Source organism: Posidoniimonas corsicana (genome assembly GCF_007859765.1).
In the GTDB taxonomy this organism is placed as follows: Bacteria; Planctomycetota; Planctomycetia; order Pirellulales; family Lacipirellulaceae; genus Posidoniimonas; species Posidoniimonas corsicana.
In genome coordinates, this window is record NZ_SIHJ01000005.1 from 282,592 (window position 1) to 340,262 (window position 57,671).

The following is a 57,671-nucleotide window of genomic DNA, read 5'->3' on the forward strand; positions in this document are numbered from 1 at the left end:
CTTCCTGACGGACCGCGTCACGGATCAACGCGTCGGCGTCTTGTTCGGTGCTCATCACGCTACTCCTTGGGTTGGAAGGGTCCTGGGCTGCTAGGGGTTCTCTTGATCCCGCTCGATCGCGGACTTGAGCCGCTGCCGGGCGTGGTACAGCCGCGACTTGACCGTGCCGACCGGGAGGCCGGCCGCCTCGGCGATTTCCGCCAGCGGCATGCCGTCCGAGTAGTGCATGGCCAGCAGCGTCTGGTCCTGACGGGGCAGACTCTTCAACATCCGCCGCACGGCGTCCCGACGGTCGGTCGTCGTGTTGTCGGCGGCGGGCGTCGGCGGTTCGTCTGTTAGCGGCTCGGTTGTGTTGCGGCTGCGCTGCCGGCGGCGGATCCAGTCGGCGCACCTCCGGGCGACAATCTGGTAGGCCCAGCGGCGGAAGCAGGCCGGGTCGTCCAGGCGGTCGAGCCCGCGGACGATGCCGAGCCACGCCTCTTGGGCGGCCTCGGCCGCGCCGTCGGCGTTGCCGGTGAGTCGCATCGCGTGCCGGCCGAGCCGGGGGCTCCACCGCTCGACCAGCTCTTCGAGCGCGTCCTCCTCGCCGGACTGGGCCCTGATCACCAGCCACTGGTTGTAGGCGTCGTCGGCGGGCGGGGGGGCGTCGGTAGGCATGCGCGGCAGCGGGTTACTCTCCTGGTCGGCGAACGGCCGCCGCGGTTCACAGGAATCCGGGAATTCTGCAAGACCCGCCGCGTTTGTTAGCATACGGGCTTGGCCCGGGCTACCGACGCCGTCCCCTCGCCCTTCCCTCCCACGTAAGATTCATGCCCAACCGCCTCGCGAACGAGTCCTCCCCCTACCTGCTGCAGCACCAGGACAACCCCGTTGACTGGCAGCCGTGGGGCGAGGAGGCGCTGGCCGAGGCCGCCCGGCGGGACGTGCCGATCTTCCTGTCGATCGGCTACTCGGCCTGCCACTGGTGCCACGTGATGGAGTACGAGAGCTTTGAGAACCAGGCGATCGCCGACTACCTGAATGAGCACTACGTGTCGATCAAGGTAGACCGCGAGGAGCGGCCCGACCTGGACCAGATCTACATGAACGCGGTGCAGATGCTGACCGGCCGGGGCGGCTGGCCGATGAGCGTGTTCCTGACACCGCAGCTCAAGCCGTTCTACGGCGGCACCTACTGGCCGGCCTCGGCCGCGCGCGGCATGCCCGGCTTCGACCAGGTGCTGGCGGCGGTCGTCGACGCGTGGCAGAACCGCCGCGAGCAGGCCGAGCAGACCGCCATGGAGCTGACCGAGAAGATCCAGTCGCTCGCGCTGCCCGAGCGGCGCGAGCAACAACTCGACGGCCCGCTGCTGGTCGGCGCGTGCGAGCGGCTGGAGCGGGACTTCGACCCGCAGCACGGCGGCTTCGGCGGCGCGCCCAAGTTCCCGCAGCCGATGAACCTGCAGGCGCTGCTCCGCGGGTGGCAGCGGACCGGGCGGCAGGCGCTGCTCGACATGGTCACCACCACGCTCGACAAGATGCACGCCGGCGGCATGTACGACCACCTGGGCGGCGGCTTCGCCCGCTACAGCGTCGACGAGCGGTGGCTGGTGCCGCACTTCGAGAAGATGCTGTACGACAACGCCAGCCTGGCGGTCGCGTACCTGGAGGGCTTCCTCGCCGCCGACGAGCCGCGGTACGCGCAGGTCACGCGCGAGACGCTCGACTACGTGCTCCGCGACATGACCGACCCGGCCGGCGGCTTCTACAGCGCCGAGGACGCCGATAGCGAGGGGCACGAGGGCAAGTTCTACGTCTGGAAGCCGGAGCAGATCCGCTCGGTGCTCGGCGAGACCGACGCCGACCTGTTCTGCCGCGTGTACGACGTCACGCCGATCGGCAACTTCGAGGGGCAGAACATCCTCAACCTGCCCAAGAGCATCGACCAGCAGGCGCAGCTGCTAAAGCTCGACCCGGCCGACCTGTCCCAGCGCCTGGCGGCCATGCGGCAGAAGCTGCTGGCCGAGCGCGCCAAGCGGGTCCGCCCGGGGCGCGACGAAAAGGTGCTGGTCAACTGGAACGGCCTGATGATCGACGCGTTGGCCAGGGCGGGCGCCGCGCTGAGCGAGCCTCGCTACCTGGACGCCGCCCGCCGCGCCGCCGACTTCCTGCTGGCCGAGCTCTCGCCCAAGCCGGGGCGGCTGCTGCACACCTGGGCCGGCGGCCGGGCGAAGCTGAACGCGTACCTGGACGACTACGCCGCGCTGTCCGGCGCGCTTATCAGTCTGTACGAGGCGACCTTCGAGGAGCGCTACCTCGACGCCGCCGGCGGGCTGCTCGACACGGTGCTCGAGCGGTTCACCGACCCGGCCAGCGGCTCGTTCTTCTACACCTCCAACGACCACGACGAGCTGATCACCCGCACGCTCGAGCTGACCGACAACGCCACGCCCAGCGGAGCGTCATTGGCGACCACGGCCTTGGTGCGGCTCGGCAAGCTGACCGGCAACGAGGCCTACCTGGCCGCGGCCGACCGGGCGCTGCAGGCGTCGGCCTCGATGATGGAGCGGGTGCCGATCGCGATGGGCCAGATGCTGGTCGCGCTGGACCTGTACGCCGGGCCCACGCCGGAGCTGGTGTTCACCGGCCCGGACGCCAAGCGGCTGGCCGAGTCCACGCACCGCCGCTTCCTGCCCCGCCGGGTGATCGCCTGCCGTCCGGGCTCCGGCGGCGGGGGCGACGCGCCCGGGTCGCCGCTCCTGACCGGCACGTTCAGCGGGCGTGACGCGGCCGCCGAGTCGAGGCTGTACGTGTGCGAGAACCACGCCTGCCAGGCGCCGGTTGAGGGGAGCGAGGCGATCGTCGCGCGGCTGAAGGAGCTGACCGAAGAGCGTTAGCCTCGAGCAGCAAGCAGGAGACCCTCCAGCCGACAGATTACTTCTGTCGGAGGCGCCACGCTGAGCGTTGCCACGGGAAGCTATAGAAAACCAGCGCTTTGGCGGTGGCAAGCAGTGGGGGCTTAAATCCGGGGCATCCGACGGATGTAATCCGTCGGCTGTTGTGTGTGCGTTTAACGTAGCCCTGCGCTACTCTCGTTCGACTGCCCAGTCCCGCGGCGCGACAAATCCCTCACGGCCCTCACCATACGGCAAGCTCTGCACGTCGGAGGTCAGCGATTCGAATGCGGCCAGCTCGCGTCGGAGCGCTTCGGCGACCGTGGGGTGTTGGTCGGCCAGGTCGGCGCGTTCGGCCGGGCGGGCGGACATCTCGAACAGCTTGCCGTCTTTCAGCTTCCAGTCCTGGGTGACAACCGCGTGGTGGCCCAGGTAGAGCGACCGGTCGGCGGGCGGCGCAGAACCGCCGAGCAACGGCAGCAGGTTGACGCCATCGATCTCGTTCCGCGGCGTCGGCGCACCACCGGCGGCCGCCAGCAGTGTCGGCAGCACGTCGATGTATGCGGTCAGCGCGTCGAGCTTGCGTCCGCCTGTGATGCGGGCCGGCCAACGCACGATCGTCGGCACGCGGACGCCGCCCTCCCACACGCTCCCCTTGGCGCCGCGCAACGGCTTGTTGCTGCCGCCGTGCTGGGGCGTGCCGCCGTTGTCGCTCAGGAACCACACCAGGGTGTTCTCTGCCTGGCCGCTTTGGTCGATCGCGTCGAGCACCCGGCCGACGCCCCGATCGAGCGCGTCGACCATCGCGCGGAACGTCTGCCGCTTGGTGTTGCCACGCCCCCTCAGGTCGGCGGCTGCGTTTTTGCTGCCGAACCGCGGCCGGTCAGGGTCAAAGCCCTGCCGGGCCAACGCCTGCTGTTCGGCCTGCAGCGGCGAGTGCGGCGCGTTAAATGGGACGTAGAGGAAGAACGGCGCCTCACCGCGGTGGTCGCCGATGAACCGGACCGCCTCGTCGGCCAACAGCGTCGTCGCGTAGCCCTGGTCGCGGCTGGGCTGGAACCCACGGTACCAGTCGAGCTCGCCCTCACGCTCGTGGGTGAAGTAGTCGATAGCGCCGTTGAGGTGACCATAGAACTCGGTGAAGCCGCGCGACAGTGGGTGGTACCGGCGCCGCGAGTGCCCCAGGTGCCACTTGCCCACGCACGCACGCCGCTGGTAGCCGGCTTCGGCGAGCAGCTCCGGCAGGCACTGCTCATCGGTCGACAGGCCGAAGTCCCGCCAGGGAGGAATGACGTCGTTGTGCAGGCCGAAGCGGTGAGGGTAGCGGCCGGTCATCAGCCCGGCCCGAGTAGGAGAGCAAACCGGGCAGACGTAGAACCGATCGAGCTCGACGCCGGCGGCCGCCAGCCGATCGATGTGGGGGGTGTTTACCCTGGCGTTGTGGTAGCCGACATCGTTCCACCCGAGGTCGTCGGCGACCAGCAGCACGATATTTGGCGGCGCGGCGACCACTTGGTCGCAGCACGCCGTCGCGAAAGCTGCCAACACCGCGCCGCGCCAAATGAGTCCCGCCATCACTGCTTCTCGCCAAGGGGCCAATGCTGGTCCATGTCAACGGCTCCGGGAACGGCGTTCTTGATTGAGCACGCCGGGGTGGGCGATTAGACTCACGAGGGCGTCGCCTCATCGCTCTGCTTGTCACCACAGCTGTCCGCTTGCCGAGAGCTAGCCTAATGTATCGCAACACGCTGCTGATTGCCTCCTGCTCGCTGCTGCTTTGCGCGTCACGCTGTGCCGCGTTTGGTGTCCCAGAGCCGGTCTTCGTGATCGAGCCCGACAACTATGCCGACGGCACGGTGCTCAACAGCATCTCGCCGCTGGTGACGCTCTCAACCGGCGCGTTCAGCGACAATCGCCCCACATTTGATGTCGTTGCATCGACCGACCCGCAGGACGCGTCGACCGGCGCCAAGGTGTTCGCCCACGGCGGTGGCGTCTCGTTCTTCAACTCCGGCCGGACATTCCGGATGGACTTCCCCAGCCCGCCACGCAAGGTCGAACTCGACTACATCGCCAGCGGCTTCTTCGACAACCTCTACCTGGGGCGGATCGAGGGGTACGACACCGCGGGCAACCTGATCGAGGTCGACGAGACCGCGCTGCTCGCCGGCGGGCAGTTCGAGACGCTCACCCTCTCGGCGCCCGGCATCGCCTACGCGGTCGCCTACCCGCCCGAAGACTCGTTCGGCGATTTTGACTTCCTGCGGATCACGGCGCCCGAGCCAACTGGCCTACTGCTGGCCGTGACGGCCTTTGCAGTGGCAGCCGGTAGGCGGTCGCGGGCCGGACGGGCCCGGACCTCTATCCAGTGAGCGGCCCTGCAAGCGGGCCGGGAGAATCTGGAACTCTTTCTCAGAATTGTGCACGGATCGGGCCGCGGTTAGCCACTAACAGCAGTGGACGGTCGATATATGCCGCCATTCTGCCTCCAACCGCGACGAATCCCATGCGTCTGACACTCCGCACCCTGCTGGCCTACCTCGACAACATCCTGGAGCCCCAGGACCAGGAAGAACTCTCCCGCAGGGTCGCGGCGAGCGACGTCGCGAACGACCTGCTGCACCGCACGCGGGACGCCACGCGGCGGCTGCGCCAGCCGGCGCCCGACGTGAACGCCAGCGGCCCGCAGAGCGACGCCAACACAGTCGCGGAGTACCTGGACAACACGCTGCCGCCGGACGACGTCACGGAATTTGAGCGGCGGTGCCTGGACCTCGAGACCTTCCCCGACGCCGACTCGCACCTGGCCGAGACGGCCTTGTGCCACCACGTGCTGACCATGGTGCTGGGCCAACGGGCGGATATCGACCCGGCCACCAAGCAACGGCTGTACGCCATGGGCCGTGGCGCGGCGGCCGCGACCGCCGCCCCTCCGGCCGAGCCCCAGGAAGTGGGTCCGCCGGTGCACGAGCACAGCAGCGTCGCGGAGATCCCGGACTACCTGCGGGCCTCGGAGCGGTCGGTTGTCAGCCGGCTGCTGCCAGCGATAGCGGCGTTGCTGCTGCTGGCGGTGACCGCGTTCCTGGCGTTTGGCCCCGGTGGCTGGATGCGCGAGAAGGGCGAGCCGGTCGCCGCGAACAACGGGGCCGCCAGCCCGGCAGAGGCCGGCGCCGCGTCCCCCGAGGAGGGCGAGCCAGCGCCTATCGTGCCGCCGATCGACGAGCCACAAACCGGCGGCGACACGCCCGGCGGCGTGGCGGATGGAGAACCAGAAGACGAGCCCTCCGGCGACCCAGACGAAGTAATCTCGGAGGAGACCGTCGTCGAGGTTGAGGAGCCAATCGACCCGGCCGCCGGCGTCCCCGGCGTGGGCGTGGTTGACGAGGGCATGGCCGACGAAGCATCGGGCGAGACCGCCACGGTGTCCGAGCAGGGGCCCGACCCGCTGGAAGGGGTCGACCCGCCGATCCCCGGTGTCCCAACCGCGCCCGGTGAGGCGTTGGCCGACGCGCCAACCGGAGAAGGCGGCGAGGAAGCAATGACGACCGACCCCGCCGAGGCGGTCGCGTCGGACGACAGCTCCGAAGAGGGCGCCGACCCACTGGAGCCGGTCGAGCCGGAGCCGCCCAAGCGGCTCGGCATGGTGTTCTCCCAGGGCGCGGTGCTGCTGCGGCTGGACGAGGCCACCGACCAGCCGGTCTGGCGCCGCGTCGCGGACCGCGCCGAGGTGATGCCCGGCGAGAAGCTGCTGTCGCTGCCGACCTACCGGCCGGCCGTGGCGTTCGACTCCGAGATCGTGCTCGACCTGTTCGACGGAACCCGGGTCAACGTGGGTTCGCTCGGCGAGTCGACCCCAGAAGTGAACGTGGTCTACGGCCGCCTGCTGCTGACCAACATGGGCAAGACGCCCGCGGAGCTGTCATTCTCGCTGGGCGAGCGGTTCGGCCGGCTCACCCTCGGCGAGGCGTCGTCGCTGGCGATCGAGGTCGAGCGGCTCTTCCAGCCCGGGGTCGACCCGCGGCAGCAGGCCGCGCCGCTGGTGGCGGAGTGCTACGCGCCGGTGGGGGACGTTGAGTGGGCCGGCGCCGACTTTGAGATCAACGCCGCGGACCGCGGCATGTGGATGATCTCCGACCAAGAGGTCAGCGAGATCCAGCCCTACTCCACCGACCCCACCTGGCTGGAGGACCGCACGCCGTCGCGGGTGACCCGCGAGGCGTCCCCCCGCCTGGCGGCCCAGATCCAGGTCGGTCCGCCCGCCTGGACGCAGCTATCGGCCATCAACAACTCGCGGCTCAAGGAGGTGCGGGCGCTGGCCAACATCTGCGCGGTGCACATCGGCCAGTTTGACGCGATCGTCAAGGCGCTGCGTGACGAGGAGCAGTCCCTGTCCTGGAGCGAGGAGATCGCCGCGCTGCGGTTCGCCATGGCCAGCAGCCCAGCCCTGGCCCAGGCGGTGAACGATGAGCTCTACCGCCAGCGGCCCGAAGAAGTAGCGGAGGAGGTCTGGGAGATGCTCTGCGGCTACAACCTGCAGCAGGTGGGCGAGGACCCGGACGCCTGGCGGGTGGGCGCCATGCGGACGCTTATCGACCGCCTGTCCAGCGATCAGCTCGACGTGCGGGTGCTGGCAAACACCAACCTGGAGCAGATCACCGGCCGGCGGGGCGTGTTTAATCCGATCGGCACCTCGGGCGCCCGCGAGACCAGCATCAACCGCCAGCGGTCCCGGCTGGAGTCGGGCGAGCTGAAGCCCGCCGGGCTGACCTCGGCCGCCCCGTAACGCCGGGCAGGGCGAATTCCCGGCCCGTGGGGCTACAATAGCCGGTCCGGGACGCAGCTTTCCCGGAGTTTTCTCGCCCGGCGGGGCCGATTAGTGCCCCGGCCGGCCCCGAACCTGTAGCCCGGGCCGCCGGCCCGAGCTCGGTTCCGTCTTTTTCCCGCCGCCGCTACAATGAGCCTCTTGGCCGCTGCGGCCCTCATCCCCTCTTTGACCGTTATCAGTTACGTATTTCGAAGGAAAACTCGGTGCAGATTAACGTCACGACCAGGCACGGGCACCTGAATGAAGCAACCCAGGAGAAGCTGACGGCGAAAGCGGAGAAACTGCAGCGGTTCTTTGAGCGACTCAGCGCGATCGAGATTGTGGTGGACCTGAAGGACCCCCACCGCCCGCGTGTGGACGTGAATGTATCGGCGGAGCACAAACACGACTTTGTGTCGCACGATCAAGGCGATAACCTAATAGCGGTAGCCGACAGCGCCCTGCACAAGATGGAGGAGCAGCTGCGCCGCTACAAGGAGAAGGTACAAAACCGCCACCGCGACGCGTCGGTCAAGCGGCTCGAAGACGAGACCGTCGAGATGGGCGGGGACGAAGACGGCGATTCCTGATCGCCACCCAACGAGGCCGGCGCCCGGGAGCACCGTTCCCCGGCGGCCGAGCCCCAGCAGAAGAGCCACGGCGGGCGGGCCGCAGCAGATCGACCCGCCGCCCGGCGGGCCCCGGTAGGGCCGTCCGCCGCGCACCAGACACAGCGTAAGACACAAGGAAACCAGTAACCGATGAAATTCTCTGACTTCATCAGCAAGGACGCGATCCGTCCCCGCCTGGAGGCGACCGACAAAGAGTCCGTGATCCGCGAGATGGCCACCGCCCTGATGGAGGCCGGCGAGATCGCCGAGGAAAACTTTGACAGCATCGTTCAGGCGATCATGAAACGCGAGGAGCTCGGCAGCACCGGCATCGGCCGGGGCGTCGCGGTCCCGCACACCAAGCACCCCACGGTCAACAAGCTGTGCGGCGCAGTGGCGGTGAGCGAGAACGGCGTCGAGTTCGAGAGCCTGGACGGCGAGAAGGTCCACCTGCTGTTCCTGCTGGTGTCGCCGCCGGACCGCCCGGGCGACCACCTGCGGGCGCTGGAGAACATCTCGCGTCAGCTGCGGGACGACTCCTTCTGCCGGTTCCTGAAGCAGAGCTCCACCGCGGAAGACATCTGGCAGCTGCTGGAAGAAGCGGACAACAACCAGTTCGGTAACTAGCCGCACCCGTCCGCGGCGCCGACACGCCCTGGCGATGGCATTGCGATGGCCGACGTGCAACAAACACAAGACGTCCTGGTGAAGAACCCGCACGGGTTGCACATCCGCCCGGCTAGCATCGTCGCCACCGAGGCCATGCGGTACGAGTCGCAGATCACGCTTGAGTTAGAGGGATACAAGGTAGACGCCAAGGCGGCCCTGCAGATCATGACGCTGGGCGCCAGAGAAGGCTCGACGATCACTGTCGCGGCGAGCGGGGCCGACGCCCAGCAGGCCGTGCAGAAGATCGCCGAGCTGATCGGCGGCTACTACGAGAACGACGACCACGACCAATCAGCGACGCAGGATCAGGCGGGCTGAGCGGCATTCCAAGCGGCGGCGGCGGGCCCTGCCCGCAGCGACCGCCGGGCGCCGCACGCCCCCGGGCCGAGCGCCGGCTGGGTCGGTGGTCGAAAGCTGGCCCGCCCCCGGCGGGCGAGGCGGCCTTGACGACGCGGCCACCGCCCGCCGCCAAGGCCGATCACTAACACAGACACAACAGCACACCCACAGCCCGGCAGCGCAGGCGACCGCCGCGCAGGCCGGGGCCCGGGAGCGGCCCGACGCGCCGTCCGCCCGTCGCACACGGCGACCGGCCGCGCGCCAAACCCCGGGGGTCGAGGGCGGCGCGGCCGCCCTGGCGCGGGGCCACGCCCCCGACGCCGCGGCCCGGCGGGTTGTGCCCGAAAGGGCGCTATGAAACGCCTACAGGGAATCGCCGTCTCGCCTGGCGTCGCCATCGGCGAGGCGATCGTTCTGGACAACGAGGGGTTCCGCATCCCTCGGAGGTTCCTTGCGCGCAACGTGGTCCAGCACGAGCTCGTGCGGCTGCACGAGGCGATCGCCCGCGTCACGTCCGACATCCAGGAGAGCCGCCAGCGGGTCTCCGAGCAGCTGGGCGACGACTACGCCGCGATCTTCTCCGCCCACGTGCAGATGCTCAACGACCCCCGGCTCCGCGAGGAGCTGGAGGAGATGATCCGCGACCGGCACTACTCGCCCGAGTACGCCGTGAGCCGCGCCCTGCGGCGGTACGCCAAGGTGTTCCAGTCGCTGGCCGGCGACTACATGGCCGAGCGGGCGAACGACGTCTTCGACATCGAGAAACGCCTGCTCCGCCGCCTGCTGGGCGAACGCCGCGAGGACCTGGGCAAGATCACCAGCGAGGTGCTGGTGCTGGCCCGCAACCTCACGCCCAGCGAGACCGCCCACATGAACCCGCGGTTCGTCCGCGGGTTCGCCACCGAGGTGGGCGGGCCCGGCAGCCACACCGCGATCGTCGCCGAGGGCCTCGGCATCCCGGCGGTGGTCGGCGTGGGTTCGTTCCTGTCGGACGTGTCCGGCGGCGAGACCATCGTCATCGACGGCGACGAGGGGCTCATCATCCTGCAGCCGGACGAGGAGACCCTCGCCCGCTACCGCCACGAGGTCGACCACCAGCGGGACATGGCCGTCCGACTGGCGAGCCTCAAGGACCTGCCCGCCGAGACCACCGACGGCGTGCAGGTGCAGCTGCTGGGCAACATCGAGTTCCCCAGCGAGGTGCAGCACTGCCTGGACCGCGGCGTCAGCGGCATCGGGCTGTACCGCACCGAGTTCCTGTACCTGGCCAACAACGGCGAGCCCACCGAGGACGAGCACCTGGCGGCCTACAAGTCGGTCGCCGAGCAGATGGCCGGGTTCCCGGTCGTGATGCGCACGCTCGACCTGGGCGCCGACAAGCTGCCCACCCTGCCCGAACCGGAGGACGAGCGGAACCCGTTCCTCGGCCTGCGGAGCATCCGCCTGGCGCTGAAGCACGTGGACATGTTCCGCACGCAGCTGCGGGCGATCCTGCGGGCGAGCGTGACCGGCAACATCCGCATCATGTTCCCGCTGATCAGCACGCTGATTGAGCTGCGGCGGGCCAAGATGGTGCTGGCCGACGCGATGGAGGACCTAGAGGAAGAGGGCCTGTCGTTCGACCGCGACATCAAGGTCGGGATGATGGTGGAGGTGCCCTCGGCCGTGGTGATGATGGACCACTTCTGCGACGAGGTGGACTTCTTCAGCATCGGCACCAACGACCTGGTGCAGTACACGCTGGCCGTGGACCGCAGCAACAAGGACGTGGCCGGCCTGTACACCAGCGCCGACCCGGCGGTGATCAAGCTCATCAAGATGTCGATCGACTGCGCCAACGAGCACGGCAAGCCGATCAGCATGTGCGGCCAGATGAGCGGCAACCCCCTGTACACCATGCTGCTGCTGGGCCTGGGCCTGCGTAGCCTGAGCACCACGCCCGCGGCGGCGCCCGAGCTCAAGCGGCTGTGCCGCAGCGTGTCGATCCCCGAATGCGAGGCGGTCGCCGAGCGGGTGCTCCGGATGGAGAGCTCCCGCGACGTCAAGGCGCTGCTCCGCGAGGAGCTGCTGAAGCGACTCCCCGAACACATCGAGTAATCACGGCGGCCGGCGCCCGGCCGACGGCCCCCGCGGCCGCCCGGACCCGCCGCCCAACCAACACCAACCAACTCACACCGGACTTCTCATGAAACAAGAAATGCTGATCAACGTCGCGCAGCCGGAAGAGTGCCGGATCGCGATCGTTGAGGACGGCGTGCTCGAGGAACTCTACGTCGAGCGCAGCAGCCAGGACAACTACGTCGGCAACATCTACAAGGGCAAGATCGTCAACCTGGAGCCGAGCATCCAGGCGGCCTTCGTCGACTTCGGCGTCGGCCGCAACGGCTTCCTCCACATCTCGGACGTCGAGGCCCAGTACTTCCGCCAGGGCGGCTACGACCCCAGCCTGCCCATCGAGCCCGACGGCAGCCAGCGCGGCCGCGGCCGCAAAGAAGAAGAAGCCGACGCCAGCGACGACGATGACCTCGACATCGACGAGAGCGGCGAGACCACGGTCGCCACCAAGAAGGCCAGCCGCCAGCGCCGCGTGCGCCCGGGCGTGCGTCCCCGCGTGAAGCCGCCCATCCAGGAGATCTTCCAACGCGGCGACGAGGTCGTGGTGCAGGTCATCAAGGAGGGCATCGGCACCAAGGGACCCACGCTGTCGACCTACATCAGCATCCCCGGCCGGTACCTGGTGCTGATGCCGGCGCTGGGCCGGATCGGCGTGAGCCGCAAGATCGAGGACGACGACGACCGCCGCCGCCTGCGCGACATCCTGCGCGAGCTCGCCCCGCCCAAGGGCCTGGGCTTCATCGTCCGCACGGCGGGCACCGACCGCACCAAGAAGGACCTCTCCCGCGACCTGGCCTACCTGGTCCGGCTGTGGAAGCTGATCGTCAAGCGGATCAAAAACTCCGAGGGCCCGTGCGACATCTACGAAGAGTCCGACATCGTCATCCGCACGATCCGCGACATCTTCACCAGCGAGATCGACGCCATCCACATCGACGAGCCGCAGGCGTTTGAGCGCGCGCGGGACTTCCTGCAGATCGTGATGCCGCGGTACGTCAACCGCCTGCAGCTGTACGAGGGCAAGGAGCCGCTGTTCAACCGCTACAAGCTGGACGAGGAGATCGCGCTGATCAACCAGCGCAAAGTGCCGCTGCGGGGCGGCGGGTCGCTGGTGATCGACCAGACCGAGGCCCTCGTGGCGATCGACGTCAACAGCGGCAACTTCCGTCAGGAGGGCAACCCAGAAGAGGCCGCCTGCCAGCTCAATCAGAACGCGGCCAAGGAGATCGCCCGCCAGCTGCGGCTCCGCGACCTGGGCGGCGTGGTGGTGAACGACTTCATCGACATGCGCAAGGAGAAGCACCGCCGCCAGGTCGAGCGGACCCTCCGCGACGCGGTGAAGCGGGACCGCGCCCGCACCAAGATCCTCCGCACCAGCCCGTTCGGGCTGATCGAGATGACGCGCCAACGGATCCGCCCCAGCCTGAAGCGGAGCGTCTACAAGGAGTGCCCCAGCTGCGTCGGCAGCGGCCTGGTGAAGAGCGCCGAGAGCATGTCGATCGAGGTGGTCCGCAAGCTGATCATGGCGTCCCAGCTGGAGAGCGTGGCGACTATCGCCGTGACGGTCGAGGAGGAGGTCGCCACCTACCTCAACAACCGCAAACGCCGCGAGCTCGCCCGCATCGAGGACGACGGCCAGGTGGAGATCGTCATCCAGGGCCGCGAGGGCCTGGGCGCCGAGCACCTGGAGATCGCCTGCACCGACGCCGCCGGCCGCGACATCCGCTTCGACGCGCGGTAGCGGACGCTGGCCCGGTTGCTCGATCGCCCTGCGCGGACGCTAACCCGATCGGCGTGCGTCCCGCGGCGGGTGGTCGCGCCGCGCCGCGAGCCACTCGACGGCCGCCTGCTCGTCATCGAACATCGCGACCTGGAACCCGGCGTTCGCCATCACGAGTTCCAGGAAGTCGAACGAGCGGTCCTCGGGGTCCTTGACCAACGCGAAGTCGCCCGAGCGAGGCACCTTGATGTCGTCCGCGCGGCGGTAGGCGAAGTTGTACTTCTCGACGTCCGAGGAGACGCTCCGCGTGCCCCGCACGTCGATCAGGAACGACCAAACGCCGCGCTCGGCGCCGACCTGCACAAGCCGCGTCGAAAACTCGATCGCAAACGGTTGAGTGATCGGCACAGCCGCCACTCGGACGAACGCGTAGGAACCGTCCTCCGCAACGCCCACCTCGTACTTGTCCTGCATAGCCTCCACCAGCCGCGCAAATCCCAGCGCGGAATCAAACCAGTTGGCGTCCTTCCCGCCGTCGAAGGTCTGTTCATAACGGCGTCGACGGCGAACGCCAAGAGATCGGAAAACCGCCCCCGTCGGAATCTCCCAGGCGCACCTATCAGGTGTACTTACGGTCAAGCCACGGGTGCTCGGAGCAACGTGCGTTGAACACGCGCCCGCGGTCGCGTCCTCGGATTCCCGAGAGCACGCCGACGACCTACGCACCCGCCAGGCGCCGCGTGGGTTTCACGCTCGGCAACGATGCGCGCTTACCGACGCCGAGCGGCGCGGCACAAAGCTCGACAGCGCCACACCACCCAGCCATACTGGGGGATTCGGAAACCCGCGTCGCCCGCGCGACAACCCCCTCCCCTCCGCTGCCCCGTTCCGCCCCCACAGGGAACTCGCTTTGCCCCGCTCTCCTCTCCACGCCCCCATCGCTGCCGGCCTGCTGCTCGGCCTGCTGGCCGGTCCGGCCCACGCCGAGATTGACTTCACCGGGGACGTCAGCCCTGGCGACCCGGCGGAGTGGACATCCGAGACGGATGGCTACGTTGGCGTCACCGGTACCGGGACGGTCACGGTTGACGACGGTTCCTCGGTAGCATCGATGGGCGGCTACCTCGGGTACGAGTCAACCGCCACGGGGGAGGCGACCATCTCCGGGGCCGGCTCAAGATGGAGCAACGAAAAAGGTCTGTACGTTGGCTACGAAGGCGTCGGGACGTTTGTCGTGGAAGGGGGTGGCGCCGCATCGAGCAACTTCGCCTACCTGGGCTACGAGGCAGGCGCGTCGGGCGCCGCGACCGTTAGCGGGAACGGATCCGAGTGGACGTCGAGCGGCGGTCTGACCATCGGGCGAAGAGGAAGTGCAACGCTAGAGGTGCTTTCCGGAGGACTCGTCACCGGCAGCAACGGCTACCTGGGGGACGAGGCGGCCGCTACCGGGGCCGCGACCGTTTCGGGCGTCGGATCGCGGTGGAACGTGAGCGACGACCTGTACGTCGGCCGGGACGGCGCCGGCGTGCTGACCGTGGCCGACGGCGGGCTAATCACGGCTGGCACACTCTGGGCCTCGCCATCCGATCTCTACGGCGACGGCGAGATAACTGCCACAGGGGGGGCGGTGCTCGACGCCGACCTGACGCTCGACGCGTCGACCGGGAACCAATTCGCAACCAGCTTCGGCAACGGCGGCGTCCTATCGGTCACCGCCAATGGGGGCACGCTCGGCGCCGGCCACAAAGGCTCGGGCGCGCTCACCATCCGCGAAGGAATCGCGATTGCTAGTGAAACCGGGATGCTTGGCCGCCACGCGGGCGCCCTCGGCCAGGCCACCGTCACGGGGAGCGGCTCGCGGTGGGACGTCGAGAGCAACTTCTACATCGGTCATGACGGCAGTGGCGCCGTGACCGTTGCGGACGGCGGGCTCGTGACAACGGGTACGCTCTGGGCCTCGCCGGAAGACCTGCACGGCGACGGTCAAGTCATTGCGTCCAAAGGCGCCGTGCTCGACGCCGAGGTGACCTTCGACGCGGCAAGCGGGAACCGGTTCGACGCGAGCTTCGGCGCCGGTGGCGCCTTGTCGGTCACGGCTACCGGCGGCACTCTTGGCGCGGGGTACAAGGGAGAGGGCGCGCTGACGATATCGGAAGGCGTCGCCATCGCAAGCGACGCCGGTTTTGTTGCCTTTCACCCTGGATCATCTGGCATAGCGAGGATTACGGGGAGCGACTCCCGGTGGGAGACCCGCTACATCTTCCGTGTGGGAAACGGGGGGACCGGCATGCTAGTTATCGAGGAGGGCGCCACCGTTGACTCGTTGGTCGGCACCCTCGGTGGATTGTCCAGCGGCACGGGGTCAGCTCGTGTCGCAGGCAGCGATTCTCGATGGAGCATGAGCGGAAACTTGTACGCCGGCTTGTTCGGCGACGGAACGTTGTCGGTCGAATTCGGGGCACAGGTTTCGAATACCAATGGATACCTTGGCTACAACGAAGGATCTTCGGGAACTGTCACGGTTTCAGGCGCCGGCTCCCATTGGGAAAACAGCACGATCTTATATGTAGGCCGCCACGGAAACGGAACGGTAACCGTCACGGACGGCGGGTTCGTCTCCAGCTACCGTGGCGCCCTTGGGTATGCAGAGGGAACCGCAGGCGCCGTGACCGTCACCGGAACTGACTCACTATGGGAAGCCCGTAATGAGGTCACGGTCGGGGTGTCGGGCAGTGGCGTGCTGCGCATCGAAGCGGGAGGCCTGGTATCCAGCGAAGCCGGAACGCTGGCTCTCCGCGACGGCGCGACAGGCACAGCAACGGTTTCTGGGGCTGGCTCCGCTTGGAACATTGATAGCAGGTCACCCCTTACGATCGGTGCGAGCGGGAACGGAACGCTCCGCGTTGAGGCAGGTGGTCGCGTGTCCAATGGCAGCGGGGTTGTCGCCAACGCTGCCGACGGAATCGGCGCCGTCACGATCATCGGTCTTGGATCCCTGTGGACAACCAGCTCCGACCTTAACGTTGGCCGCGACGGCCAGGGGACCCTTGCCATCGCCGACGGCGGCCTCGTGACCGTTGGCCAGACGCTCACGATCGACTTCAACGGCGACGGCGACAGCTTCATCAACATGAAGACCGGCGGGATGCTCGCCCTGGCCGGCGACGCGGACGACTCCCTCTCCGAGTTCTTCGACCTGATCGAAGGAACCGACGCGATCCGCTATTGGGACGGCCTGCTCAACGACTGGGCCCCGCTGACCGACGCCGCCTACGGCGAGGACTACACGCTGGAGCACCTCACCAGCGGCGAGCTGGCCGGGTACACCCTGCTGACGGTGGGGACGCAGCTTGCCGGTCTGGCGGGGGACTTCAACGCCGACGGGGTCGTCGACGCGGCGGACTACACCGTGTGGCGGGACGGGTTGGGGACCTCGTACGTCGCCGACGACTACCAGCTGTGGCGCGACAACTACGGTGCGACCGCGGCCACCGCGCCGGCGGGGTCGGCGGCCGCCCCGGAGCCCGCCGCGATGATTCTGGTGGCCGCCGCGCTGGCGGCGGTCGTCGTCACTCGCTCGGCGGAGGGCCGGGCAGCTCTTCGTAGCCGACGGGCGCCGCGGGCGTGAACGTGTCGGGGTCGGTCTCGACGTTCCACTCCAGGTCGGTGAAGCGGTAGGTGGTCTCGAAGTCGTCGCCGCGGCGGACGCCGTGGATCTCGATCGGCAGGTCGGTGTTCGGATCGACCCAGACCTGCAGCGTCTGGCCCTGCCACAGCCACTGGGGGTCGGGGCCGTCCAGCTCGTCGAAGCCGGCCGGGCCGAGCTCGGTCCGGGGTGGGCCGTCCAGGGCGATCTCGAAACCGATCGCGTCGCGCCCGGCGACCTGCCGCTGGCCGAGGCTCTGCAGCACGCGCCCCCGGCGTTGGCGGACCATGTAGAGGATCACCTGCGGGCTGTTGGCGGGCGCCGTGTCCGCCCGGACGCCGCCGTCGACCCACCAGTACTGCCGCTTGAGATGGTCGATCAGGATGCCGGGGCCCTCGCCCGGGGCGCGGTGGGTCTCTTCCAGATTGACCAGCACCTTGGGCGGGCCGGCGTTAGCATCAGTGCGCGGCGTCTGGACGATGTGGATCTCGGCGCGCAGCCCGGGCGGCGCCACGCCAACGGTCCCGGCAAGGACTTCCCGCACCCGCCGCCCCTCTCCCTGCCACGAGTCGTACACGGACTCCATGCGGAAACGGTACGCGGTGACCTGATCGAGCGCGGCCGCCATCCGCTCCATCGCGTTGCTGGTCGGAGCGGCGCCGGTCAACCAGAGCGCCGCCAGCAGCGCGGCCGCCACGGCGCCGAGCGTGAGGCCGCCGAGCGCAACGCGTCGACCGGCGCCGGCGGGCCTTCCGTCAACGGAGGAATCGTCGAGCGAAGCCAACAGGCGGCGCCGCTGCTGGTCGTGCCGCGAGGCGGCGGGTGCGTGCAGCGCGGCGAGCGCGGCCTCGACGCGGTCGCCGGGTTCAGTGGGTTCCATCTTCGGCTCCTTGTCGCCTGGTGGCGTGATCTCTCGTCAGCGCGGCGCGGAGCTGCTTGAGGGCGCGCTGCAGCACCGCGTAGTAGCCGCTCCTCGACAGCCCGAGCTCCGCCGCGGCCGCGTCGGCCTGCTGCTGTGAGAAGTAGTACGCGTGCACCGCGAGCCGATCGCGTTCGGGGAGCCGCTCGAGGGCGGCGAGCAGTTGTGATTGCTCCTCTCGGGCGGCAGCGGCGGCGTGGGGGTCGTTCTCAATAGGCGGTTCACCAGCATGGTTCTTTGTGAGCGGGGCAGCCGCGTCGGAGTGGCGGCGTCGTTCACGGGCGACCTGCCGGGCCACGCCGCGCACCCACGCGCCGAATGACGACGGGGCCCGCAGGGTCGAGAGCCGCCGGTACGCACGGAGGAACGCCTCCTGTGTGACGTCGTCTACCGCGTCGAGCCCGCCGACCGCCGCGGCTGCCGCCCGGACGCCCGGCGCGTGCCGGTCGAACAGGCGGCCGAACGCCTCGCGGTCGCCCCGCAGGGCTTGCCGCACGTCGTCCTCGTCGGTGAATGGGCTGGCGGGCATGGCTACCTACTAGTGCTCTCAACCGGGCGATTGTCCACGGGATTCTGAACGATTCCCAGCCGTTTGCGCGGGCGGCGGGAACGCGTGGCCGACTCGCCGGATTTCGATAGAAACCGGCCACCTCGTGCGGGAGAATGGGTGGGTTGCGGGCGGTCCGCGGGGGCCGGCGGCGGCTGCGCGGGCAACTTCGGAGCCGCCGACTTATGTCCCTATCGATCGTTTAGGGTGGACAAAAGTCTGATTGCCTCACGCACCCAGAATCGCTCAAGCCATTACCATAAAACGACTTACAGCGATCCGAACCGTCGATCTGGGGCGACTTTAGTCCCTAAGGATCGATGTGCCGGAAGGGGACAAAAGTCCTGCGGCGGACCGCGGCCGTTGAGTGCCGATAAGGGGTATTCGGATCGGATGCGACTGCGTGCCGGGGTTCGCTGGCGAGACGGGAGGTTGCTGTGGGGCTTCGGCGGGGCGTTGCTCGCCGGCTGCATGAACCGCTACGCCCCTCGACAGTTTTTCGGGGGGTCGCTAGAATCCGAGATTCTCAACCGATTACTCCCCAGCGTCCTGCGAGTTGGACCCAGCCATGTACGCGATCATCGTCGACGGCGGCAAGCAATACAAAGTGGAAGAAGGCCAGGAGCTGGCCATCGATTACCGCGGCCTGAAGGAGGGCGAGAGCCTGACCTTCGACCGAGTGCTTGCCGTGGGCGAGGGCGAGAAGGTCACGCTGGGCGCCCCCGTGGTGGACGGCGCGAGCGTCTCGGCCGAGGTGGTCGCGACCACGCAGGGCAAGAAGATCGACGTGATGAAGCTGCGTCGCCGCAAGAACAGCCGCCGCAAGACCGGCCACCGCGCCCTGTTCACGACCGTGAAGATCAGCGGCATCAAGGGCTAGCGTTGTAGTCTTTAGGATTGCCCTGGCGCACGGGGGGCTTCCGCTAACGCGGAGCGCCCCCGGCACCCCCAACGCTAGCTGCGTATCAGCCTTTGACAGTGCACACGGGCGCGACGGAGACGCGACGCTTCCTGCTGGTCGGGCGGCCGCTCTACGAAGCGACCGTGACGGCCCACAGCTTTTCGTGCCACGGCGTTTCGACGCTGGCGAAACCGGCTTGGCGGAGCAGCGCGGCCTGACCGGCGACCGTTTCGTGGCAGTCGTCGCCGCTTGATCTTGGGCCGCCGAACTCGTCCAGGTTGCGCCGGCGCCACTTTTCTATGATCGGCCCAAACGACTCGGGGATGTCGCCGGCGGCGTGCGCCTCCTCCATGTGACGGCCCCACCACTCGAGCAGCGAGCGGTACTGGTGCTCGGACTCGGGGCGGTGCTCGTCGCCGTTGACGAACACGCCGCCCGGCTTGAGCGCGGAGCGGACCGCGCGGAACAACGCGAGCTTTTCGTCGGACTCCAGGTGGTGGATGGCCGACGTGCTGACCACCAGGTCGAGCCGCGCGTCGTCCGGCGAGAGGTCCGCCGCCCACGGCTGTTGCATCGACCGGCACACGGTGCGGGACCGGGCCCCGAAGCGGCGGAGCCGCTGGTGCGCCAGGTTGACGAACGGCTTCGACTGGTCGAGCACCACGACCGTCGCGTAGCGGAAGCGGTCGAGCAGCCGCTCGGCCAGCCGGCCCGACCCGCCGCCGAGGTCGAGCGCGCGGAACTCGGCGAGGGGGTCTATTGGCAACGCGTCCACCATCGCCTGCTGCAGGTCGAGGTAGAGCGGGTGGATCACCGGCGCGGCGGCGTCGTAATCGCGGGCGGCCTGGTCCTGGTTCCAGCGGTAGTCGGACATGCGAGGGAGGACCGGGCGGCGGGTGGGGAGGTTCGCTCGAGCGGCTAGTTCCGTTCAGGCAGGACCAGCGACTCGTAGGCGGTGTTGAGCACGGGCGGGTCGGCGGCAGTGCCGGGCGGGTGAGAGCTAGCGGCCGGATGAGAGCTGGCGGCCGGATCAGGCCATGGCTCCGAAGGCCAAGGGTCGCACGCGTCGAGGGCTGTGTCGAGGTCGGGGGCGGTTGGATCGATCCCGATGGGGTCGCCGCACTCGGCCGCGGGGACGTGCTCGGACGGCGGGTCGAACGGAAGGTACGCCAAGCTGATTCCTACGAGGGGGTACGACCGGTTCTCCTCGGAGGTCGTGAAGAAGTAGCTGGCGGTGGTTGAGATCCGGACGGCGGGCGTGACCCAGAAGTGCACGCCGGCCTCCGGGTAGCCGGCGAGCAAGACGTCGGACTCCTCGCCTTCGTCCGGCTCGCCGGGCGCCGAACCAACATAGGCGCCAACGCCGACAAACGGCGCCAACCGCGAAGGAGTCTGCAACCGAATGCCGGCGTCGATGCCGCCGGTGAGGGGATGGTCGCCCTCGGCCAGCAGCCCCTGGAATCCGCCGTGCAGCTCAACCGACCCCGCGTAAAGGTCGGGGTAGTGGAACATCCCAGCATTAACGCCCCCGGCCACGGGGTCGTCCTGCCCCACAGCGCCGGCGTAGAACCCGGTGTCACCGGCGACGTGCCGCGCGTCGACCGCCTGCTTGGTCATCCGGGCCAGGTTGCCGGTGTGGTGGGGGTACTTGGCGGCCTAGTCGGGGTGGCTGCGGGCCCAGCGGGAGCCGGTGCAACCAGCCGCCGCCAGGCAGAGCGCGGCGGCGAACAGGGCGAGTTGATCACGGTGGGTGCTGCGCATCGCGTCCCCGGTTAGCGGCGGGCCTGCCGTGCGGCGCCGGGGTCGACCGCGGTGCGGACCGGCGGTTGGCGGTACGGCTTGCCCTGGCGGTACAGCGCCAGTCGTTCCTGCAGCTCGCGGCGGGCCTGCTGAGGGGCGAGCATCGCGGCCTGCTGCTGGATGCGGACGGCGTGGTCGAACTGGCCGGCGGCGGCGTGGGCGGCGGCCGCCACGTCCAGCAGCCAGGGGTCGCCCTGGGCGCCGAACCGCTGCGCACGGTTGGCGGCCTCGACCGCCTTGGCCGGGTCGCGGAAGCGGGGGTCGGGGCAGGTCGAGAGCAGCCACGCGACGCTCTGGTAGGCCGACGCCGACGCGGCGTCGACCGCCAGCGCGGCGTCCAGGTCCGTGACCGCCTGCTCGTAGTAGCCGACCTCGGCGAACGCCGCGGCGCGGAGCACCAGCGTCTGGGCGTCGCCGGGCATCAGGCGGAGCGACTCGTTGTAGTCCCGCACGGCGTGGCTGTAACGGCCCAGCTGGGCGTGGGCGAAGCCGCGGCCCGCGTACAGGCCGGCGTCCGTTGGCAGCTGAGCGATGGCGTTGTTGTAGTCGGCGATTGCCCGCTCGTGCTCGCCGCGGCCCGCGAAGAGCTCGGCCCGGTTGCGGTAGCCGAGGGCGTTGCTGGGGTCGTGGGCGAGCGCGTGCGAGAAGTCGGCTAGGGCCTCGTCGGTCTGCCCGTACTCGGCCAGCGTGACGCCGCGGTTCACCAGCGCGGCGGCGTTGTGGGCGTCCAGCACGACCGCGTGCTGGAAGTCGGCGAACGCCTGACGGGGCTGCCCGGCGGCGGCGTGCAGCTCGCCCCGGCGGTTGTAGGCCCATGAGGTGAGGCGGCTGAGCTGGGCGTCGTCGGCGAGCTTGAGCTTCTCGCCGGCCTGCTCGCAGCGTTCGATCAGGTCGGTCAGGTCGGTGGCGGAGCGGCCGCGGCCGGCCATCCGTTCGGCCTCGGCGTACAGCGTCAGCAGGTGCTGGCCGCGGGGCGAGGTCGGGTTGGTCGACGCCTGCTGCAGCTGATCGTCGCGGACCGGCGGCAGCGGGCCGGGCTTGGAGAGCGGCTTCTCGAGGTCGAAGGCATCGTGCAGCTGGGGCCGGGGCGCGGCGGCCTTGATCGAGCGCGGCAGCGTGAGCGTCCGGTCGCCGGGCGGGAGCGCGGCTGCCGGCTGCGGCTCGGCCAGCGGGCGGGGCGCGTCGGCCGCGGGGAGAGGCGCGGGGAGAGGCGCGGGCTCATCGCCCGGGCAACGCGCTGCGGCGGAGAGTGCGGCTGCTGCCGTGATTGAGAGTAAGAACCGGGTCGCGTCCATGCGATCGTTCCTGGTGGTGTTTCCGGGCCCCGTCCATGGGGCCGACTTGCTTGATCGGAGGTTAGGCGTGCGGGTCGGTCATGCTCATCGGGTCGAGCAGCTTGTCGAGCTCGGCCTCGCCGAGGACCTGCTCCTCGAGGCAGATCTCGCGGATGGTCTGCCCCGACTTGAGCGCGTCCTTGGCGAGCTTGGCCGCCTTCTCGTAGCCGATCTCGGGGGCGAGCGAGGTGACCATCATCAGCGACTGGTCGATCAGGCCGCGGCAGCGGGCCTCGTCGACTTGCAGGCCGTCGACCAGCTTGTCGACAAACACGCTGGCGCCGTTGGCCAGCAGGGTGATCGACTGCATGAAGGCGTCGATCATGACCGGCATCGCGACGTTCAGTTCAAAAATCGAGCCGACGCCGCCCAGGCCGGCGGTGGTCACGGCGGCGTCGTTGCCGATCACGCGGCAGGCGACCTGCATGATCGACTCGCACATCACCGGGTTCACCTTGCCCGGCATGATCGACGAGCCGGGCTGCGTGGCGGGCAGCAGCAGCTCGCCAAGCGAGCACCGCGGGCCGCTGCCGAGGTGGCGGATGTCGTTGGCGATCTTGGAGAGCGCCACGGCGATCGCCTTGAGCTCGCCGTGGGCCTCGACGAACGAGTCCTTGGCGGCCTGGGCCTCGGGGTGGTTGCCGGCCTCCTCGAACGAAACGCCCAGCTGCTCCGACAGCGAGGCGCAGACCTTCGCGGCGAACTCGGGGTGGGTGTTGATGCCGGTGCCGACGGCGGTGCCGCCGATCGGCATGTTCTCCAGCAGCCGCACCTGCGCGCGGCCGGCGCGGATCACCGAGTAGTTGGCCTGGGCCGCGTAGCCGCCGAACACCTGGCCGACGCGGATCGGCGTGGCGTCCATCAGGTGGGTGCGGCCGATCTTGACGATCTGGTCCCAAGCCTGGGCCTTGGCGTCCAGCGCGTCGGCCAGCTTCTGCAGCGCCGGCGCCAGCCGGTTGTGCAGCGCCGCCGCGCCGGCAATGTGCATCGCGGTGGGGAAGGTGTCGTTGGAGCTCTGCCCCATGTTGACGTGGTCGTTGGGGTGCACCGCGCCATCGGCGCCCTTGGCGCCCAGCTCCAGCCCGAGCCGCAGGTTCGCTAGGTTGGCGATCACCTCATTGGCGTTCATGTTGGTGCTGGTGCCGCTGCCGGTCTGATACACGTCGACCGGGAAGTGGTCGTCGTGCTTGCCCTCGGCGACCTCCATCGCCGCGGCGATGATCACCTCGGCCCGCTTGTCGTCCAGCTTGCCGAGCTGCCGGTTGGCGTCGGCGCAGGCGGCCTTGAGGTAGCCGAAGGCGTGCACCACGTCGGCGGGTACCGGCTGGTGGGCGATCGGGAAGTTCTCCACAGCGCGGGCGGTCGAAGCCCCATACAGCGCGTCGGCGGGCACCTGCATCTCGCCCATGGTGTCGCGTTCGGTGCGGGTGTTGCTCATGTCGGCAGCTTGCAAGAAGGGGGGTGTCTGTTTGTCCTGGCGGTCCGGGACCGGCGTTTCCAACCGCGCATGCTAGCACGCGGCGGCACGCGCGCCGATGATAGGGGTTTCGCGGGCCTGGCGGAATGGCGGAATGGCGGATTCGGCGCCCGCGCCGCGGCGGATTCACGACAACCAGGGCTGGAAATGCGGTATGCTGGCGCCAGAGGCGTCCGCCACCGATCGACCGCACACCGCCCCATGGCTAACCGCCACAACCACTACGAGGCCGCGTTCGAGGCCTACCTGCGCGACGAGCGGCTCGCCTACGTGGCGGTCGACGAGCAGCGCCGCGCGCTGACCGGCGACGCCTCGCTGAAGAGCGTCGACTTTATCGTCACGCCGGCCGCGGGCGGGACTTCGTGGCTGATCGACGTGAAGGGGCGGCGGTTCCCGGCCGGGCGCAAGCAGCGGCAGTACTGGAAGAACTGGTCCACCCGCGACGACGTCGACTCGCTCACCCGCTGGCGGGCGCGGTTCGGACCCGGGTTCGACGCGATGCTGGTGTTCGCCTACCACCTCACGGCCGAGCAGTCGCCGGTGCCGGTCGAGCAGGTGTTCCCGTTCCGGGGCCAGGCTTACGCATTCGTCGGCGTGCCGTTGGACCAGTACGCCCGGTCCGCCCGCCCGCTCTCAGAGCGGTGGCAGACCATCGCGATGCCGGTCGCCGAGTTCCGCCAGGCCGCCCGCAGCGTGGGCGACCTGCTGCACGCCGACCCCGCGGCCACGCGGGCGTAGCGCGCGCCTACAGCTTCTTGAGCGCCGCGACCACGTCGCGGGGCTCGGCCCGCTTCTTGTAGTCGGCGTCCAGGAACGCATAGCGGATCACGCCGTTGGTGTCGATGACGTAGGTCGCGGCCAGCGGCAGCTCGAACCGGTCGTCGCCGTTGAAGTCGGCCAGCTTCAGCCGGTCGCGGTAGGTCGGCAGGATCACCTGCGGCAGCTTGAACACGATGCCCAGCTTCTTCGCCACCGCGTTGTGCTTGTCGGACAGGACCTGAAACGTGAGGTTGTGCTTGTCGATGGTCTCGGCGACCTTTTCCGGCATCTCGGGGGCGACCGCCGCCACCCTGGCGCCGACGCCCTCGAGCGCCGCGACCGACTTCTGCAGGTTCTGCAGCTGCAGGTTGCAGTACGGGCACCAGCCGCCACGGTAGAACGTCAGCACGAGCGGTCCGTCGGCCCACAGCGAGCTGAACTCCACTGGCTTGCCGTCGATGTCGTAGAGCACGCCCTTGGGCGCCTTGTCGCCAACGTTGGCCGCTTTGTCGAGCATGCCGGTGTCGCGGACGTCGGTCACGCCCTGGGCAAACCGCTCGAGCATCTCGGACGGCATCCGGTCGGCCGCAGACTGGCTCATCTTTTCGAGCTCCGGTTTCAGCAGCGGCGGCTCGTCAGCGCTGGTGCGGACGGCAGCGAGGGCGACGATCACGAGCAGCAGGCTGCGGACGGCACAGGTCATGGGTGGGTCTTTCGCTCGGAGGGAGGGGCTGGCGGGCGCTGGGTCGGTCGGAGGAACCTACCAGCGGTATTCTACGCCTGAGCCACGGAGCAACGGTGAACCAACTCACGTTCCCGGCGAATCGGCGTCGACCGGCGGGCGGCACGCGATGCGGACGACCCAAACGATCAGCCCGGCGTTCATCGCTAGCAGAGCCGCAAACAGCCACCAGCCGCCGACCCGGGCGGCCGCGGCGTGGGCCTCGTAGTACTCGGTGATGTCGACCGCCGTGAGCCGGCGCAGCTCCCGCAGCACCGTGACGCCGGCGGCGGTGAGCACCGCCGCCGCTGACAGCCCCAACCACAGTTCGGCGCGCAGTTGGCGACCACGCCAGACCATCGTCCACAACGCCACCTGGGCGACCCAGCCGATCAGCCCCAGCGTCAGCCACGGCCAGCCGACCGACACGACCGACTGGCGGGCGTCGGCGGGGAGCTGGAAGTAATACACCACACCGGCCGCCGCCGCGGCGACAAGCGACGGCAGCGCCACCCGCGCCAGCGCCTTGCGGGCCGACGGGACCTGCCAAGCGAGGATCATGGACAGCATCGGGAACGCCCCAACCCACCACAACGCCAGCCGGGCCGGAAGCTCGCGGTCGCCGTAGAACCAGCCGCCGCGGGCGTACTGCTCGATCCACACGTCCTGACCGCGGGTGCTGAGCACGTGGTTCTCGGTCCAGCTCCAGGCGACGAAACCGAAGCAGAGGAAGATGCCGACCGACACCAGCATCCGCACCACCGCGGGGCGGGCCTGGAACCGTTTGGACTTCTGCAGGTACAGCAGATAGAACGCCACGATCAGCACCGGCAGGATCGCCATCCAGCGGTGCAGCAGCAGCAGGTTGGCCGTGTAGAAGGGCTGTTTGTACAGCACCTGCAGGAACAACAGCGGCGCCACGCCGGCGGTGATTGCTACGCTCAGCGCGAACGGCATCCAGTCCCGCAGACCGGCTGCGATCCGCTGGTGGGCGTCGCTGACCCCGCCCCGTGCGGCCTCCCAGACGCCGAGCAGCGCCAGGTAGCTCGATCCGGCCAGCACATAATTCATTGGCACGACGTGCAGCACCAGCGTGCCGAGGTACAGCACCAGGTAGAACGCGGTGGAGGCGGGCTGGTCGAACGGGAACATGGGAGGGAGTGGTTGGTTGCTGGTGGTGAGTGGTAGGTGGAGGGTGGTGGGGGGTGAGTGGCTAGTGGCTAGTGGCTAGTGGTTAGAGTCTGCCGAGCTACCCACCCTGACGCCCGGTTCGACGCCCACCTCGTCAAGGTGGCGCTGGATCTGGGCGATGACCCGCGGGTCGTCGGTAGCGAGCCAGCCGTCCGGCTTGTCGGCGTGCCCCCAGCGGAGCCACTGCACAAGCGCCTCGAGCTCTTCCGGCGTGCCGGCGAACGGCGGCATGAAGTTCTTGGTGCGTTGCAGCTGCGCAATGTTCAGCCGCAGCTGGTCGTCGGTCCAGCCGCTGGTCAGGTGGGCCAGCCCGTTGGCGCCGTCCCAGGTGTGGCAGACGCTGCACTGCACGCGGAACACGTGGGCCCCCAGCCCGAGCTGCTCGGGCAGCTCACGCTCGCCCCGCAACGGGTAGGGGTCGCCGGTGGTGCACCCCTCGCGGCGGAACCTGGCCACCTCGTCCTGTGTAATGGAGTTGGAGTAGAGCGTGCCGTGCACGGTGTACGGCTTGCGGATCCCCTCGCGAACGAATTCGGCGCCGGCGGTGGCGCCAAACCCCAGCGCAATCAGCAGCGCCGCGGTCGCGCCGTTGACGGTCATGCTCTTTTTGAGCAGCAACACCACCGCGTAGCCGCCGATCAGCGCCGACGCGCCAACGCCAATCCCCAGGAACATCGTCATCGCGATGCTGCCGCCCATCGCCCACGTGCGCGACGCCTCGGGCACGGCCGCCAGGAACCAGGCGCCCAAGAGCGGCATCACGGCCATCGGTGCGAGGAACCGGAACGACGCGTGCACCAGCCGCCGCCGCTCCTCAGCGTCGAACCGGGAACTGAGGTTCACCACCAGGCAGGCGACCAGCGCCGCGGTAGCCATCGACGATAGCGTGCGGAAGATCAGCGACGGCCAGAACGTCGGGTTAAAGAACCCCTGCCAGACGCTGTGCGTTTCGTGCCAGGCGCCAGGGGTGAGCTGCCACGAGAGGATGCCGTTGATCCAGAACAGGCTCATCCACGCGGCCAGCGAGTACATCAGCAGGAGCGTCAGCCGGCTGCGTGGGTCGAGCGTCGGGCCGCGCCGGTAGAACGCGTAACCGGCGGCGACCTCCAGACAGAAGAACGTCCACTCGATGGCCCACACCCAGTGGAACTCGTCGACCATCAGCCCGATGGTCCGCGGGCTGATCTGGATGGTAGTGAACCACATCGCCACGCCGGTCACCGCGCCGGTGACGAACGACACCAGCACCAGCACACGGAATAGGCCGTCGATGAAGCGGGTGTAGAGCTCGCCGCCGTCGGCGCCGCCGCGCATCGACCGCCACTGGAACCAGCTCATCAGCAGCCCGCCGCCGATCGCGAACTGGGCCAGGTACACGTGGAAAATACCCAGCCCCCCGATAATCATCCCCTTCATCACGGGGCCGAAATCGTTGACCGGGTAGTAGAACATCCGCGCGGGCCCCGCTGGTCGTTGGGCGTGGGAGAGGGCGGGCCGGGCGGTGAGGCGCCGCGGCCGTGCTCCTTATACCATCCACCCCGCTGCCGGCGGAGGCAATCGCCCGCGACAATCTGCCGCGGGGGGTCGGCTGGGCGGGGAAAGCTGCACTTTTGCCCCGGCGCGGCGTAAGATAGTCTTACTCACCCACCCCGAGCCCTCACCCTAAACCCTTGCTAGCTAACGCCTGTGGGCATTTACGACCGCGACTACGAACGACAAGGCCAGTGGCGCGACAGCTACGGCGGGGGGGGTGGTATCCAACTCCGGTTCCCTGAGACGAGCGTCAACCGCATCGTGCTGGTGACGCTGCTGGCGTACCTCGTTGAGGTCGTCTTCTTCAGCTCGCCCGACGGCAACCTGTGGGTCCGCTGGCTCAGCCTGTGGTCCAACTGGTTCTACTTCCCGTGGGAGGCATACCAGCTGCTGACCTACTCGCTGGTGCACGACCCGCACAGCATCTGGCACGTGGCGGGCAACATGTTCGGCGTGTGGATGTTCGGGCGTCAGCTGGAGCAGCGGTTCGGCAGCCGTGAGTTTATGCTTTACTATCTGGGCGCGGTCCTCGCCGGCGGGCTGGCAATCACGCTGTACAACGTTGTTGTTCCGTCCGCGCAGCCGTTCCCGACGCTAGGCGCCTCGGCCGGGACGGTGGCGGTGATCCTGCTCTACGCCCTGCTCTACCCGCACCAAACGGTGCTGCTGTTCGCGGTGTTCCCAATCCCGATGTGGGTGCTGGGGGCGTTCATCGTGGGCCAGGACGTCATGCGGGCGCTCAGCACCGACGCGGACGGCGTCTCGTTCCAAGGGCACCTCGGCGGGGCGGCCTTCGCCGCGGCGTACCACTTTCAGCGTTGGCGGCTGTCGAACTGGGTCCCACAGGAGTTCAAGCTGCCATCCCTTAAGCGCAGGCCAAAGCTCCGGGTGCACACCGCCCCGGACGACGAGCAGAACGAATCGCAAGACAAGCTGCGAGACGAGGTTGACCGCATCCTGAAGAAGATCAGCGACCAGGGGTCGGACAGCCTAACGAGCAAAGAGAAGCGCCTGATGCAGAGGGCGAGCCGCGAGTTCAAGGGACGCCGGCAGTTGTGATCCTCCGCCGGCGAGTACAATGGAAGTATGAGCCTCCCCTCCCCCATCGCGGTCACCGGCGCCACCGGCATGGTCGGGTCCGCGCTGTGCCGCTCACTCCGCGACCACGGTGTCGAGGTCCGGCGGCTGGTCCGCAGCAGGCCGGCGCCCGGCTCGTCGGACGTGTACTGGAAGCCGTCCGCAGGAGAGATCGACCGGGACGCGCTCGCGGGGATTGAGGCCGCCGTGCACCTGGCGGGCGAGAGCATCGCCGCGGGCCGCTGGACGGCGGCAAAGAAGGAGCGGATCGTCTCCAGCCGTGTCGACGGAACGCGGCTGCTGTCCCAGGCGCTTGCCGCGCTCGACCCGAAGCCGCGGGTGCTGGTCAGCGCGTCGGCGATCGGCTTCTACGGCGACCGCGGGCAGCACCCGGTCGACGAGAACAGCCCCCCCGGCGCCGGCTTCCTGGCCGAGACTTGCATCGCCTGGGAGGCCGAGACCCGGCCCGCCTGGGAGGCCGGCCTGCGGGTCGTGCAGACCCGCATCGGTGTGGTGCTGAGCGACCAGGGCGGCGCGCTGGCGAAGATGCTTACGCCGTTCAAGCTAGGGCTGGGCGGCGTGCTAGGCGACGGCCGCCAGTATATGAGCTGGGTCACGCTGGACGAGCTGGTGGGCGTGATCGAGCACTGTCTGGCGAATGACGGCGTGCACGGCGCGGTGAACGCGGTCGCGCCGGGAGCGGTGACCAACCGCGAGTTCACTAAGACGCTAGGCCGCGTGCTCGGCCGGCCCACGGTGCTGGCCGTTCCCAAGTTTGCGCTCCGCGCCGCCGCCGGCGACCTGGCCGACGAGGCGCTGCTGGCCAGCGCCTGTGTGCGTCCAACCAGGCTCCAAGAAACGGGGTACGAGTTCCGCGACCCCGAGCTCGAGCTGGCCCTGTTACGGGTTATCCCCTAGCGGCAGGTCCCGCCCACTGGCGGCGCGCGTAATGGTCATCCGCCGATAGCGGGGTTAGACTGACGCCCTGATCCTTCTCCGTCAGGGCCCTGCACATGCGTCGTCGCGTTGGAATTCAGGACTTAGCGCTCCACTTAACATTGCTGCTTGCGGCGCCACTCGGCTGTACCGAGAGGAATGAGTACCAGCCGCCGCCGCCGCCGGACGTAACTGTCGCGAACCCCGTGCAGGCGACCGTCGAAGACGTGCTGGAGGTGACCGGTGAGACCATCCCGCACGAGCGGATCGAGATCCGCGCCCGCGTCGAGGGGTACCTCGAAGAGGCCCCGTTCACCGAGGGCGCAATGGTCGAGCAGGGGCAGCCGCTGTTCATCATCGACAAGCGGCCGTTCCAGGCCGCGGTCGACGCCGCCAAGGCGGCCGAGCTGGTAGCCGAGGCCCGCGTGCGGAGCGCCGAGGCGGTGCTCAAGCAGGCGCAGGCCCAGGCAGCCAACGACCAAGCGCAGTACAACCGCGCCGCCCGAGCCGCACAAGCCGGTGGCGTAACGCAGGCGGAGCTGGACGAGCTGCGGACCACGTACCAGAACTCCGTCGCGGAGATCGACGTGGCCCAGGCTTCGATCGAGTCGGCGAAGGCCGAGGTCGAGGCCGCCAAGGCCACGGTCCGCCAAGAGGAGCTCGACCTCAGCTACACGGACGTCACCTCGCCAATCGCGGGTCGCGTCGGCAAACGGCAGGTGGACCTCGGCAACCTGGTGGGCTCAGGGGAGTCGACCGTCCTAACCAACGTCATCGCCTACGACCCAATCTACGCCACCTTTACGATCAGCGAGGCCGAGCTGCTGAAGTTCCAGCGTCAGGCCGAGGCCAGCGGCGACGCGCCCGGCCCGAAGACCCGCGACGAGAACGACCGCCCGATCCTGCTCGGCCTAGCGGACGAGGAAGGCTACCCGCACGTCGGCCGCTTCGACTACGCCGACCTGGCGCTCGACCGGGCCACGGGCACTTACTTCGTCCGCGCGGAGTTCCCCAACCCCGGCCTATCGATCCCGCCGGGCGCGTTTGTCCGGATCGCGATCCCGCGCAAGGAGGAAGAGGCCCTGCTGCTGCCCGACGAGGCGATCGGCCGCGACCAGAACGGGGCGTACGTGTCGGTCGTGGAGGCCGACAACAAGGTTGCTCGGAAGGCGGTGGAAACCGCGGGGCTGTACGACGGCAAACGGGTGATCAAGCAGGGGCTGACCCCCGAAGACCGGGTAGTGGTGAACGGGCTGCAGATGGCCCAGCCGGGCGCCGTGGTAAACCCCATTGAGGCCAGCGCCAGCGGCCCGCCAGAGTCCGAGGACGCGGCCCCGCGGGCCGACTCCTAGCCCGCCACCTACTCCGGCGTCGTCCTCCACCGCTCCTCCGCCCCGGCCGCACTATGTCCCGCTTCTTCATTCACCGCCCAATCTTCGCCAGCGTCATCTCGATCGTGATCGTCCTCGCCGGCGCGGTCGCACAGCGAGGGCTGCCGATCTCCAAATTCCCGGAGATCTCGCCCCCCACGGTGCAGGTGTCGTGCAGCTACCCAGGCGCGAGCGCCAAGGTGGTTGCGGAGACGGTCGCCGCGCCAATCGAGCAGGAGGTGAACGGCGTCGAAGACATGCTGTACCTCAGCTCGGTCAGCTCCGACGACGGCTCCTACAAGCTGACCGTGACGTTTGAGATCGGCGTCGACCTCGACATGGCCACCGTGCTGGTGCAGAACCGCGTTGCGATCGCCGAGCCGAAACTGCCGGAGGACGTCCGCCGCCAGGGCATCACCACCAAGAAGCAGTCGACGCAGATCCTGCAGTTCATCACGCTCACCTCGCCCGATGGGTCCACCTCCGACCTGGACCTGTCGAACTACGCGACCCGGTTCATCAAGGACGAGCTGGCCCGGATCGATGGCGTCGGTTCGGTGGAGATCCTCGGCGCCGACGAGTACAGCATGCGGGTCTGGCTCGACCCCCACAAGCTCAAGGCCCGTCAGCTCACCACCGAGGACGTGGTGAACGCGATCCGCGAGCAGAACGTGCAGGTGGCGGCCGGCCGGATCGGAGAGCCCCCGGCGCCGAAGGGGACCGCGTTCCAGTACTCGGTCAACACCCTCGGTCGGCTGAGGGACGTCGAGCAGTTCGGAAACATCATCATCAAGACCGCCGACGGCGTGCGGTTCACAAGGGTGCGGGACGTCGCGCGGGTCGAGCTGGGCTCCAAGAGCTACAGTGTCTCGTCGAAGTTTAACGGAGCCCCCTCCACCAACATCGCCATCTACCAGCTCCCCGGCGCCAACGCGCTGGACATCGCCGCCCGCGTGCACGAAACCATGGCGAAGCTCGCTAAGAACTTCCCGCCCGGCATCGCCTACGAGATCCCGTTCGACACCACCAAGTTCGTCGAGGCCTCGATCGAGGAGGTCTACTCCACGCTGTTCGTGGCGGTGCTGCTGGTGGTGCTGGTGATCTTCGTGTTCCTGCAGGACTGGCGGGCGACCCTGATCCCCTGCGCCGCGATCCCCGTAGCGCTGATCGGCGCCTTTGGCGTGATGGCGGCAATCGGTTTCTCGATCAATATGCTCACGCTGTTCGGCGTTGTGCTGGCAATCGGCATCGTCGTGGACGACTCGATCGTGGTGGTGGAGAACACGGCCCGCTGGCTGGACGAGGGCCTGCCGCCCAAACAGGCCGCCGAGCGCGCGATGGAGGAGATGACCGGCCCGGTCATCGCCACCACGCTCGTGCTGCTGGCCGTGTTCGTCCCCACCGCGTTCATGGGCGGCATCACGGGGCAGCTTTACAAGCAGTTCGCGCTGACCATCTCCGCGGCAGTGGTGCTTAGCTCGGTGAACGCGTTGTCGCTCAGCCCCGCGCTGTGCGGCATCCTGATGCGTCCGACCCAAGAGGTCCGCAACCCATTCTTCAAGCTGTTCAACAAGGGGTTCGACTCGGTCGCGTCGGTCTACAAGTCCGTCATCGGCGGCACCGTGCGGGTGGTCCCCCTGACGCTGCTGATCTTCGTCGGGCTGGTCGCCGTGACCGGGTTGGGCTTCGCCCGACTGCCCACCGGCTTCATGCCGACCGAGGACCAGGGCTACGCGTTCGCCAATGTGCAGTTGCCCGACTCGGCCTCTCTGCAGCGAACCGAGGAAGTCATCGCCCGCGTCGACCGCGTGCTGGCGAACACCCCCGGCGTGCGCGACCGGGTGCTGGTCTCCGGCTACTCGATGCTGTCGGGCAGCCGGGGATCGAACTCCGGGATGGCCGCCATCGTGTTCGAGCCGTGGGGCGACCGCACCGCCGAGCAGACCGCCCAGGACGCGATCGTGGAGAACCTCCGCCGCGAGTTCTCCGAGATTGAGGAGGCGATCGCCATCGCGTTTGTCCCGCCGCCGATCGACGGCCTGGGCAACGCCAGCGGGTTCCAGATGCAGCTGCTCGACCAGGGAGACGTCGGGCTCGTCGAGCTGCAGAACTCAGCTAACAACCTAATCGCCGCGGGCCGGGGCCAGTCCAACCTCAACGCGAGGTCCCTCAACACCACGTTCCGCGCTGGCGTTCCGCAGCTGTTCGCCGACGTCGACCGCGACAAGGTCAAGAGCCAGAACATCCCGCTGAGCAGCGTGTTCGGCACGCTGCAGGCCTACCTCGGCTCGGCCTACGTGAACGACTTCAACCGCTTCGGCCGCACCTACCAGGTCCGGGTGCAGGCCGCCGAGCAGTTCCGCGCCAGCCCCGACGACATCGCCATGCTCGACGTCCGCAACGCCGCGGGCCAGATGTCGCCGCTCGGTTCGCTGCTCACGGTCAACCACTCCCTCGGCCCGCAGCTGGTCACCCGCTACAACCTCTACCCCACCGCGCAGATCAACGGCGAGCCCGCCGCGGGCGTCAGCTCCGGCCAGGCGCTGTCGCTGATGGAGCAGATGGCCGACCAGTCGCTGCCGCCCGGCGTGGGCTACGCGTGGACCGGCATGTCGTACCAAGAAAAACAAACCGGCAACGAGCAGTACTTCATCTTCGCGCTGGCGATCGTGTTCGTGTTCCTGGTGCTGGCCGCGCAGTACGAGAGCTGGGTGCAGCCCGCCGCGGTGATCGCCGTGGTGCCGCTGGCGGCGCTCGGCGTGGTCGTGATGCTGATGGCCCGCGGCATGGACAACAACACCTACACGCAGATCGGCGTCGTGCTGCTGGTGGCGTTGGCCAGCAAGAACGCGATCCTGATCGTCGAATTCGCCGCCGAGCAACGCAAGAAGGGGCTGAGCCTCCGCGAGGCAGCCGTGTCGGCCGCCGAGCTCCGCTTCCGCGCCATCCTGATGACCGCGTTCAGCTCGATCCTCGGCTTCCTGCCGCTGCTGGTCTCCAGCGGCGCCGGCGCCGCCAGCCGCCAGGCGGTGGGCAACGCCGTGGTCGGCGGCATGATCGCCGCGACCATCTCCTCGCTGCTGTTTGTGCCAACGTTCTTCGTCGTGTTCCGCGGCCTCGGCGAGTGGGCCGCGGGCAAGCCCGCGGACAGGCCTGTGTAGCACTCGGCCGTGGCTGCTACAGCAGTCCCTCGATCCCCAACACCGACCCGAGTCCGTTCGGCGCGACATCACCGGCGATCTCCAAGCCAAAGCGGCTGGCGATCTGGGCTGTGGTCAAGCCAACGTACTCACTAGGGATGTATTCCGCCGCGGTTGGGAACGGCACCGCATCCGGGTCCTGCTGAGCGAAGTACAGCCGGCGGTTCGAGAACCCAGCGTAGTCAAGCACAACGGTCGTGTCGTTGAACAGGTAGGTGAATGACGGCGCGAACTCTTCCGGGTGGAACCACATGGTCACGTTTGCGACCAGACTCAGGGGGTACCCCACCGGCGGCACGAACTCGGGGTTGCCCGTGATCAGCACCGTCCGGCCCGGCGTGTTCGCGGCTCCGATCAGGATGTTCGACCGGTTCTGGAACCGTCCGCCGATTACGGTTGAAGCGCCGTTCGACGCCATCCAGATTCCGCGGGCGTAGCCCTCTACCCGCATGTTGTCGTACGTAATGCTGTACGTCACGCGGTTCCCGGACACGCCGGTGTGGGCGTCGTCTGCGGGGTCTGCCAGCACCGACACATTCCGCAGGATGATGTTGGCGCTGTAGGGCACCCTGACGCCCTCACGGTTGTTCCAGAACGTCGAGTCCTTCACCAGGCTGGTGGCGTCGTGGTCGGCGCCCCGCAGGTGGTAGCGGAGCATCAGGCCTGTCTTGGCGCCGTACGCGACGTTGTTCGAGAATTCCTTCACTGGGACAAACTGGCCGTCGATGGTGTCGGCGCCGCCGGCGAGGGACGGGTCGTCAAGGTTTTCGGCCAAGAAGCGAGTCACGGACCCGTTCTTCACGAAACCGCGGGTGTAGTAGATGAAGCCGGTCCCATCGGCGCCAGAGACGACGTTGCCGGTCACCGCGACGCCGCCGCCCTGAAGCCAGAACCCGTCGCCACTGTGCCCAAAGTCTTGCACGTTGTCACGCACGTTGGGCTCGAGACCGGTGCCCGTCGTGGCGATGGCGATGTTGTTGCGGAAGCTGCCGATCTCGTCGCCTTCCTCGGTCGCGAACGCGGCGCCATTCACGCCGTAGGCGACGCTGTCGCTGATGTCGACATAGCTGCTATGGTTGACGAACCCCCAGCCCGGGCTGCCCTCGACCACACTCCCCTGAACCACCGCGGGCGGGGTGTCGGCGGTCACGCCGTTGCGGTGGAAGTGCACCGCGTAGCGTGCCCGGGGGTTGTCCCCGGTGCCGGCGATCTGGTTCCAGTTCTCGTCGACCTGGGGGTCGGTTACCGCCTGCGACTTGTCGGTGCGTCCCAAGTTGTAGAACCCCGCGTAGTGCACGTCGACGTCGCGGTTGTGCATGAACATCACGTGGCCAAGACGGTCAATATCTCCGGGGTCGGCCTCGGACTCGATGATGATGTTCCGAGTCAGGTTCGCGACGTGGACCCCGAGCGACGCGTCCAGCGGCAGGTGGTCGTGCTCAAGCGGATCAACGATCACGAGGTTGTCGTAGATGGCCCTGATGATGCGGACCTCTTCCTGGGCGTCGTCCATGGCGGTGCCGGCGATGACAATCTCGTCGCCGACCTCCCAGCCGGTGGGGATCTGCGCCAACGCGATCCGGTACGTGCCACGCGCCAGCAGCGTGCTTGACTCGAGGAACGCCGTGGTTTCGGCGCCATACATCCGGACGGCGCCGTGGGTAATCAAACCGCGTCCAATCGAGAACGGATCCGCCGAAGCGTCGCGCGGCCCGATGTCGGTAAACACCAGCCGGGCGGTCACGTTGTCCTGGATCGGGTCCGACTCCTCGCCGATCACCAGCGTGCCGCTCGTCGCCACGATCATTGTGTCGACCCGCAGCTGGGTGTCGGCGTCGGTTGCAAACCGCAGCTCGCCATCGACGCGGATGGTCGTGATGCTGGCGTTCGATACACGGTCCACCTCTACAACCGCGCCGTACGGCACCAGCACCCTAGCCCCCGACGAGGGCACCCGTCCGTCGGCCCACACGCTTGGGTCGAACCAGCTTCCGCTCTTCACCGCGACCGAAGTCACGTCCTGGTAGCGGACCAGCTGGAACAATGCGAGGTGCTCGGCCCGCTTCGACGGGTCGGTCATGTGCGGCATCATGGACGAGATTACCTCGTCGCCGCTCCCGTCGACGATAGTGTCGAACGAGTCGATCAGCTCGAAGCCCTCCAGAGGAGGTGCAACGGCCAGCAGGTTGGTCGCGTGGTGCCCCTCCGCCATACCCGCCATGTGCCCAACGCCGAGCACGTCCCAAGTGCCGATCAGGTTTGGCAGGATAAACCAGTCCTGACCGCCGCCCCCGATGATGTTGTCGGCGACCAGGTCGTCGTGGACGGTGTGCCCGATCATGAGCCGGAGCGCGTACTCGTGGTCGGTCAGGGTTGCCGTGCGGGTGTCGTACGAGGCGCTGGACGCCCAGACGCCGAGCGCCTGCCGCAGGGCCGCCGGCTCGGAGTCGTACACGACCGAACCGCCGATCAGAAGGTCGTCGTCGTCCTCGCCCACCAGGTAGTCAACCGCGTCGCCACCGATGATCATGTCACGGCCAGCGCCGCCGTAGACGGTGTCCTCGCCGCCGCCGCCGACCAATGCGTCGTCGCCGGAGTTGCCGTAGATCTCATCGGCGCCGAGTTGGCCGAAGACAACGTCCGCGCCGGCGCCGCCGCTCAGGTAGTCGTCGCCACCGGACCCCTGCAGGGTGTCGTCGCCATCGCCTCCGTAGAGGAAGTCTTTCTGCTCACCGCCGATCAGGATGTCGGCGTCCTCATCACCAATCAGGGTGTTAACGCCGGCGCCGCCGATCAGGATGTCGCCGCCGGCGCCGCCGAGCACGCGATCGTTTCCGTCGCCGCCCTCGACGTAGTCGGAACCGTCGCCGCCCTCGATGTAGTCGTTGCCGCCAGCGCCGAACAGCCGGTCGTTGCCCACTCCGCCGTAGATGCCGTCGTCGCCGTCGCCGCCGTTGATCGAGTCGTTCCCGTCGCCGCCGTAGATGTAATCGACGCCCGCGTCGCCGGTCAGTAGGTCGTTGCCCCCCTCGCCAAAGACCGAGTCCGTTCCCGCGCCGCCCTGCAGGTAGTCGGACCCGTCGCCGCCCAGGATGCGGTCGTCGCCGTCCTCACCCTCAATATAGTCGTCGCCGTCCTCGCCCTCGATGCTGTCGTTGCCCGAGCGGCCAAACAGCCGGTCGTCGCCCACCCCGCCGCGGATCAGGTCGTCGCCGTCGCCGCCTTGGAGGGAGTCGTTCCCCTCTTCGCCGTACAAGAAGTCGGCGCCGTCGCCGCCGAAGAGCAGGTCGTTCCCGCCGCCGCCAAACAGGGTGTCAACGCCGGCGCCCCCGAGGATAAAGTCGACTCCCAAGCCGCCCAAGATGCGGTCGTCGCCCTCCTCGCCCTCGATATAGTCGTTGCCGTCGGCACCCTCGATGTAGTCGTCTCCGATGTTGCCGTAGAGGCGGTCGTCGCCGTCGCCGCCGACGATGTAGTCATTGGCCGCGCCGCCGTCGATGGAGTCGGCGCCCGCCTCGCCGTACAGGAAGTCGGATCCGGCGCCGCCGACCAGCAGGTCGTTCCCTTCGCCGCCGAAGATCGAGTCGACCCCATCGCCGCCGTAAATGCGGTCGATGCCTAGGCCGCCGACCAGGCGGTCATCTCCGGCGCCGCCCTCGAAGTAGTCGTTGCCTTCGTTCCCTTCGATCAGGTCGTCGCCCGCCTGGCCGTAGAGGCGGTCGTCGCCAACGCCGCCAATGATGTAGTCGTCGCCGTCGCCGCCGGCGATCGAATCATTCCCTTCGTTCCCATACAGAAAGTCCTTGGAGCCGCCACCGGTGAGGGTGTCGTCACCCGCCTCACCAAGCAGCGTATCCACACCCGAGCCGCCGTACAGGTGGTCGTTGCCGTCGCCGCCTAGGATGCGGTCGTCGCCGGCCTCGCCCTCCAGGTGATCGTTGCCCTCGTTGCCCTCGAGGTAGTCGTTGCCGGCGCGGCCGAATAGGCGGTCGCCCGACCCGCCGCCCAGCAGCCGGTCATCTCCGTCGCCGCCGTCGAGAGAGTCCGCGCCGTCGTGGCCGTAGAGGAAGTCGTTGCCCGCGCCGCCGGACAGGTAATCGTTGCCGTCTCCGCCGAGCAGCGAGTCCACACCGTCCCCGCCGTACAAATGGTCGCCGCCCGCTTGACCCTCGAGCCGGTCGTCACCGCCGCTTCCCCACAACCGGTCGACGCCGTCCCCACCGATCAGGTGGTCACTGCCGCTACCGCCGACCAGGTGGTCGTGCCCCGCGCCGCCGTAAGCCAGCGTCGGCAGGCCGGTGTGGTTGGCGAACACGTCGTTGCCCGCGCCGCCGTAGAACACAATTGCCGTGATGACCCCGGACGGGAACACCATGGTCTGGTCGCCCGTGGCGGACGTGTAGTCCACCTGGATCCTGCCCAGCGAGTCCTCGGAGACCTGCACGCTGCCGCCGTCGTGGTCGGTGTCCGTGCGGAGGATGAGCTCCGATTTCATCGGGCTCAGGTAGGGCGTGTCCACCGCTAGCAGCTGGCGCGCTTCCAAACTCTCCAGCCGCGCCCGGCGAGAGCGTGCTGCCGAGCCGCGGCGCTGCCGTTCTCCGCCGCGCACCGCCTCCAAGAGGCCACTACGTACCTGACGCCAGAGGGTCGAACGATTAGGCATTGCTCTGTCGCCGCTTATCTTGCGGCTTGATGTACCACCGCTGCGGATCGCATCCCTGCGGTGTATGGGGGTAGCTCAGAAATTGACGTATGGACGTGAAGAGAAGGCAGAGCCCGAGTACAGGTCGCGGTGCGTCCCAACCACGACCGGCCCGCGAACTAAGAGCGCCCGCGGGACAGCCTCGTTCCTGCCCCATGTCGGGGATTTAAGCAGGTTCTTTCGGGGCAGAAAAGCGAAAAAGCGGCAATTGAGGCAAACAGAGGGAGCCTGGAGGCTGCATCCTAGCGCCAGATACCCGCACATTCCCCGCAAACCCCCGCGACGGCCGACCGCCGCGGCGCGACAAAAACACCGTTAAATCATGGCTTTTTGAGCAGATCGCCCCGCCCGGGCTTGACGCAGGCGGAGCAGTCCGTTTCGTGTACCCGCGGCACGGCAACTCGCACAATTTTTACTGGAAGCCGCACGTTATTCCGGCTGCAGAAGAAACGCCCGCCAGCCACCGCGCAGACTCTACCCCCCAAACGGCTCCAGGTGCACCAGCACATCCCGCAGCGACGCGTGCCGGGCGATTAGCGCGTCCTTCACGCGGTGGCCGATTTCGTGGCCCTGGGCCACGGTCATCTGGGGGTCGACCTCGATGTGGATGTCGGCGAAGAACTCCAGCCCGCTCTTCCGCACCCACAGCGTGTCCACGCCCAACACGCCCGGTGTCGCGAGCGCCTGGCGGCGGATGTCATCCACCAGATCGGGCGGGGCCTGCACGTCCATCAGCTCGCTGGCGCTGGCGCGGAACAGGTGCACGCCCGACGCGGCGATCACCACCGACACCACCAGCGAGGCCGCCTCGTCGGCCCAGATCCAGCCCGCACCGCCCAGGCGGATCGCGGCCAGCCCCACCAGCACCGCCAGCGCGCACAGCGCGTCGGCGCGGTGGTCCCAGGCGTTGGCGATGATCGCCGCCGACCCGGTCCGCCGACCGACCTGCACCTTGTAGTGGTACAGGCTCTCCTTGATCACCAGGTTCGCGCCCGCGATCCACAGGGTCCACATCGGCGGGTAGCCATGCTGGACGCCCAGCCGCCGCACCGCCTCCCACCCCAGCAGCACGGCCGACACCACCAGCAGCAGCGCCACGCTGGACGCCGCAATCCCTTCCGCCCGGGTGTGGCCGTAGGGGTGCTCGTCGTCGGGCGGCTGCTGCGCGACGCGCATCGCCCACAGCACCGCCAGCGTGCAGCCGACATCGCCCAGCGAGTTGACCGAGTCGGCCACCAGCGCGAACGAGTGCCCCACGATCCCGCCTGCCAGCTTCACCACGCCCAGCGCCAGGTTCACCACCAGCCCGAGCACCGCCGCGTGGGTCACTTGGCGGTAGAGTCCTGCTGCCGAATTCGCGTCGCTCACCGGGCCGCCCCCTCCGTATGGTCGTCAGCCCGGCATTCTAGCAGCCCGCCGAAGATATCACCCGGGCCGGGGGCGGCGTGAACCAGCCCGCCTGGCGGCCGCGTTCTGGCGCCGGTCTGTCGATGAGTGGCGGCAAGATTCCGCGGGACGCCAGGCGCGACTTTTGTCCCTTTTGGCGCTATCGATCCTTAGGGACAAAAGTCGGGCCCCACCATCAGCGTCGAAACGGGTCTCGCACTGCTATAGCAGCGTATTTCGCCATGGCCCTCTCCAGAAGACGCCGACTTTTGTCCACCCCTGCGCCCCAATAGGGACAAAAGGGACAAAAGGGACAAAACCCTGCCAACCACCAACCACCAACCACTATTCGACCACGCCAGGTGGCCGGTTTCAGCAAGAAAAGTGAGGGGAACGGGCGCATCGCGGGACTACTATATGACGCGGCAAGTACGCTCCTCACCTCCCCATCAAAGGCCTCGCGTGGCGTGCTACTGGAAGTTGATCGGCCTGTTGCTGGCGGCCACGGCCCCGGGTTGGCAGGCGGCCGCAAGCGAACCGCCGATTGTCGTTTCTCCGGAAACCACACACCTCACCGAACCGCTGGCCGAGGACGGCCTGCCCGACTACTCCGGCGCTCTCCTTGCCGAGCTCCGCGAGGGCGTGACGCCGGAGAACAACGGGGGGATCCTGTACCTGCGGGCGATGTGGCCGGCCGGGCTGACATTGGACGAGCACCGGCGAGCCGCTTGCAAAGAACTGGGGATGCCCATCCCAGAACCGAACTCCGGGATGGAGTCGCCCCAGGTGAGTCGCGCGCTGACCGAAGCGGTCCGCGTCTGGCTTGAGCTCAACCAACCCGCAACCGGCGCCACGGCCGGCGATGGCGCCTCCGATGACGCCGCGGAGGACCTGCTGTACCTCCTCGGCAACCAGCCCTGGACCACGGAAGACGCGCCGCCGGTTGCGATGTATATCGCCAGCCAGGAGGAGGGCTACCGGCTGCTGCACCAGGCGGTCGCCCAGCAGCAATTCTACCTGCCGTCGCCCAGCCTGCTGGTTGAGCCCGACGAACCATGGATCGCGATGCTCCTGCCGTTTCCGCAGAGCATGCGAGACGCCGCCCGCTGCCTGGCCGCCCGCGCGAACCTCTCGATCGGCGAAGGCGAGCTGGACGCGGCGTGGCGCGACTGCCTGGTCATGTACGCGCTGTCCGAGCGGATCCGTCCGGTCACGCTGGTCGACGAGCTTGTGTCGATCGCCGTCGAGTCGATCGCCGATGGGGTCGCCCTCAACCTGCTGAACAGCCCCGAGCTGGAGCGGCCGCTCGCCCTCCGCGTCCTCCGCTTCTACCGCCAGCGTCCTCCGCGCCACGGCATGGCGGCCGCGATCGACGTGGGCGAGCGTGGCATGTTCCTGACCGCCGCGATCGCGTACGCCACCGGCCGCGGGTCGGTAACGCCCGAGGAGTTGAGCCAGATGCTCGACCTGCCGCGAGTCGATGCGGCCCGGGTCGACTGGAACGTCATCCTGCGGAACGGCAACAAGTGGTACGACAACCTCGTAGCCGCGATGCGGACGGAGGACTGGCCAGAACGCAGTACCGCGCTTGCCGATTGGGAACGACGAATCGACGCGCTCTCCCGCGCCGCGCCAGACCCGCAGGCGCCCGCTTCGCCGGATAGCCCATCCCGCAGCGGTCAGACGGCCAATTCCATCCTGGCGATCACGCTCCCCGCGGTAAAGGCGGTCAGCTACGCCGAGGACCGCCGCAACACGAAGCGGCTATTAGTGACGGTCGCCGCTGCGCTGGCCGCGCACCGCTGCGATCACGGCGGGTACCCCAAATCGCTCGACGCGCTCACGCCCGACCTGCTGCCCAATCCCCCTGTCGATCGGTTCCACCGCGCGCCGCTCGCGTACCGCCGGACGTCGCGCGGCTACCTGCTCTACTCGCTCGGCCCGAACCAACGGGACGACCAAGGCTCGTCGCACCAGATCAACAACGTCTTCCGTGGCTACTACGCCGGCGGCCGTGATCCGGAGGACGACCGGGCCATCCGCGCGCTGCTCGACACGCCTCCCCCCGCTACCCGCGCCGACGGCTCCGCCGCGAGCCTCAGCGACCTCATCCCCCCGTCCGCCGACGACCACGCCGTGAGGCTGCCGCCGGTCACGATGCCGCTGCCGGGCCAACCGGCGCCGGGCGTTGGTCGCTAGAATTCACCCCGTGTCGAATTCCGTTACGAAGCTTGCTCACGCCCCAGATGGCAGGATAGGCTGGGAGTCGCGTGCTCTGAGTTCTCCAACTCTCAACAGCCTCTGGCCTTTGTGTTGTAATGTCGAACTGCGGGAAGAAACTTGCCCTCACGCTGCTCCTTATCGCCACCCACGCAACTGTGGCCCACAATGCGGCAATCTCGGCACCGATTGATGTCTCGAGGAAGACCACGTACCTGACAGATCCGCTCGCGGACGACGGACTTCCCGACTACTCTGGCGCACTATTGGCCAAGCTCCGCAACGGAGTGACACCTGAGAACAACGGCGGCATCCTCTACTTGATGGCGATGTGGCCAGCTGGATTAGAGCCAGAGCACCATCAGGTCGTCTGTGATGCATTGGGAATGGCAGTTCCCCACTCCGATGGCATCCAGCTACCTGCATCGAATCCGTTGCTAAGAACAAAACTCAGCCACTGGCTTAGGAAACGCGTCGCCCCTGCGACACATGCAGAGTCGTTTGATGGTGCCAACAAAGCCGTCCGCATGATTGAACTTCTCGAGAGTCAGCCATGGCGTGCCGAGGATGCACCGCCAGTGGCGAACTACGTTGCGGAGCATGAAGAACACTACCGATTGCTGCACGCTGCGGTAAAAAAGGAGCGATTCTACGTCCCCTCGCCAAGCCTAATCATCGATCCAAAGAACTCGTGGATTGAGAGAGACAAGTCACGAGTCGACAGTACAAGATGCGCGGCTCGCTGCTTGGCATTGCGCGCCGAGCTCCGCATTGGCCAAGGGGATCTTCCAGGCGCCTGGAGTGACTGCCGTGCAATGTACGCCCTGGCCGATAGCCTCGACAAAGAATTAGTGATCGACCGCCTCACCTCGGATTTCATTGAGGGACTCTCTGATCGAACATGCCTTCGCATCCTCGCCGAAAAAAACCTTCGGCCTGCGAACGCGAACGAGGTGCTCGCTTTCCATCGGCAGCGTGGCAGCCGGGATCGGTTCGCTGCCACAATTGATTGGGATGCGCGACACACTGCTATTACGGATCTGCTCATCTACGCCAGAATCCGCAGACCTCTCAATGAGCCGAGCAGAGAAAGTGATCGTAGGCTAGCGAAGTGGGTGGCTGCGCGATTTGATTGGAACAGCATCCTCGAGACGTTCAACACAGGGTACAGCGAACTGGCAGCAATTGCTGAGCTTAGTTCTTGGCAAGAACGCAACGAGGCCCTAGAAGACTGGATGAGCGAGCTCGAAGAGAACGCGGATGCGATCCATCCGTCAGGCAAGAGTCTGACTGCGATGCTGACGTGGAAATCCCGGAGCGACTCGTTGGCTCGGTCCCTGCTGTATGCTCACGCCTCGCCGCTTAAGACGTGCTTTCTCGTCGAAGATCGCTGCAATGCGAGGAGAGGACTCATGACTGTCGCTGCTGCATTGGCCGCCCACCGTTGCGAACATGGTGATTACCCGGACTCACTCGACGCACTCGTACCTGGAAAGCTATCCAGTGCGCCAACCGACCTGTTCCACAACGCGTCGCTGGAGTTCCGCCGCACCACGGAAGGATACCTGCTGTACTCACTGGGCCCAAATCGGAAAGACGACGGCGGATCGAATTTCTTGCACTCGCAATACCTCGGATACTACGTTTCAACCTTAGACCTTACAGCAGAAGCCGCTGTCTGCCGCGCTTTGAGCGAGCCGCCTCCTGATCTCGAACACACCGACGATTCCGTCCGTCTAATCGACCGGATTCCCCCCACCGCCGACGACCACCCCCTGCGAATGCCGCCGATCACCGTGCCATTCCCAAAGCCCGCAGGCGCGGATTAACGGCGGGGGCGCCTGCCGCTCCCTCTACCGCAATTGCTTCTGAATTGCCCGGCGGCAACTATAGTGAACTGCTCCGCCCTCGATATGTTCTCCCCGCGTCCGCCCGGCGTCGACACGCCCGCCACGATTGCCCCCCACGCATGCCCACGCTCAAACAGATCGTCGAGAAGAGCGACACCCGGCTCGGGCGGGCGTTCGACCTCACGATCCAGGCGCTCATCGTGGTCTCGCTGGTGTCGTTCTCGCTGGACACGCTCCCCAACCTGCCGGGTTGGGCGTCGAGGCTGCTGTCGGTGGTCGAGGTCATGACGGTCACGGCCTTTACGATCGAGTACCTGCTCCGCCTGCTGCTCGCCGACTCGAAGCCGCGGTTCGCGTTCAGCTTCTTCGGGATCGTCGACCTGCTGGCGATCCTGCCCTTCTATGTGGCGGCCGGCGTGGACATGCGATCGGTGCGGGCGTTCCGCATGTTCCGGCTGTTCAGCATCCTGAAGCTCACCCGCTACAGCCGGGCCATGCGGCGGTTCCACAGGGCGTTCGCCAGCGCCAAGGAGGAGGTCGTGCTGTTTAGCCTGGGGGCGACGCTGATGCTGTACCTGTCGGCGGTCGGCATCTACTACTTCGAGAACGCTGCCCAGCCGGAGGCCTTCGCCTCGGTGTTCCACTCGCTCTGGTGGGCGGTGTGCACGCTGACCACCGTGGGCTACGGCGACGTCTACCCGATCACGACCGGCGGCAAGCTGTTCACCTTCGCCGTGTTGGCGATCGGGCTAGGAATTGTCGCGGTCCCCGCGGGGCTGGTCGCGACGGCGCTGTCGCGGGCCAGGGAGTTCGAGCAGCCGGCCTCGGCGCCGCCCGCCCCCCACTTCGCCCGGGAAGAGCGCCCCGCCGACTCTTACAACAACGCGTGATAACGGTCGGAACAGCCGCGGGCTAGCGCCCGACGGCTGATTGTTCGGCGGCGGCTTCGTTCACTCGGTACGCCTCGATGGCGGCGTCGAGGAGCGCTTGGGCCTGGTCGGCGTCGGCGTAGCCGCGCGATTGCATCTTGCCGGGGCCTTTGTAGTTGGTGAACCAGGTCTCGACGATCTGGGCGGCGCCGGGGAACTGCTTCTGCAGCTCTTCCAATGTGGTAACCTTTCCGAAGCACGAGTCGGCGAGCACCGCGATCAGCTTGTCGTCCCGCTCGCCGCGGTCGACCATTCGCAGCACGCCGATCACTCGCGCCGGCACGACCGACCCACGCGGCACGGCCGGCCCTAGCACCAGCACGTCCAGCGGGTCGCCATCGCCCCCCTGCTTCTTGGGCAGCAGGGTCCGCGGGATCATGCCGTAGTTGCCGGGGTAACCGAGGTAGGCGACCATCCGCGGCGCGCCGTCCTCGACCTCCCACACCAGCCGGCCAGACGCCTTGTCGGTCTCCCACTTCTGGCTGGTGCCGGTGGGGATCTCGACCACCACATGGGCGGCGCCGTCGGGGTCGACCGGCTCGTACCCGTGGATGAAGTGCTTGTCGCCCGCCAGCGTGTAGCGGCCGATCGCCCGCAGGCCGGGCGCGTGGCCGACGGCCTGCTGCGCCGCGGCCACGCCGCCCACGCCGATGCCCAGAACCAGAGCCGCAAAGAGGGTAAGCCGGGGGGGGCGTGCTGTCATGCGTTGGCGTGGGGTTGGTCGGATCGGCGCGGGGGTGTATCAGAGGATGTCGCAGCGGCGCGTCTCTGTTGCAAGATAGCGACACCGCGGCGGCGGCTCTATCGCCCCCCGTGACAGCCCGCCTAGAAACCGGCCACTAGCCTTGGCGACGACGTCATCGCCCCACAATAACTCGGATGGGACATCGAAGAATGCGGCCAGTTTTTCTCCCGCTAGCCCTGCTATTCACAACCGCGGCCGCCGGCGCCGAGTTCCGCGGCCTCTCTCCCTCCACGATCGCCGGCACGTTGCCCTACACGCTATCAAGCCCGACCGTCACGATCTCCGCGATCTCCGACGACGGCTCGACCGTTGGTGGGTGGCTGACCCAAACCGGCGTCATCTTCGACTGTGCAAGCTTTGAATGCGGCAGGTCGGCGTTCGTGTGGTCGCACGACCAGGGCGAGCGCACTGATCTGGGCGTGCTATTAATCGGCTCCGGCTTCGGTCAGACCGCCTACCCACTGTCAGTAGCGGCGTTGTCGGAAGACGGCTCTACCGCGCTGGCGACTTACGAGTTCCGTCACTACGAGTCGGCTCTGCACCGCGCGGACGGGGCCGTGGCCCTGCGGGACCCGATCGCCATTGGACAGTGGCTGCAAGCCACGGATATGTCGTCCGATGCTAGCGTGGTGGTCGGCACGCTTGGCGACGCCCCGTTCCGCTGGACGGAGGGCAACGGGCTGGAAGAACTGTCGGGGCTGGATGCCGCCGTGAATCACACGCCGGCAGCTGTGTCGGGCGATGGACGGGTTGTCTTGCTAAGCCGGTCGAGCGGCGGGCTCACCCCACCGGCCGGCGGCCGCCTGAGCTCAATCCGCTGGTCGCCCGACGGCGCCCCTAGCGAGTTCGTCCCAGCCACAGGTCTTGGCGTCGCAGCGGCGGTGGCTCTGTCGCACGACGGCTCCATTACCGTAGGCAATTCTTACCCGGACGGCGCACCGACTTCGCTCTGGGAGGTCAACGACGGGGCGCCCGACGCGACCCACCGCTCGCAGGCGACCCGCTGGCAGGGCGACGTTGCCCAGACACTGGCGGCCGCATTCCCGACCGGCAGTTCTTGGGCGATGGGGGTGTCGGCCAACGGCGAGGTAACCGTAGGCGCGGCGCACCCGGGCGACGATGGGACTGCCGAGGCGGTCCTGTGGAAAGACGACACCGCCTTCCTTGTACGCGATCTACTCGCGGGACCACTGGCGGCCGGGGGATCGCTTGACGGCTGGCGCCTGACGTCCGCGACCGCGGTGTCGGCGGACGGGGGCGTGGTCGCGGGCCACGGGATCGACCCCTCGGGCGCCCAGGCCGGGTGGGTGGCCCTCCTCACGGCGCCCGAGCCGGGCGCCATCGCGTTGGCGGGCGCCCTGCTGCTGTCCGGAGGCGCGACTGGCCGCACCCGCCGGCGCTAACCCAGGTTTGGCTGCCCGTTGGAGGCGCTCAGCCCGCCGTCAACCGGCAGCACAACGCCATTGACGAAGCGGGCGTCGTGGCCGGCGAGGAAGGCGATGACGTCGGCCACCTCGGCGGGGTCGGCCGCGCGGCCCATCGGCAGGCGTTCCATGAACCGCTGCATGACGGCGTCGTCCTCCATGATGCCGCCGGTCATCTCGGTGGCGGTCAGGCTCGGCGCGACCGCGTTCACTCGGACTCCCTTCGCCGCCAGGTCGAGCGCCAGCGCACGGGTGATGTTGCTGACTGCGCCCTTGGTGGCGTTGTAGCTGAACAGGCCCCAGTCGCCCGCCAGGCCGGAGACCGACGACACGTTGACCACCGAGCCGCGGGACTTCACCAGGTGCGGCAGCGCGGCCTTGATCATCTGGAACATGCCGCCGGCGTTGATCGCCATCTGCTTCTCCCAGTCCTCCAGCGTCACCTCGTCCACGCCGCCCTGCACCAGCACGCCGGCGTTGTTGACCAGCACGTCGATCCCGCCGAAGCGGTCGACCGTGGCGGCGATGATCTGCTTGACGTCGGCCTGGGCCGACACGTCGCCCGGCTGCACGAGCAGGTGCTCGCCGCCGCCGAGGTCGGCCGCGACCTTCTCCAACTTGGCCTCGGTGCGGCCGTTCAACACGACGGCGAACCCGTCCGCCGCGAACCGCCGGGCGGTGGCGGCGCCGATCCCCGAACCGGCGCCGGTGACAATGACGACTTTCTTGGCTGACATTCAGTTCTCCTGTTGCACGGGTCGAGTAAAGGACCTGGGGGCCCATCGCGGCGCCCCGTCCCGAACCTATATTGGAGCAAGATTGGCGCCACGGCCCGCCAGATTGCGCAACACGGGAGAGGGCGCTTGAAACTGAGCTGCTGGATTTGCGGTGTTCGGAGCCTCACCCCTAACTTCGACGCCCTGCCTAACACCCTTATCACAAACAACTTACGCCGACCCGCCAAGCGCTAGCCGGAATCATCGGCCATTGTGTGCAAAGGCCGGATGGATAAACTTAGGGGGCTGCAACTGCTTTGCGGCCAATCAGTTGAGAAGGAGAGGGGACGAGGGTCTGCGGTCAGGGAGCGGCCGACAGCGTACCGCCCGCCGGTTTCCCGGCCGGCGGCGCTGAGCGTGGACCCCCTGCCCCTCGCCCGACGCACACCCCCCTCACTCCCTCACCCCTTCGCACATGCATTCTCAGGTAGTTGTTCTTGGCGGTGGCCCCGGTGGCTACGCCGCTGCGTTTCTAGCGGCGGACCTCGGGTTGGAAGTCGCTATCGTCGAGGCCGACCCGCGGCTGGGCGGCACCTGCCTGCTGCGTGGCTGCATCCCCTCCAAGGCCCTGCTGCACGTCGCGAAGGTGGTGAGCGAAGCGCATGAGATGGCCGAGTGGGGCGTCGACTTCCAGCCGCCGCAGATCGACATCAACAAGCTCCGCGCCCGCAAAGAGAACGTCATCGACACGCTGTCGGGCGGCCTCGCGCAGCTGGCCAAGCGCCGCAACGTCAAGAAGATCCACGCGCGGGGCGTGTTTGTCGACAGCCACACGCTGCAGCTCGAGGGCGGCGACCCGGACACCTACGAGGGCGACAGCCGCCTGACCTTCGATCACTGTATCCTGGCGACCGGCTCCGTGCCGGCGGTGCCCAAGTTCCTGGACATCGGCTCGCCGCGGGTCATGACCTCCACCGGCGCGTTGGCGCTGGAGGACATCCCCGACTCGATGCTGGTGATCGGCGGCGGCTACATCGGCCTCGAGATGGGCACCGTGTACTCTGAGATCGGCACGAAGGTGTCGGTCGTCGAACTGACCGAGGGCCTGCTGCCGGGCGCCGACCGCGACCTGGTCAAGCCGCTCATCGCCCGCGTCAACGAGCGTTTCCACGCGGTGATGCTGGGCACCAAGGTGACCGGCCTGAAGGACCTGGGCGAGCAGGTCGAGGTCAGCATGGAGGGCCCCGACGGCCCGATCACCGAGCGGTACGACCGCGTGCTGATCTCCATCGGCCGCTGGCCGGTGAGCAAGGGCTTCGGGCTGGAGAACACCAAGGTCGAGGTGACCGAGCGGGGCTTCGTCAAGGTCGACAAGCAACAGCGCACCACCGACGGCAACATCTTCGCCATCGGCGACGTGGCGGGCGACCCGATGCTGGCCCACAAGGCGGCGTACGAGGGCAAGATCGCCGCCGAGGTAATCGCGGGCGAGCCGGCCGCGTTCGACGCGCAGGCCATCCCCGCGGTGGTGTTCACGGACCCGGAGATCGCCTGGGCCGGCCTGACCGCCGAGGAGGCCAAAGCGCAGGGCAAGAAGGTCAAGATCGCGCAGTACCCGTGGCAGGCCAGCGGCCGCGCCACCGCCAACGGCCGCACCGACGGCCTGACCAAGTGGATCGTCGACCCGGAGACCGACCGCGTGCTGGGCTGCGGCATCGTCGGCAGCGGCGCCGGCGAGCTGATCGCCGAGAGCGTGCTGGCGATCGAGATGGGCTGCACCATCCGCGACATCGCCGAGAGCATCCACCCCCACCCGACCCTCAGCGAGACCATCGCCTTCGCCGGCGAGGTCCACCTGGGCACGGCGACCGAGATCTACAAACCAAAACGCAAGTAAGAACACAACCCACTGCGGAGGACACGAAGGAAACGATGCGATTTAAGGCAAAGAGGGAACACTTGTAGCCGCTGACTGGATTGCCGCCGGGAGGATTCCTCCCACGGGCCGCCGTTCACGAGCGTTTAGTCAGTGATCCCCCTGCCCGCCCCGCGCCGTCTCCTTTGTGCCCTTCGTGGTTCATCCTTCACTAGGAATCACCATGGCTAGCGCCGAAATCAACTCCAACTCTCCCATCCCAAACGACGTCGACCCGCAGGAGACGAACGAGTGGCTCGAGTCTCTCGACTACGTGCTGGAGAGCAAGGGTCCCGAGCGGGTGAGCGAGCTCCTCAGCGCGCTCGAGGCGGCCGCGGTCCGCAACGGCGTCGAGCTGCCGTTCACAGCCACCACGCCGTACATCAACACCATCCCCCGCAGCGAGCAGCCCGCCTACCCGGGCGACCGTGAGCTGGAGCGGCGCATCAAGAGCTACGTCCGCTGGAACGCGATGGCGATGGTCACGCGGGCCAACCGGCACCCGTCGTCGCCCGGCGGCCACATCAGCACGTTCGCGTCCAGCGCGACGCTGTACGAGGTGGCCCAGAACCACGTGTTCCGCGGCCGCGGCGAGGACGGCTTCTCCGGCGACCAGATCTACTTCCAGGGCCACGCGGCGCCGGGCATGTACAGCCGGGCGTTTTTGGAGGGGCGGCTGACCGAGCAGAACCTGGTGAACTTCCGCCGCGAGCTGGGCGAGGGGGGCGGCCTGTCCAGCTACCCGCACCCCTGGCTGATGCCCGACTTCTGGGAGTTCCCCACGGTGTCGATGGGCCTGGCGCCGATCATGGCGATCTACCAGGCGCGGTTCAACGAGTACCTGACCGACCGCGGCATCAAGGACCTGTCGAAGAAACGCGTGTGGGCGTTCCTCGGCGACGGCGAGTGCGACGAGCCCGAGACCCTGGGCGCCATCACTCTCGCCAGCCGCGAGAAGCTGGAGAACCTCTGCTTCGTCATCAACTGCAACCTGCAGCGCCTGGACGGGCCGGTCCGCGGCAACAGCAAGGTGATCCAGGAGCTGGAGGGCACGTTCCGCGGCGCCGGCTGGAACGTGATTAAGGTCATCTGGGGCGGCGACTGGGACCCGCTGGTCGAGGACGACCACGACGGGCTGCTGGCCCGCCGCATGATGGAGGTCGTGGACGGCGAGTACCAGAAGTACGTGGTGGCCGGCGGCGACTACATCCGCAGCAAGTTCTTCGGCAAGTACCCCGAGCTGCTGGAGCGGGTCAAGAACCTCTCGGACGAGAAGCTCCGCAAGATGAAGCGCGGCGGCCACGACCCCGAGAAGGTCTACGCGGCCTACCACCGCGCCATGACGCTCAAGAACGGCAAGCCGACCGTGATCATCGCCAAGACCATCAAGGGCTACGGCCTGGGCGAGGGCGGCGAGGGTCGCAACATGACCCACAACAAGAAGAAGGCCAACGAGGAGGAGCTCCGCGAGTTCCGCACCCGGTTCGGCATCCCGATCTCCGACGAGCGCGTCGCCGAGGCGCCGTTCTACCGCCCGCCCGAGGACAGCCCGGAGATGCAGTACCTCCGCAAGCGGCGCGAAGAGCTGGGCGGCCCGGCGCCGTCGCGTCAGGCGGCCGCCGCCGACTTCGAGGTGCCCACCCTCGAGGAGTACGGCAAGACGCTCGACAAGCTGGTGAGCCGCGGCGAGGGCAAGGAGCTGTCGACCACGATGGGCTTCGTCCGCCTGCTGACCGACCTGCTGCGTGACAAGAAGATCGGCAAGTACATCGTGCCGATCGTGCCCGACGAGTCGCGCACGTTCGGCATGGAGGGCCTGTTCCGCCAGGTCGGCATCTACGCGCACGCCGGCCAGCTGTACGAGCCGGTCGACGCCGACGACATCGCCTACTACAAGGAGGCCCAGGACGGGCAGCTGCTGGAAGAGGGGATCACCGAGGCGGGCTCGATGAGCTCGTTCAACGCCGCCGGCACCGCGTACAGCAGCCACGGCGTGAACATGATCCCGATGTACATCTACTACAGCATGTTCGGCTTCCAGCGGATCGGCGACCTCATCTGGGCCGCCGCCGACATGCGGGCCAAGGGCTTCCTGCTGGGCGGCACCGCCGGCCGCACCACCCTCAACGGCGAGGGCCTGCAGCACCAGGACGGCCACTCGCTGGTCAACGCCATCGCGTTCCCCACCGTCCGCGCGTACGACCCGGCCTACAACTACGAGACCGCGGTCATCATCTTCCACGGCCTGCACAAGATGTACGTGGAGAACGAGACCTGCATCTACTACCTGATGCTGGAAAACGAGAACGTGATGATGCCCGAGATGCCCAAGGGCCCCGACGGCGGTCTGTCGGGCGAGGTGATCGAGGGCATCGTCCGTGGCATGTACAAGGTGAAGAGCGTCGACGCTCAGGACGCGAAGCAGCGGGTGCAGCTGTTCGGCTCCGGCTCCATCCTGCACGGCATTCTGGACGCGCAGCAGATCCTGGCCGAGAAGTACGGCGTGTCGTCCGACGCGTGGAGCGTGACGAGCTACAACGAGCTCCGCCGCGACGCGCAGGAGTGCGAGCGGTGGAACATGCTCAACCCCACCTCGCCCGCCAAGCGGAGCTTCTTCCAGGACCAGATGGAGGGCTCCGAGGGCCCGATCATCGCCGCCAGCGACTACCTCCGCTGCCTGAGCGAGCAGCTGCTGCCCTGGGCGCCCAACGGCATGTTCGCCCTGGGCACCGACGGCATGGGCCGCAGCGAGAGCCGCGAGAACCTGCGTCGGCACTTCGAGGTGGACGCCGAGTCGGTGGTGATCGCCACGCTGTACAAGCTCGCCAAGGACGGCCAACGCGAGATGAGCGAGGTCGAGCAGGCGATCAAGGACCTCGGCGTGAACCCGGACAAGGTCTCGGCGCTCTATGCCTAAGTAAGTAGCCCGCGAGCCACGCCTCGCGGGAAGCTGCCGCGCCAACGCCGAGCAAGAACCCTAGGACGGTTGAGAGAAGCAAGCAATGGATCTTCAGTGTGGACGACGCCTTGTGGCGGCCTGCTTGCTGATCTTGGGACTTGGCTCCCCCGTTGCAGCGGGCGCGTTGGATGAACTGGTCTCGTCGCTGCCGGTGCTAGAGAGCGGCCGTGAGGATCTCACGAGCTTCCAGGCAAGAATCGAGATTGCCGGTGTGCGGGGACAACTTTCCTGGCGACAAGGGGAGCCGCTTTCCGCCTATGTGACCAGTGGGGACGATCGCCCAATTGCGTTGCTATCCAACAACCGAGCGTTGCTGTTCGATCCGACCGTGCCCACCGTGTGGATGGCGAAGCTTGCTCGGCCGGTCATAGGCCTGACCGTTGCCGATGGGAAGCTTTCGTTCGATCTCGGCTCCTACAAGCCAGACAGAGTTGGCCCTGACGTGTTGATTGACCTGCCGGCTCTAGCCACTGGCGACTTCGCCAAAGCGCAGGTAGAGTCGCACGACGATGTCGACCGGTACACGTACCCTACACGGTCCGGAACCATTGAGCTGGTCGCCGTGTTCAAGACCGCCCCGGTTCCAAAGCTAGTAACCCTGTCCTATCGCCAGCTCGACGCTCAGGAAGGCATACCCTTTGAGTTGAAAATCGACCAGATCCGCGTCAACGCAGACGATACCGCATTGTGGCGCATCCCGTCGCCCCAGGAGGTAGCAGCGGTGGCACGAGTGAACGATGGCGTGGATGTCGCTGACGACGACAAGTTTGCTAACGTCGCGGATAAAGCATTTCACTTAATGGGCGGGATGATGGAGAGCTTCCTGCGAATAGTCACGGTGCGAGAAGCCCTAAGTAGCCAAGAAGATCCCCCACAGGTACCGTATGTTAAGAACTGGCAGGCGGTCAGGGACCTCGATGATGGAATCTCCCCCGCCCTGAGCGCCCTGATCCTCCTGACTCAAGAACCACCACCGTCCGAATCCTAATGCCGAACACACGCACAATGCTCCGGACTGATGGCAGCCCGAACTGAACGACACCTGAACTTGAACTCCTGCACTTGTGATCGCGACAGCGGTACGGAACCGGAAAGATCTATTAGTAATACGTACTAACAGGAATGACTGACCAGCCAACAGGCTCCGCACCCGCATATCATTCGTGGCGGGCGACCAATTAAGTCCGCGTGTGGCTGTGTTTGCCACCAGAGCCCTAAGCTACCTTCGACTGCAAGCTTGCTATGCCTACAGAAATCAAACTCCCCGCCCTGGGCGAAAACATTGACTCCGGCGACGTGCTCTCCATCCTCGTGAGCGAGGGCGACACCGTCGACAAGGACCAGGACCTCTTGGAGATCGAGACCGACAAGGCCACGATGCCGGTCCCCAGCCCCGAGGCGGGCACGATCACCAAGATCCTGGTCGCCGAGGGCGACACGGTCGAGGTCGGCAAGGCGCTGTTCGAGATCGAGGCCGGCGGCGGCGCGGCCCCCGCGCCCGCGGCGCCCAAGGAAGAACCGAAGCCGGAGCCCAAGCCGGAGCCCGCGGCCGAACAACCGGCGCCAGCCCCGGCACCTGAGCCTGAGCCGGCCCCGGCGCCGACTGTCGAGCATGAGTCAACGGCTGCTGCGACCGCGGTAGCCGAGCCGCAGCCTGCCCCCGCTCCCGCGCCGCAACCGGCGGCGACCGATGCCCCCGGCGACGGCTACTCGGCCGCGGCCGCCGGCCCGTCGGTCCGACGGCTGGCCCGCGAGCTCGGCGTCGAGCTGCGTCGGGTGCGTCCGTCCGGCGAGAGCGGCCGCATCACCGAGGACGACGTCCGCAACCACGTCCGCCGTGAGAGCGAGAAGGCCAACGCGGCCTCGACGACCAACGCCCCCGGCCGGCCCAGCTCCGACGGCCAGGGCGCAACCCGCGTCGAGAAGATGAGCCGCATGCGGCAGACCATCGCCCGCAACATGGTGGCCAGCTACACCACCATCCCGCAGCTCACCAACTTCGACGACGTCGACATCACCGAGCTGGAGGAGATGCGGCAGCAGTCTAAGGGCGACTACGCCAAGCGCGGCCTGAAGCTGTCGCAGATGCCGTTCCTGGTGAAGGCGATCGCCAGCAGCCTCAAGGCGCACCCGATCGTCAACGCGTCGGTCGACATGGAGAACAACCAGGTCATCTACAAGGAGTACGTGAACATCGGCATCGCCGTGGACACGGACCGCGGCCTGGCGGTGCCCGTGCTCCGCGACGCCGACCGCATGAGCATCTCGCAGATCGCCCGCGGCCTGGACGACCTGGTCGCCAAGGCGCGGGACGGCAAGCTGTCGCTCGAGGAGATGCAGGGCGGCACGTTCACCATCAGCAACATGGGCGCGGTAGGCGGCACGTACAGCACGCCGATCATCAACCCGCCGGAGGTGGCCATCATCCTGATCGGCCGCAGCCGGATGCTGCCCACGGTCGTCGAGGGCGGTGGGATCGAGCCGCGGCTGATCATGCCGCTGAGCCTGACCTACGACCACCGCGTGGTGGATGGCGCTGACGCGGCCCGCTTCCTGAACGAGGTGAAGGGCTTCCTCGCCGCGCCGGGGCGGTTGCTGCTGGCGCCGTAGTTGCTGGACTCATAGTCGGTTGCCAATCGCAAACTCACATCTCCTGCTGCGGAGGACGGCGGAGACTTGAGCGCCCCCACCAAGGACCAAACCGCCCCAGAACGCGAAGAGCCGCTACGATTCTCGCTGCGGGATGGATTCGTCTTCGTGACCGTCTGCTGCGTGTTGCTTGCCGCCGGTATCGGCCTGGTCCGCTACATGGGCCCGATCATTCCGCTCAGCGTCGAGGCTCAGTTGACGCCAGGCATGTCGCAATCCCAGGTGCGCGAGCTCCTTGGAGAACCGAACGAGATCGAGGAGAGCCGATGGGTCTACACGAGATCTGCAAATCCGGGGTGGTGCTCAATCTATTGGGACGACTCGGAAAAGTTGAGCTACGTCGACAATGAATGGCCGTAGTTTCTTGCCTCGGCCGAGGTTAGCGTGAATCTCTATTGCCAATAGGCTTGTCCTCGCACCCGCTTATGTCTTTCGTCTACTGGATCCTGATCGGCCTAGCCGCGGGGTGGCTGGCGAGCCTGCTGACCAAGAGCGGGAAGCCCGGCATCGTAGGGCTGCTGCTGGTGGGGATGACCGGGGCGCTGCTGGGCGGCCTCTTGATCTGGCTCCTCGGATTCTCGGCCAACACGCTGCTGGCGGAGCTGATCACCGCGACCGCCGGGGCGGTTCTGCTGATCCTGCTGCTCCGCCGGTGGGTTTGGCGGGGCTAGTTCGGTGGTGTGGACCACCAAACCGCCCGCCACGCCGCCAAAAGCTGTCCGGAATCTCTAGCTTGTGGGTATGATGGAGGGGCAGCGGCCGCCTGGTTGCAACGCGACCACCTCCGCGGACCTACCCTGCTGCTCCGACTGATCGCGAAGCTCCCGCCCCCGGAACGGCCGGAGCCAGTACCGTGCGGTGGGCTCCTGACCCCCGCGACCCGAGGGGGTGCTCATGAACCCGACGAGAGTCTGGCGCGCCGCGATCGCGGTTTGCGCCCTCACAGTCGTTCTGGCGGGCCCCCTGCGCGCGTGCGTCCTGTGCGAAGCGCTGGGCTGTCCCGCCCATCCCTCGGGCGACCACAACCACGCCCTGCCGGAGCCTTCTCAGGTGGCGTCCGGCGTGGGCCTCTACTCGTACGACGCGCCCGTGCCCCGGGGCGGGCGCCCCACTTCGACGGTCCCCGTCTTTAACAGCCGCCCCGGCGCGCACGCCAAGCTGTTCCTCGACTTCGACGGCGTCGACTTCGGGTCGCTGTCGTGGAGCGGCAAGCTGCCCGGTCTGCGGCCGGCCTACGACATCGATGGCGACATCTCGACGTTCGGAACCGAAGAGCAGCGGAGGATCGAGCAGATCTGGTCGCGCGTGGCCGAGGCGTACTCGATGTTCGACATCAATGTCACGACCGAGGACCCGGGCAACTACAACCGCCGCGAGTCGGCGCACATTGTGATCTCCGGGAATAACGAGTGGTACGGCGGCGGCGGCGGCGTGGCGTACATTGGCGGGTTCTCCAGCAGCGCGTCCGCACAGACCCGCCGCACCGGATGGGTGTTCCCGGGCAACCTCCGCAGCGGCGACGCCAAGGTGGTGGCGGACGCCGCAATTCACGAAGCCGGGCACCTATTCGGCCTGCAGCACCAGAGCACGTACACCACCGCCGGCACACGCACCGACACCTACGACAGCAACTC

Annotated in this window: 43 protein-coding genes (2 of these 43 only partly in view); 26 read left to right on the top strand and 17 right to left on the bottom strand. The window is 67.7% G+C overall.

Annotated features, from left to right (window positions below; all coding sequences use genetic code 11):
- Positions 1-55, bottom strand: the start of a protein-coding gene (locus tag KOR34_RS24465; RefSeq protein WP_146568761.1) for a DUF6768 family protein. The gene continues 317 nt to the left of window position 1, outside the view; 55 of the gene's 372 nt are visible here — the first part of the coding sequence; it begins with the start codon at positions 53-55; the stop codon falls past the left edge of the window.
- 35 nt (positions 56-90) lie between these two features.
- Entirely contained in the window at positions 91-657 is a 567-nt protein-coding gene (locus tag KOR34_RS24470) for an RNA polymerase sigma factor (protein ID WP_197531718.1), read from the bottom strand.
- 152 nt (positions 658-809) lie between these two features.
- Here KOR34_RS24470 and KOR34_RS24475 point away from each other — a divergent pair, with 152 nt between their 5' ends.
- Complete coding sequence (locus KOR34_RS24475) at positions 810-2,876, top strand: thioredoxin domain-containing protein (protein WP_146568763.1); 2,067 nt, start codon at positions 810-812, stop codon at positions 2,874-2,876.
- Between the two features lie 189 nt (positions 2,877-3,065).
- Here the strand turns inward: KOR34_RS24475 and KOR34_RS24480 are convergent, their stop codons facing one another.
- Positions 3,066-4,448, bottom strand: a complete 1,383-nt coding sequence (locus KOR34_RS24480) for a sulfatase-like hydrolase/transferase (protein WP_146568764.1) — start codon at positions 4,446-4,448, stop codon at positions 3,066-3,068.
- A 158-nt stretch (positions 4,449-4,606) separates the two neighbouring features.
- Between KOR34_RS24480 and KOR34_RS24485 the strand changes: the two genes are divergently transcribed.
- The 7 genes from KOR34_RS24485 to KOR34_RS24515 all read left to right on the top strand — a co-directional run bounded on the left by KOR34_RS24485 (position 4,607) and on the right by KOR34_RS24515 (position 13,152).
- A complete protein-coding gene (locus tag KOR34_RS24485; RefSeq protein ID WP_146568765.1) occupies positions 4,607-5,245 on the top strand; it encodes a hypothetical protein in 639 nt (212 codons plus the stop codon).
- A gap of 134 nt (positions 5,246-5,379) precedes the next feature.
- Positions 5,380-7,656 (top strand): hypothetical protein, encoded by a 2,277-nt coding sequence (locus KOR34_RS24490; RefSeq protein ID WP_146568766.1) that lies wholly within the window; start codon positions 5,380-5,382, stop codon positions 7,654-7,656.
- Positions 7,657-7,901: 245 nt separating this feature from the next.
- Positions 7,902-8,267: a ribosome hibernation-promoting factor, HPF/YfiA family gene (gene hpf, locus KOR34_RS24495; protein ID WP_197531719.1), complete on the top strand. Its 366-nt coding sequence runs from the start codon at positions 7,902-7,904 to the stop codon at positions 8,265-8,267.
- 171 nt (positions 8,268-8,438) lie between these two features.
- A complete protein-coding gene (locus KOR34_RS24500; protein WP_146568768.1) occupies positions 8,439-8,915 on the top strand; it encodes a PTS sugar transporter subunit IIA in 477 nt (158 codons plus the stop codon).
- 45 nt (positions 8,916-8,960) lie between these two features.
- Positions 8,961-9,275, top strand: coding sequence for an HPr family phosphocarrier protein (locus KOR34_RS24505; RefSeq protein WP_146568769.1), 315 nt, complete (start codon positions 8,961-8,963; stop codon positions 9,273-9,275).
- 375 nt (positions 9,276-9,650) lie between these two features.
- Positions 9,651-11,393 (top strand): phosphoenolpyruvate--protein phosphotransferase, encoded by a 1,743-nt coding sequence (ptsP, locus tag KOR34_RS24510; protein ID WP_146568770.1) that lies wholly within the window; start codon positions 9,651-9,653, stop codon positions 11,391-11,393.
- Between the two features lie 88 nt (positions 11,394-11,481).
- Positions 11,482-13,152: an Rne/Rng family ribonuclease gene (locus KOR34_RS24515; RefSeq protein ID WP_146568771.1), complete on the top strand. Its 1,671-nt coding sequence runs from the start codon at positions 11,482-11,484 to the stop codon at positions 13,150-13,152.
- 39 nt (positions 13,153-13,191) lie between these two features.
- On the opposite strand, the gene KOR34_RS24520 is transcribed toward KOR34_RS24515, so the two are convergent.
- Complete coding sequence (locus KOR34_RS24520; protein WP_146568772.1) at positions 13,192-13,605, bottom strand: hypothetical protein; 414 nt, start codon at positions 13,603-13,605, stop codon at positions 13,192-13,194.
- Positions 13,606-14,041: 436 nt separating this feature from the next.
- Here KOR34_RS24520 and KOR34_RS24525 point away from each other — a divergent pair, with 436 nt between their 5' ends.
- Entirely contained in the window at positions 14,042-16,759 is a 2,718-nt protein-coding gene (locus KOR34_RS24525; RefSeq protein ID WP_146568773.1) for a hypothetical protein, read from the top strand.
- Here the strand turns inward: KOR34_RS24525 and KOR34_RS24530 are convergent.
- Positions 16,701-17,657, bottom strand: a complete 957-nt coding sequence (locus KOR34_RS24530) for a hypothetical protein (protein ID WP_146568774.1) — start codon at positions 17,655-17,657, stop codon at positions 16,701-16,703. The two genes, KOR34_RS24525 and KOR34_RS24530, sit on opposite strands and share 59 nt — an antisense overlap.
- Positions 17,644-18,225, bottom strand: coding sequence for an RNA polymerase sigma factor (locus KOR34_RS24535; protein ID WP_146568775.1), 582 nt, complete (start codon positions 18,223-18,225; stop codon positions 17,644-17,646). Before KOR34_RS24535 ends, KOR34_RS24530 begins: the two co-directional genes overlap by 14 nt.
- 586 nt (positions 18,226-18,811) lie before the next feature.
- On the opposite strand from KOR34_RS24535, the gene rplU reads away from it, so the two are divergent.
- A complete protein-coding gene (gene rplU / locus KOR34_RS24540) occupies positions 18,812-19,123 on the top strand; it encodes a 50S ribosomal protein L21 (protein WP_146568776.1) in 312 nt (103 codons plus the stop codon).
- Between the two features lie 151 nt (positions 19,124-19,274).
- Here rplU and KOR34_RS24545 read toward each other — a convergent pair whose 3' ends face one another.
- The 4 genes from KOR34_RS24545 to KOR34_RS24560 all read right to left on the bottom strand — a co-directional run bounded on the left by KOR34_RS24545 (position 19,275) and on the right by KOR34_RS24560 (position 23,716).
- A complete protein-coding gene (locus KOR34_RS24545; RefSeq protein ID WP_146568777.1) occupies positions 19,275-20,018 on the bottom strand; it encodes a class I SAM-dependent methyltransferase in 744 nt (247 codons plus the stop codon).
- Positions 20,019-20,062: 44 nt separating this feature from the next.
- The gene (locus KOR34_RS24550; RefSeq protein ID WP_146568778.1) at positions 20,063-20,761 is read right to left on the bottom strand and encodes a hypothetical protein; all 699 of its coding nucleotides are present in this window, start codon (positions 20,759-20,761) and stop codon (positions 20,063-20,065) included.
- Positions 20,762-20,916: 155 nt separating this feature from the next.
- On the bottom strand, positions 20,917-22,239 hold the full coding sequence (locus tag KOR34_RS24555) for a tetratricopeptide repeat protein (protein ID WP_146568779.1): 1,323 nt from the start codon (positions 22,237-22,239) through the stop codon (positions 20,917-20,919).
- A gap of 61 nt (positions 22,240-22,300) precedes the next feature.
- A complete protein-coding gene (locus tag KOR34_RS24560; RefSeq protein ID WP_146568780.1) occupies positions 22,301-23,716 on the bottom strand; it encodes a class II fumarate hydratase in 1,416 nt (471 codons plus the stop codon).
- Positions 23,717-23,956: 240 nt separating this feature from the next.
- Here KOR34_RS24560 and KOR34_RS24565 point away from each other — a divergent pair, with 240 nt between their 5' ends.
- Positions 23,957-24,493, top strand: a complete 537-nt coding sequence (locus KOR34_RS24565) for an HYExAFE family protein (protein WP_146568781.1) — start codon at positions 23,957-23,959, stop codon at positions 24,491-24,493.
- Between the two features lie 7 nt (positions 24,494-24,500).
- Here the strand turns inward: KOR34_RS24565 and KOR34_RS24570 are convergent, their stop codons facing one another.
- The 3 genes from KOR34_RS24570 to KOR34_RS24580 all read right to left on the bottom strand — a co-directional run bounded on the left by KOR34_RS24570 (position 24,501) and on the right by KOR34_RS24580 (position 27,878).
- Entirely contained in the window at positions 24,501-25,217 is a 717-nt protein-coding gene (locus KOR34_RS24570) for a peroxiredoxin-like family protein (protein ID WP_146568782.1), read from the bottom strand.
- Positions 25,218-25,322: 105 nt separating this feature from the next.
- Complete coding sequence (locus KOR34_RS24575) at positions 25,323-26,387, bottom strand: hypothetical protein (RefSeq protein WP_146568783.1); 1,065 nt, start codon at positions 26,385-26,387, stop codon at positions 25,323-25,325.
- 75 nt (positions 26,388-26,462) lie between these two features.
- Positions 26,463-27,878 carry a cytochrome ubiquinol oxidase subunit I gene (locus KOR34_RS24580; protein WP_146568784.1) on the bottom strand — a complete coding sequence of 472 codons (1,416 nt, stop codon included), beginning with the start codon at positions 27,876-27,878 and terminating at the stop codon, positions 26,463-26,465.
- A 234-nt stretch (positions 27,879-28,112) separates the two neighbouring features.
- Between KOR34_RS24580 and KOR34_RS24585 the strand changes: the two genes are divergently transcribed.
- From KOR34_RS24585 to KOR34_RS24600, 4 genes are all read left to right on the top strand, one after another.
- Positions 28,113-29,018, top strand: a complete 906-nt coding sequence (locus KOR34_RS24585; protein WP_146568785.1) for a rhomboid family protein — start codon at positions 28,113-28,115, stop codon at positions 29,016-29,018.
- Between the two features lie 27 nt (positions 29,019-29,045).
- Positions 29,046-29,954 (top strand): TIGR01777 family oxidoreductase, encoded by a 909-nt coding sequence (locus tag KOR34_RS24590; protein WP_146568786.1) that lies wholly within the window; start codon positions 29,046-29,048, stop codon positions 29,952-29,954.
- A 95-nt stretch (positions 29,955-30,049) separates the two neighbouring features.
- Positions 30,050-31,324: an efflux RND transporter periplasmic adaptor subunit gene (locus KOR34_RS24595; protein ID WP_146568787.1), complete on the top strand. Its 1,275-nt coding sequence runs from the start codon at positions 30,050-30,052 to the stop codon at positions 31,322-31,324.
- Between the two features lie 53 nt (positions 31,325-31,377).
- Positions 31,378-34,503 carry an efflux RND transporter permease subunit gene (locus KOR34_RS24600; protein WP_146568788.1) on the top strand — a complete coding sequence of 1,042 codons (3,126 nt, stop codon included), beginning with the start codon at positions 31,378-31,380 and terminating at the stop codon, positions 34,501-34,503.
- Between the two features lie 16 nt (positions 34,504-34,519).
- Here KOR34_RS24600 and KOR34_RS24605 read toward each other — a convergent pair whose 3' ends face one another.
- Together KOR34_RS24605 and KOR34_RS24610 are read right to left on the bottom strand one after the other, a co-directional pair.
- A complete protein-coding gene (locus KOR34_RS24605) occupies positions 34,520-39,037 on the bottom strand; it encodes a G8 domain-containing protein (RefSeq protein ID WP_197531720.1) in 4,518 nt (1,505 codons plus the stop codon).
- A gap of 681 nt (positions 39,038-39,718) precedes the next feature.
- Entirely contained in the window at positions 39,719-40,612 is an 894-nt protein-coding gene (locus tag KOR34_RS24610; protein ID WP_146568790.1) for a cation diffusion facilitator family transporter, read from the bottom strand.
- Between the two features lie 480 nt (positions 40,613-41,092).
- On the opposite strand from KOR34_RS24610, the gene KOR34_RS24615 reads away from it, so the two are divergent.
- The 3 genes from KOR34_RS24615 to KOR34_RS24625 all read left to right on the top strand — a co-directional run bounded on the left by KOR34_RS24615 (position 41,093) and on the right by KOR34_RS24625 (position 45,590).
- On the top strand, positions 41,093-42,829 hold the full coding sequence (locus KOR34_RS24615; protein ID WP_146568791.1) for a hypothetical protein: 1,737 nt from the start codon (positions 41,093-41,095) through the stop codon (positions 42,827-42,829).
- Between the two features lie 119 nt (positions 42,830-42,948).
- Positions 42,949-44,679: a hypothetical protein gene (locus KOR34_RS24620; RefSeq protein WP_146568792.1), complete on the top strand. Its 1,731-nt coding sequence runs from the start codon at positions 42,949-42,951 to the stop codon at positions 44,677-44,679.
- A 140-nt stretch (positions 44,680-44,819) separates the two neighbouring features.
- Positions 44,820-45,590, top strand: a complete 771-nt coding sequence (locus KOR34_RS24625; protein ID WP_146568793.1) for an ion transporter — start codon at positions 44,820-44,822, stop codon at positions 45,588-45,590.
- A gap of 22 nt (positions 45,591-45,612) precedes the next feature.
- On the opposite strand, the gene KOR34_RS24630 is transcribed toward KOR34_RS24625, so the two are convergent.
- A complete protein-coding gene (locus KOR34_RS24630; RefSeq protein ID WP_146568794.1) occupies positions 45,613-46,332 on the bottom strand; it encodes an inorganic diphosphatase in 720 nt (239 codons plus the stop codon).
- 191 nt (positions 46,333-46,523) lie between these two features.
- Between KOR34_RS24630 and KOR34_RS24635 the strand changes: the two genes are divergently transcribed.
- Entirely contained in the window at positions 46,524-47,777 is a 1,254-nt protein-coding gene (locus KOR34_RS24635) for a hypothetical protein (protein WP_146568795.1), read from the top strand.
- On the opposite strand, the gene KOR34_RS24640 is transcribed toward KOR34_RS24635, so the two are convergent.
- Positions 47,774-48,535 (bottom strand): SDR family NAD(P)-dependent oxidoreductase, encoded by a 762-nt coding sequence (locus tag KOR34_RS24640; RefSeq protein ID WP_146568796.1) that lies wholly within the window; start codon positions 48,533-48,535, stop codon positions 47,774-47,776. The two genes, KOR34_RS24635 and KOR34_RS24640, sit on opposite strands and share 4 nt — an antisense overlap.
- A gap of 454 nt (positions 48,536-48,989) precedes the next feature.
- On the opposite strand from KOR34_RS24640, the gene lpdA reads away from it, so the two are divergent.
- From lpdA to KOR34_RS24675, 7 genes are all read left to right on the top strand, one after another.
- The gene (lpdA, locus tag KOR34_RS24645) at positions 48,990-50,411 is read left to right on the top strand and encodes a dihydrolipoyl dehydrogenase (protein WP_146568797.1); all 1,422 of its coding nucleotides are present in this window, start codon (positions 48,990-48,992) and stop codon (positions 50,409-50,411) included.
- A 202-nt stretch (positions 50,412-50,613) separates the two neighbouring features.
- The gene (aceE, locus tag KOR34_RS24650; protein ID WP_146568798.1) at positions 50,614-53,346 is read left to right on the top strand and encodes a pyruvate dehydrogenase (acetyl-transferring), homodimeric type; all 2,733 of its coding nucleotides are present in this window, start codon (positions 50,614-50,616) and stop codon (positions 53,344-53,346) included.
- Between the two features lie 166 nt (positions 53,347-53,512).
- Positions 53,513-54,376 carry a hypothetical protein gene (locus tag KOR34_RS24655; protein WP_146568799.1) on the top strand — a complete coding sequence of 288 codons (864 nt, stop codon included), beginning with the start codon at positions 53,513-53,515 and terminating at the stop codon, positions 54,374-54,376.
- Between the two features lie 254 nt (positions 54,377-54,630).
- Entirely contained in the window at positions 54,631-55,998 is a 1,368-nt protein-coding gene (locus KOR34_RS24660) for a dihydrolipoamide acetyltransferase family protein (RefSeq protein ID WP_146568800.1), read from the top strand.
- Between the two features lie 66 nt (positions 55,999-56,064).
- Positions 56,065-56,397, top strand: coding sequence for an outer membrane protein assembly factor BamE domain-containing protein (gene bamE / locus KOR34_RS24665; protein WP_146568801.1), 333 nt, complete (start codon positions 56,065-56,067; stop codon positions 56,395-56,397).
- A gap of 65 nt (positions 56,398-56,462) precedes the next feature.
- Positions 56,463-56,708, top strand: coding sequence for a GlsB/YeaQ/YmgE family stress response membrane protein (locus tag KOR34_RS24670; RefSeq protein WP_146568802.1), 246 nt, complete (start codon positions 56,463-56,465; stop codon positions 56,706-56,708).
- A gap of 223 nt (positions 56,709-56,931) precedes the next feature.
- Positions 56,932-57,671: the 5' portion of a PPC domain-containing protein gene (locus KOR34_RS24675; protein ID WP_146568803.1), read on the top strand. The gene runs 637 nt beyond the window's last position; 740 of the gene's 1,377 nt are visible here — the first part of the coding sequence; its start codon is at positions 56,932-56,934; the stop codon falls past the right edge of the window.

Excerpts from the sequence above, each read along its gene's own strand:
- KOR34_RS24470 (WP_197531718.1), bottom strand. The coding sequence starts at position 657 with ATGCCTACCGACGCCCCCCCGCCCGCCGACGACGCCTACAACCAGTGG.
- KOR34_RS24475 (WP_146568763.1), top strand. The coding sequence starts at position 810 with ATGCCCAACCGCCTCGCGAACGAGTCCTCCCCCTACCTGCTGCAGCAC.
- KOR34_RS24480 (WP_146568764.1), bottom strand. The coding sequence starts at position 4,448 with ATGGCGGGACTCATTTGGCGCGGCGCGGTGTTGGCAGCTTTCGCGACG.
- KOR34_RS24485 (WP_146568765.1), top strand. The coding sequence starts at position 4,607 with ATGTATCGCAACACGCTGCTGATTGCCTCCTGCTCGCTGCTGCTTTGC.
- KOR34_RS24490 (WP_146568766.1), top strand. The coding sequence starts at position 5,380 with ATGCGTCTGACACTCCGCACCCTGCTGGCCTACCTCGACAACATCCTG.
- KOR34_RS24500 (WP_146568768.1), top strand. The coding sequence starts at position 8,439 with ATGAAATTCTCTGACTTCATCAGCAAGGACGCGATCCGTCCCCGCCTG.
- KOR34_RS24505 (WP_146568769.1), top strand. The coding sequence starts at position 8,961 with ATGGCCGACGTGCAACAAACACAAGACGTCCTGGTGAAGAACCCGCAC.
- ptsP (WP_146568770.1), top strand. The coding sequence starts at position 9,651 with ATGAAACGCCTACAGGGAATCGCCGTCTCGCCTGGCGTCGCCATCGGC.
- KOR34_RS24515 (WP_146568771.1), top strand. The coding sequence starts at position 11,482 with ATGAAACAAGAAATGCTGATCAACGTCGCGCAGCCGGAAGAGTGCCGG.
- KOR34_RS24520 (WP_146568772.1), bottom strand. The coding sequence starts at position 13,605 with ATGCAGGACAAGTACGAGGTGGGCGTTGCGGAGGACGGTTCCTACGCG.
- KOR34_RS24530 (WP_146568774.1), bottom strand. The coding sequence starts at position 17,657 with ATGGAACCCACTGAACCCGGCGACCGCGTCGAGGCCGCGCTCGCCGCG.
- KOR34_RS24535 (WP_146568775.1), bottom strand. The coding sequence starts at position 18,225 with ATGCCCGCCAGCCCATTCACCGACGAGGACGACGTGCGGCAAGCCCTG.
- rplU (WP_146568776.1), top strand. The coding sequence starts at position 18,812 with ATGTACGCGATCATCGTCGACGGCGGCAAGCAATACAAAGTGGAAGAA.
- KOR34_RS24545 (WP_146568777.1), bottom strand. The coding sequence starts at position 20,018 with ATGTCCGACTACCGCTGGAACCAGGACCAGGCCGCCCGCGATTACGAC.
- KOR34_RS24550 (WP_146568778.1), bottom strand. The coding sequence starts at position 20,761 with ATGACCAAGCAGGCGGTCGACGCGCGGCACGTCGCCGGTGACACCGGG.
- KOR34_RS24555 (WP_146568779.1), bottom strand. The coding sequence starts at position 22,239 with ATGGACGCGACCCGGTTCTTACTCTCAATCACGGCAGCAGCCGCACTC.
- KOR34_RS24560 (WP_146568780.1), bottom strand. The coding sequence starts at position 23,716 with ATGAGCAACACCCGCACCGAACGCGACACCATGGGCGAGATGCAGGTG.
- KOR34_RS24565 (WP_146568781.1), top strand. The coding sequence starts at position 23,957 with ATGGCTAACCGCCACAACCACTACGAGGCCGCGTTCGAGGCCTACCTG.
- KOR34_RS24570 (WP_146568782.1), bottom strand. The coding sequence starts at position 25,217 with ATGACCTGTGCCGTCCGCAGCCTGCTGCTCGTGATCGTCGCCCTCGCT.
- KOR34_RS24575 (WP_146568783.1), bottom strand. The coding sequence starts at position 26,387 with ATGTTCCCGTTCGACCAGCCCGCCTCCACCGCGTTCTACCTGGTGCTG.
- KOR34_RS24580 (WP_146568784.1), bottom strand. The coding sequence starts at position 27,878 with ATGTTCTACTACCCGGTCAACGATTTCGGCCCCGTGATGAAGGGGATG.
- KOR34_RS24590 (WP_146568786.1), top strand. The coding sequence starts at position 29,046 with ATGAGCCTCCCCTCCCCCATCGCGGTCACCGGCGCCACCGGCATGGTC.
- KOR34_RS24595 (WP_146568787.1), top strand. The coding sequence starts at position 30,050 with ATGCGTCGTCGCGTTGGAATTCAGGACTTAGCGCTCCACTTAACATTG.
- KOR34_RS24600 (WP_146568788.1), top strand. The coding sequence starts at position 31,378 with ATGTCCCGCTTCTTCATTCACCGCCCAATCTTCGCCAGCGTCATCTCG.
- KOR34_RS24605 (WP_197531720.1), bottom strand. The coding sequence starts at position 39,037 with ATGAAATCGGAGCTCATCCTCCGCACGGACACCGACCACGACGGCGGC.
- KOR34_RS24620 (WP_146568792.1), top strand. The coding sequence starts at position 42,949 with ATGTCGAACTGCGGGAAGAAACTTGCCCTCACGCTGCTCCTTATCGCC.
- KOR34_RS24625 (WP_146568793.1), top strand. The coding sequence starts at position 44,820 with ATGCCCACGCTCAAACAGATCGTCGAGAAGAGCGACACCCGGCTCGGG.
- KOR34_RS24630 (WP_146568794.1), bottom strand. The coding sequence starts at position 46,332 with ATGACAGCACGCCCCCCCCGGCTTACCCTCTTTGCGGCTCTGGTTCTG.
- KOR34_RS24635 (WP_146568795.1), top strand. The coding sequence starts at position 46,524 with ATGCGGCCAGTTTTTCTCCCGCTAGCCCTGCTATTCACAACCGCGGCC.
- KOR34_RS24640 (WP_146568796.1), bottom strand. The coding sequence starts at position 48,535 with ATGTCAGCCAAGAAAGTCGTCATTGTCACCGGCGCCGGTTCGGGGATC.
- lpdA (WP_146568797.1), top strand. The coding sequence starts at position 48,990 with ATGCATTCTCAGGTAGTTGTTCTTGGCGGTGGCCCCGGTGGCTACGCC.
- aceE (WP_146568798.1), top strand. The coding sequence starts at position 50,614 with ATGGCTAGCGCCGAAATCAACTCCAACTCTCCCATCCCAAACGACGTC.
- KOR34_RS24660 (WP_146568800.1), top strand. The coding sequence starts at position 54,631 with ATGCCTACAGAAATCAAACTCCCCGCCCTGGGCGAAAACATTGACTCC.
- KOR34_RS24670 (WP_146568802.1), top strand. The coding sequence starts at position 56,463 with ATGTCTTTCGTCTACTGGATCCTGATCGGCCTAGCCGCGGGGTGGCTG.